54 protein-coding genes and 1 pseudogene (1 of these 55 cut by a window edge) are annotated in these 56,797 nt (G+C 71.7%); 36 read left to right on the forward strand and 19 right to left on the reverse strand.

Translation table 11 applies throughout. The features are described 5' to 3' along the window. The first annotated feature begins 103 nt into the window (after window positions 1-103). A complete protein-coding gene (locus tag FL583_RS42850) occupies window positions 104-1,117 on the forward strand; it encodes an ABC transporter permease (protein WP_420843122.1) in 1,014 nt (337 codons plus the stop codon). 43 nt (window positions 1,118-1,160) lie between these two features. Further along, window positions 1,161-2,180, forward strand: a complete 1,020-nt coding sequence (locus FL583_RS07785) for an ABC transporter substrate-binding protein (protein WP_142703800.1) — start codon at window positions 1,161-1,163, stop codon at window positions 2,178-2,180. Between the two features lie 286 nt (window positions 2,181-2,466). Here FL583_RS07785 and FL583_RS07790 read toward each other — a convergent pair whose 3' ends face one another. From FL583_RS07790 to FL583_RS07800, 3 genes are all read right to left on the reverse strand, one after another. Then, a complete protein-coding gene (locus tag FL583_RS07790) occupies window positions 2,467-5,313 on the reverse strand; it encodes an AfsR/SARP family transcriptional regulator (RefSeq protein WP_205751925.1) in 2,847 nt (948 codons plus the stop codon). A 164-nt stretch (window positions 5,314-5,477) separates the two neighbouring features. After that, window positions 5,478-6,332, reverse strand: a complete 855-nt coding sequence (locus FL583_RS07795; RefSeq protein WP_142703801.1) for a hypothetical protein — start codon at window positions 6,330-6,332, stop codon at window positions 5,478-5,480. Next, the gene (locus tag FL583_RS07800; protein WP_142703803.1) at window positions 6,329-7,162 is read right to left on the reverse strand and encodes a hypothetical protein; all 834 of its coding nucleotides are present in this window, start codon (window positions 7,160-7,162) and stop codon (window positions 6,329-6,331) included. The genes FL583_RS07795 and FL583_RS07800 overlap by 4 nt, the downstream gene beginning before the upstream one ends. A 143-nt stretch (window positions 7,163-7,305) precedes the next feature. On the opposite strand from FL583_RS07800, the gene FL583_RS07805 reads away from it, so the two are divergent. Then, a complete protein-coding gene (locus FL583_RS07805; protein ID WP_142703804.1) occupies window positions 7,306-8,232 on the forward strand; it encodes a hypothetical protein in 927 nt (308 codons plus the stop codon). Between the two features lie 149 nt (window positions 8,233-8,381). Here FL583_RS07805 and FL583_RS07810 read toward each other — a convergent pair whose 3' ends face one another. Both FL583_RS07810 and FL583_RS07815 read right to left on the reverse strand, forming a co-directional pair. Further along, window positions 8,382-9,146 carry an SAM-dependent methyltransferase gene (locus FL583_RS07810; RefSeq protein WP_142703806.1) on the reverse strand — a complete coding sequence of 255 codons (765 nt, stop codon included), beginning with the start codon at window positions 9,144-9,146 and terminating at the stop codon, window positions 8,382-8,384. Beyond that, window positions 9,139-9,612, reverse strand: a complete 474-nt coding sequence (locus tag FL583_RS07815; RefSeq protein WP_142703808.1) for an NUDIX hydrolase — start codon at window positions 9,610-9,612, stop codon at window positions 9,139-9,141. Before FL583_RS07815 ends, FL583_RS07810 begins: the two co-directional genes overlap by 8 nt. A gap of 77 nt (window positions 9,613-9,689) precedes the next feature. Here FL583_RS07815 and FL583_RS07820 point away from each other — a divergent pair, with 77 nt between their 5' ends. Both FL583_RS07820 and FL583_RS07825 read left to right on the forward strand, forming a co-directional pair. After that, the gene (locus FL583_RS07820; protein ID WP_142703810.1) at window positions 9,690-10,172 is read left to right on the forward strand and encodes a hypothetical protein; all 483 of its coding nucleotides are present in this window, start codon (window positions 9,690-9,692) and stop codon (window positions 10,170-10,172) included. Between the two features lie 40 nt (window positions 10,173-10,212). Further along, entirely contained in the window at window positions 10,213-10,881 is a 669-nt protein-coding gene (locus FL583_RS07825) for an NADPH-dependent F420 reductase (RefSeq protein WP_142703811.1), read from the forward strand. Here FL583_RS07825 and FL583_RS07830 read toward each other — a convergent pair. Next, on the reverse strand, window positions 10,878-11,348 hold the full coding sequence (locus FL583_RS07830) for a pyridoxamine 5'-phosphate oxidase family protein (RefSeq protein WP_142703813.1): 471 nt from the start codon (window positions 11,346-11,348) through the stop codon (window positions 10,878-10,880). The two genes, FL583_RS07825 and FL583_RS07830, sit on opposite strands and share 4 nt — an antisense overlap. A gap of 66 nt (window positions 11,349-11,414) precedes the next feature. Between FL583_RS07830 and FL583_RS07835 the strand changes: the two genes are divergently transcribed. Beyond that, window positions 11,415-12,269, forward strand: a complete 855-nt coding sequence (locus FL583_RS07835) for an SDR family oxidoreductase (protein WP_142703815.1) — start codon at window positions 11,415-11,417, stop codon at window positions 12,267-12,269. A 14-nt stretch (window positions 12,270-12,283) separates the two neighbouring features. Further along, window positions 12,284-13,492, forward strand: coding sequence for an acyl-CoA dehydrogenase family protein (locus tag FL583_RS07840; protein ID WP_142703816.1), 1,209 nt, complete (start codon window positions 12,284-12,286; stop codon window positions 13,490-13,492). 477 nt (window positions 13,493-13,969) lie between these two features. Here FL583_RS07840 and FL583_RS07845 read toward each other — a convergent pair whose 3' ends face one another. After that, a complete protein-coding gene (locus tag FL583_RS07845; protein WP_142703818.1) occupies window positions 13,970-14,542 on the reverse strand; it encodes a 1,2-dihydroxy-3-keto-5-methylthiopentene dioxygenase in 573 nt (190 codons plus the stop codon). Between the two features lie 88 nt (window positions 14,543-14,630). Here FL583_RS07845 and FL583_RS07850 point away from each other — a divergent pair, with 88 nt between their 5' ends. The 5 genes from FL583_RS07850 to FL583_RS07870 are packed head-to-tail and all read left to right on the forward strand — an operon-like array spanning window position 14,631 to window position 20,421. After that, window positions 14,631-15,749, forward strand: a complete 1,119-nt coding sequence (locus tag FL583_RS07850; RefSeq protein ID WP_205751926.1) for a substrate-binding domain-containing protein — start codon at window positions 14,631-14,633, stop codon at window positions 15,747-15,749. A gap of 11 nt (window positions 15,750-15,760) precedes the next feature. Further along, the gene (locus FL583_RS07855) at window positions 15,761-17,338 is read left to right on the forward strand and encodes a sugar ABC transporter ATP-binding protein (RefSeq protein ID WP_142703820.1); all 1,578 of its coding nucleotides are present in this window, start codon (window positions 15,761-15,763) and stop codon (window positions 17,336-17,338) included. Beyond that, window positions 17,339-18,382 (forward strand): ABC transporter permease, encoded by a 1,044-nt coding sequence (locus FL583_RS07860; protein ID WP_142703822.1) that lies wholly within the window; start codon window positions 17,339-17,341, stop codon window positions 18,380-18,382. Window positions 18,383-18,391: 9 nt separating this feature from the next. After that, a complete protein-coding gene (gene mtnK / locus FL583_RS07865; protein ID WP_142703824.1) occupies window positions 18,392-19,603 on the forward strand; it encodes an S-methyl-5-thioribose kinase in 1,212 nt (403 codons plus the stop codon). Between the two features lie 17 nt (window positions 19,604-19,620). After that, window positions 19,621-20,421 (forward strand): endo alpha-1,4 polygalactosaminidase, encoded by an 801-nt coding sequence (locus tag FL583_RS07870; RefSeq protein ID WP_142703825.1) that lies wholly within the window; start codon window positions 19,621-19,623, stop codon window positions 20,419-20,421. Here the strand turns inward: FL583_RS07870 and FL583_RS07875 are convergent. Continuing rightward, window positions 20,396-21,283 carry an SDR family oxidoreductase gene (locus FL583_RS07875; RefSeq protein ID WP_142703827.1) on the reverse strand — a complete coding sequence of 296 codons (888 nt, stop codon included), beginning with the start codon at window positions 21,281-21,283 and terminating at the stop codon, window positions 20,396-20,398. The two genes, FL583_RS07870 and FL583_RS07875, sit on opposite strands and share 26 nt — an antisense overlap. A 79-nt stretch (window positions 21,284-21,362) precedes the next feature. On the opposite strand from FL583_RS07875, the gene FL583_RS07880 reads away from it, so the two are divergent. Continuing rightward, window positions 21,363-21,929, forward strand: coding sequence for a TetR/AcrR family transcriptional regulator (locus FL583_RS07880; RefSeq protein WP_142703829.1), 567 nt, complete (start codon window positions 21,363-21,365; stop codon window positions 21,927-21,929). Here FL583_RS07880 and FL583_RS07885 read toward each other — a convergent pair. After that, window positions 21,916-22,638 carry an SDR family NAD(P)-dependent oxidoreductase gene (locus FL583_RS07885; protein WP_142703830.1) on the reverse strand — a complete coding sequence of 241 codons (723 nt, stop codon included), beginning with the start codon at window positions 22,636-22,638 and terminating at the stop codon, window positions 21,916-21,918. The two genes, FL583_RS07880 and FL583_RS07885, sit on opposite strands and share 14 nt — an antisense overlap. Before the next feature lie 101 nt (window positions 22,639-22,739). On the opposite strand from FL583_RS07885, the gene FL583_RS07890 reads away from it, so the two are divergent. After that, window positions 22,740-23,543 (forward strand): helix-turn-helix transcriptional regulator, encoded by an 804-nt coding sequence (locus tag FL583_RS07890; RefSeq protein WP_142703832.1) that lies wholly within the window; start codon window positions 22,740-22,742, stop codon window positions 23,541-23,543. Window positions 23,544-23,588: 45 nt separating this feature from the next. Here the strand turns inward: FL583_RS07890 and FL583_RS07895 are convergent, their stop codons facing one another. From FL583_RS07895 to FL583_RS07905, 3 genes are read right to left on the reverse strand one after another with little or no spacing between them, the layout of a single operon-like run. Beyond that, window positions 23,589-25,097 (reverse strand): precorrin-2 C(20)-methyltransferase, encoded by a 1,509-nt coding sequence (locus tag FL583_RS07895; protein ID WP_142703834.1) that lies wholly within the window; start codon window positions 25,095-25,097, stop codon window positions 23,589-23,591. Then, entirely contained in the window at window positions 25,097-25,726 is a 630-nt protein-coding gene (locus FL583_RS07900) for a precorrin-8X methylmutase (RefSeq protein WP_142703836.1), read from the reverse strand. Before FL583_RS07900 ends, FL583_RS07895 begins: the two co-directional genes overlap by 1 nt. Then, a complete protein-coding gene (locus tag FL583_RS07905; RefSeq protein ID WP_142703838.1) occupies window positions 25,723-26,892 on the reverse strand; it encodes a precorrin-3B synthase in 1,170 nt (389 codons plus the stop codon). Before FL583_RS07905 ends, FL583_RS07900 begins: the two co-directional genes overlap by 4 nt. Before the next feature lie 145 nt (window positions 26,893-27,037). On the opposite strand from FL583_RS07905, the gene cobN reads away from it, so the two are divergent. The 6 genes and pseudogenes from cobN (at window position 27,038) to mtnB (ending at window position 34,831) form a co-directional block, all read left to right on the forward strand. Further along, on the forward strand, window positions 27,038-30,661 hold the full coding sequence (gene cobN, locus FL583_RS07910; RefSeq protein ID WP_142703839.1) for a cobaltochelatase subunit CobN: 3,624 nt from the start codon (window positions 27,038-27,040) through the stop codon (window positions 30,659-30,661). A 44-nt stretch (window positions 30,662-30,705) separates the two neighbouring features. Then, the gene (locus FL583_RS07915) at window positions 30,706-31,083 is read left to right on the forward strand and encodes a hypothetical protein (RefSeq protein ID WP_142703841.1); all 378 of its coding nucleotides are present in this window, start codon (window positions 30,706-30,708) and stop codon (window positions 31,081-31,083) included. Between the two features lie 70 nt (window positions 31,084-31,153). Next, the gene (mtnK, locus tag FL583_RS07920; RefSeq protein ID WP_142703843.1) at window positions 31,154-32,332 is read left to right on the forward strand and encodes an S-methyl-5-thioribose kinase; all 1,179 of its coding nucleotides are present in this window, start codon (window positions 31,154-31,156) and stop codon (window positions 32,330-32,332) included. After that, window positions 32,329-33,363, forward strand: a complete 1,035-nt coding sequence (locus FL583_RS07925; protein ID WP_142703844.1) for a translation initiation factor eIF-2B alpha/beta/delta subunit family protein — start codon at window positions 32,329-32,331, stop codon at window positions 33,361-33,363. Before mtnK (FL583_RS07920) ends, FL583_RS07925 begins: the two co-directional genes overlap by 4 nt. Then, a pseudogene (mtnC, locus tag FL583_RS07930) lies at window positions 33,360-34,058 on the forward strand (acireductone synthase); the annotation flags it as partial. The gene FL583_RS07925 and the pseudogene mtnC, both read left to right, overlap by 4 nt. A gap of 134 nt (window positions 34,059-34,192) precedes the next feature. Next, the gene (gene mtnB, locus FL583_RS07935; RefSeq protein ID WP_205751927.1) at window positions 34,193-34,831 is read left to right on the forward strand and encodes a methylthioribulose 1-phosphate dehydratase; all 639 of its coding nucleotides are present in this window, start codon (window positions 34,193-34,195) and stop codon (window positions 34,829-34,831) included. 15 nt (window positions 34,832-34,846) lie between these two features. Here mtnB and FL583_RS07940 read toward each other — a convergent pair whose 3' ends face one another. From FL583_RS07940 to FL583_RS07950, 3 genes are all read right to left on the reverse strand, one after another. Then, window positions 34,847-35,467: a hypothetical protein gene (locus FL583_RS07940; RefSeq protein WP_142703847.1), complete on the reverse strand. Its 621-nt coding sequence runs from the start codon at window positions 35,465-35,467 to the stop codon at window positions 34,847-34,849. A 143-nt stretch (window positions 35,468-35,610) separates the two neighbouring features. After that, window positions 35,611-36,003 (reverse strand): hypothetical protein, encoded by a 393-nt coding sequence (locus tag FL583_RS07945; RefSeq protein WP_142703849.1) that lies wholly within the window; start codon window positions 36,001-36,003, stop codon window positions 35,611-35,613. Between the two features lie 536 nt (window positions 36,004-36,539). Beyond that, a complete protein-coding gene (locus FL583_RS07950) occupies window positions 36,540-36,968 on the reverse strand; it encodes a type II toxin-antitoxin system PemK/MazF family toxin (RefSeq protein ID WP_142704020.1) in 429 nt (142 codons plus the stop codon). A 100-nt stretch (window positions 36,969-37,068) separates the two neighbouring features. Between FL583_RS07950 and FL583_RS07955 the strand changes: the two genes are divergently transcribed. The 9 genes from FL583_RS07955 to FL583_RS07995 all read left to right on the forward strand — a co-directional run bounded on the left by FL583_RS07955 (window position 37,069) and on the right by FL583_RS07995 (window position 45,085). Then, entirely contained in the window at window positions 37,069-38,079 is a 1,011-nt protein-coding gene (locus FL583_RS07955) for a LacI family DNA-binding transcriptional regulator (RefSeq protein ID WP_142703850.1), read from the forward strand. A gap of 169 nt (window positions 38,080-38,248) precedes the next feature. Further along, entirely contained in the window at window positions 38,249-39,586 is a 1,338-nt protein-coding gene (locus FL583_RS07960) for an ABC transporter substrate-binding protein (protein ID WP_142703852.1), read from the forward strand. Next, complete coding sequence (locus FL583_RS07965; protein ID WP_142703854.1) at window positions 39,586-40,500, forward strand: carbohydrate ABC transporter permease; 915 nt, start codon at window positions 39,586-39,588, stop codon at window positions 40,498-40,500. Before FL583_RS07960 ends, FL583_RS07965 begins: the two co-directional genes overlap by 1 nt. Then, complete coding sequence (locus tag FL583_RS07970; RefSeq protein ID WP_205751928.1) at window positions 40,497-41,360, forward strand: carbohydrate ABC transporter permease; 864 nt, start codon at window positions 40,497-40,499, stop codon at window positions 41,358-41,360. Before FL583_RS07965 ends, FL583_RS07970 begins: the two co-directional genes overlap by 4 nt. Then, a complete protein-coding gene (locus FL583_RS07975) occupies window positions 41,357-42,871 on the forward strand; it encodes a glycoside hydrolase family 13 protein (RefSeq protein ID WP_142703855.1) in 1,515 nt (504 codons plus the stop codon). Before FL583_RS07970 ends, FL583_RS07975 begins: the two co-directional genes overlap by 4 nt. Before the next feature lie 7 nt (window positions 42,872-42,878). Then, entirely contained in the window at window positions 42,879-43,202 is a 324-nt protein-coding gene (locus tag FL583_RS07980; protein WP_142703857.1) for an ArsR/SmtB family transcription factor, read from the forward strand. 105 nt (window positions 43,203-43,307) lie between these two features. Further along, window positions 43,308-43,874 (forward strand): hypothetical protein, encoded by a 567-nt coding sequence (locus FL583_RS07985; protein WP_142703859.1) that lies wholly within the window; start codon window positions 43,308-43,310, stop codon window positions 43,872-43,874. Window positions 43,875-44,036: 162 nt separating this feature from the next. Beyond that, a complete protein-coding gene (locus FL583_RS07990) occupies window positions 44,037-44,762 on the forward strand; it encodes a YcnI family protein (RefSeq protein WP_142703860.1) in 726 nt (241 codons plus the stop codon). 2 nt (window positions 44,763-44,764) lie between these two features. Continuing rightward, window positions 44,765-45,085, forward strand: a complete 321-nt coding sequence (locus FL583_RS07995; protein WP_142703862.1) for a hypothetical protein — start codon at window positions 44,765-44,767, stop codon at window positions 45,083-45,085. Here the strand turns inward: FL583_RS07995 and FL583_RS08000 are convergent. The 3 genes from FL583_RS08000 to FL583_RS41540 all read right to left on the reverse strand — a co-directional run bounded on the left by FL583_RS08000 (window position 45,082) and on the right by FL583_RS41540 (window position 48,265). Further along, window positions 45,082-45,435: a hypothetical protein gene (locus tag FL583_RS08000; protein WP_142703863.1), complete on the reverse strand. Its 354-nt coding sequence runs from the start codon at window positions 45,433-45,435 to the stop codon at window positions 45,082-45,084. The genes FL583_RS07995 and FL583_RS08000 overlap by 4 nt on opposite strands. 77 nt (window positions 45,436-45,512) lie before the next feature. After that, window positions 45,513-45,932 (reverse strand): cupredoxin domain-containing protein, encoded by a 420-nt coding sequence (locus tag FL583_RS08005; protein WP_142703865.1) that lies wholly within the window; start codon window positions 45,930-45,932, stop codon window positions 45,513-45,515. After that, window positions 45,929-48,265, reverse strand: a complete 2,337-nt coding sequence (locus FL583_RS41540) for a Dyp-type peroxidase (protein WP_240746616.1) — start codon at window positions 48,263-48,265, stop codon at window positions 45,929-45,931. The genes FL583_RS08005 and FL583_RS41540 overlap by 4 nt, the downstream gene beginning before the upstream one ends. A 145-nt stretch (window positions 48,266-48,410) precedes the next feature. On the opposite strand from FL583_RS41540, the gene cbiE reads away from it, so the two are divergent. From cbiE to FL583_RS08035, 5 genes are all read left to right on the forward strand, one after another. After that, window positions 48,411-49,637 carry a precorrin-6y C5,15-methyltransferase (decarboxylating) subunit CbiE gene (cbiE, locus tag FL583_RS08015; RefSeq protein ID WP_240746617.1) on the forward strand — a complete coding sequence of 409 codons (1,227 nt, stop codon included), beginning with the start codon at window positions 48,411-48,413 and terminating at the stop codon, window positions 49,635-49,637. Then, window positions 49,634-50,380, forward strand: a complete 747-nt coding sequence (gene cobM / locus FL583_RS08020) for a precorrin-4 C(11)-methyltransferase (protein ID WP_142703868.1) — start codon at window positions 49,634-49,636, stop codon at window positions 50,378-50,380. Before cbiE ends, cobM begins: the two co-directional genes overlap by 4 nt. Continuing rightward, entirely contained in the window at window positions 50,365-51,123 is a 759-nt protein-coding gene (locus FL583_RS08025; protein WP_142703870.1) for a cobalt-precorrin-6A reductase, read from the forward strand. Before cobM ends, FL583_RS08025 begins: the two co-directional genes overlap by 16 nt. A 46-nt stretch (window positions 51,124-51,169) precedes the next feature. After that, entirely contained in the window at window positions 51,170-51,745 is a 576-nt protein-coding gene (locus tag FL583_RS08030) for a TetR/AcrR family transcriptional regulator (protein WP_142703871.1), read from the forward strand. 188 nt (window positions 51,746-51,933) lie between these two features. Beyond that, a complete protein-coding gene (locus FL583_RS08035; RefSeq protein WP_142703873.1) occupies window positions 51,934-54,255 on the forward strand; it encodes a putative bifunctional diguanylate cyclase/phosphodiesterase in 2,322 nt (773 codons plus the stop codon). Between the two features lie 6 nt (window positions 54,256-54,261). Here FL583_RS08035 and FL583_RS08040 read toward each other — a convergent pair whose 3' ends face one another. Next, window positions 54,262-55,515, reverse strand: coding sequence for an APC family permease (locus tag FL583_RS08040; protein WP_142703875.1), 1,254 nt, complete (start codon window positions 55,513-55,515; stop codon window positions 54,262-54,264). A 71-nt stretch (window positions 55,516-55,586) separates the two neighbouring features. On the opposite strand from FL583_RS08040, the gene FL583_RS08045 reads away from it, so the two are divergent. Continuing rightward, a complete protein-coding gene (locus FL583_RS08045) occupies window positions 55,587-56,591 on the forward strand; it encodes a helix-turn-helix domain-containing protein (protein WP_142703877.1) in 1,005 nt (334 codons plus the stop codon). A 4-nt stretch (window positions 56,592-56,595) separates the two neighbouring features. Continuing rightward, window positions 56,596-56,797: the 5' portion of a class I SAM-dependent methyltransferase gene (locus FL583_RS40795; RefSeq protein ID WP_205751929.1), read on the forward strand. Its footprint extends 812 nt past the window's final position; 202 of the gene's 1,014 nt are visible here — the first part of the coding sequence; it begins with the start codon at window positions 56,596-56,598; its stop codon lies off the right edge, out of view.

The following is a 56,797-nucleotide window of genomic DNA, read 5'->3' on the forward strand; positions in this document are numbered from 1 at the left end:
CGGGGCCGCAGCCACCAACCCAACTGCCTCCGCAGGCGGAGCGGGGCGGCTCGGGGAGGGCGGGAACGGGGGGTCGGACGACTGGGACGAACAGGAGCAGTCGTTGCTCCGGCGGCTGGGGCAGACCCAATCGGTCTGGATTCTCGGCGTCCTCGTCGTCATCGTGCTGTTCTTCTCGATCGTCGCCGGCGACCGCTTCCTCTCCGCCAACAACTTCTCGCTCATCTCGCAGAACATCGCCGTCTGGGCGGTGATCGCGGTCGGCATGACGTTCGTGATCGTCACGTCGGGCATCGACCTCTCGGTCGGGTCCGTGCTCGTCTTCTCGTCGGTGATCGCCGCCAAAACGATGGACGCCGCCGGCGGCGAGGGCTACGGCGTCGCCGCTCTCGGGCTGCTCGCGGCCCTCGTTTCCGGCCTGGCCTGGGGCGTCGTCAACGGTTTCCTGGTCGCGAAGGCCAAGGTGCCGCCGCTGATCGTCACGCTCGGGTCGTTGTCGGTGGCGCTGGGCCTGGCCCAGGTGATCACCGACGGGATCGACATCCGCTCGGTACCGGAGGTGATGACCGACTACAACACGTACATCAAGATCGCCGGCATCCCGGCCCTGCCGTTCACCGCGTTCATCGTCGTCGTGATCGGAGGCGTCGTCCTGCACCGGACGAAGTTCGGCCGGTACACCTACGCGGTCGGCTCGAACGAGCTGGCCGCCCGGCGGGTCGGCGTTCGCGTGGACCGGCACCTGATCTCGGTGTACGGGCTGGCCGGACTGCTGTCGGGGTTCGCCGCCGTCCTCGCGCTCTCGCAGTACGGCACGACGACGATCGCCGGGCAGTCGCTGACCAACCTCAACGTGATCGCGGCCGTCGTCATCGGTGGCACCTCGATCTTCGGCGGCGAGGGGTCGATCTTCGGCACCGTCGTCGGACTGTTCATCCCGGCCGTGTTGCAGGCCGGGTTCGTGATCATCGGCGTCGAGCCCTTCTGGCAGGGTGTCGCCGTCGGAACCGTCCTGGTCGCGGCCGTCTACTTCGATCAGAGTCGCCGTCGTGCCGCCACCCGCGGCGCCGGCGCCAAGCGCTCCTCCCTGCGGTCAGTGTTGCTCCGCTCCCGATAGGTCCGTCTCTTCGCCCCCACAATCGGAATCAAGGACGCTTCCTATGAAAAAAGCCCCCTTCGCCGTAGTCTGCGTCGCTGCCCTCGCCCTGGCGGCCTGCTCCTCGTCGAAGCCCGACGAGGACAAGAGCGCGGCCTCCGACAACGCTTCGGCGGCGTCGTCCCAGGCCGCGGTGGACAAGGCCAGCAAGAACTACGACCTCCAGTTCGTCCAGGGCGTCCAAGGCGACGAGTTCTACATCACGATGCAGTGCGGCATCGAGGAGGAGGCGCGCAAGCTCGGCGTCACCGTGCACACCCAGGGACCGACGAAGTTCGACCCGACGCTGCAGAAGCCGATCGTCGACTCGGTCGTGTCGGCGAAGCCGGACGCGCTGCTGGTCGCCCCGACCGACGTGAAAGCGATGCAGGGGCCGTTGAACCAGGCCAAGGCGGCCGGGGTCAAGGTCGTGCTCGTGGATACGACCGTCGACGACCCGTCGGTCGCGGTGTCCGCGATCGCGTCGGACAACCTCGGCGGCGGCAAAGCCGCCTTCGAGGCGATCCAGAAACTGGCTCCGCAGGGTGGCAAGGTGCTGGCCATGGGCGTCACGCCCGGTATTTCGACGACCGACCTGCGGGCCAAGGGGTTCGAGGACGCGGTCAAGGCCGATTCGAAGTTCAAGTACGTCGGCATCCAGTACTCGAACAACGACCCGGCGACGGCGTCGCAGCTGATCAGCGCCGCGCTGCAGAAGGACCCGGACATCGTCGGGGTGTTCGCGCTGAACCTGTTCTCGGCCGAGGGTACGGCGACCGGGATCAAGCAGTCGGGTAAGTCGGGCAAGATCCAGGTCGTCGGGTTCGACGCCGGGCCGAACCAGGTCGCGGCGCTGCGCGCCGGCACCGTGCAGGCGTTGATCGCCCAGCAGCCGGCCGAGATCGGCAAGTTCGGCGTCGACGCGGCGGTCGCTTCGCTGGATGGTGGCCAGGTGACGGCGAAGGTGCAGACCGGGTTCACGATCCTGACGAAGGACAACATCGACGGGGACGGCGCGAAGGCGATCTACAAGTCCAAGTGCTGAGCTAGCGCGTTTCCTCTCCACGCGACGGGCCCCGCCGCTCCCTGGCGGGCTCGTTTCGCGTGCGCCGCACGCCGGCGGTCAGCCCGCTCCGGCGCGACCGGGGCGGACGCCGGCCGGCGCACGCGCACCCCCGTGCCCGGGTGGCCGAATTACCGCCGCCCCAGGCCGGCACCTCCGCCGCCGCCCAGCCCCCGCCGCTCCGCGGCCCAGCCACCGCCGCACGGCGGCCGCCACGGCTGAGGACCGGCGGCCACCGCCAAAACCCCCGCGGCCACCACGTCCCAGCTCACCTGGCCGAAAAGGACTCCAGTTCCTTGCGGACCGTCTCGGCCTCCGCCGACCCCAGCTCCACGTACAAAGCCAAAGCCTCCCGCAACCGCCCCCGGGCAGACTCCGGCTCCGCACGCGCCAGCCCCACGCACGCCCGAGCCTGCTCCGCCCGCTCCCCGATCGTCGTCGCCAGCGCCAGCGCCTCGGTGAACATCACCGCGCCCGTGCTGGCGCACCCTCGGCCCACTTCCGCCTCCCCCAACCCGTTGAGCGCGCACGTCTGGCCGTACCGCTCGCCGATCGTGGCGAACAGCCTGACCGCCTCGCGGAGGTACTCCGCGGCCTCGGCCGGCCGATCCAGGCTCAGGTGAACCTCGCCCAGGTTCGTCAGCGCGGTCGCCTCACCGCCTTGGTGACCCAGCTCGCGGAAGCGCTCCAGCGCCTCCCGGAGCATGCCGATCGCCTGCTCGTTCCGGCCCACCCGCATGAGGATGTCGCCGAGGTTGGTCTGCGTGTTGGCCTCCCCGACCCGATCGCCGAGCTCGCCGAACAGCGCCAGCGCGGCTCGGTGGTAACGCTCGGCGTCGTCGTAGCGGCCGATCTGCTGGCTGATCACGCCGAGGTTCCCCACGGCCCTCGCCTCCCCGGTGCGGTCCCCCAGCTCCCGGAAGACCGCGAGCGCCCGGGTCAGGTGCTCCATCCCCTCCGGATACCTCCCGATCTGCCAGTACACGACCCCGAGGTGGGAGAGCGCGGCCGCGACCCCGGCCCGGTCTCCGGTCCGCTCCGCGGCCGTCAACGCGAGCGTGTGGACGGTCAGCGCGTCCGCCGAGTGCCCCCCGTTGTCCAGGTACACGTAGAGCGTCGACGCCAATGCCGACGCCACTGAGCCCGGCCCGCGCGACGCCGTGTACTCGCACACCGCGAGAAAGGCCGGACGGTGCCGGTCGAGCCAGGCCCGCGCGTCCTCCGGGGTGGGGAACGTCGGCAGCGGGGAGCTGATCGGCTCCACCGGGGGGCGCCGGTGTCGCTCGGCCGGGTACAGGACGTCCATCGCGGCGCCGGCCGCGGCCAGGTAGTACGCGAAGAGCCGGGCCCGGGCGGCGTCGCGGGCGGCCGGCGGGTCCTCGGCGTCCGACTGGGCCAGCGCGTAGGCCCGCAGCAGGTCGTGCAGGCTCGCGGCCCCGCGGATCAGGTGCGCCCGGCTCAGGACGGTCAGCGCCTGCCGGGCGTCGGCCAGGCTCTCGGACGCGAGCGCGGCGGCCGCGTGGGCGTCGAACTCCGGACCGGGGTGCAGTCCCAGGCGCCGGAACATCCGCGCGGCCGGCCCCGGCAGGCGCTGGTAGGACCAGCTGAACACCGCGCGGACGTCGGCCCGCGGGTCACCGCCCGCGTCGAGCAGGTCCAGGCGGGCCCGGTGGTCCTCCAGTTCCGCGACCAGGTCGGCGAGCGTGCTGTCCGGACGTCCACCGGCGAGTTCGGCGGCGACGCGCAGCGCGAGCGGGAGGCGTCCGCACTGTTCGGCCAGGGCACGCGCGGCCTCCGGTTCGGCGTCGACCCGCGGGCCGATCAGCGAGCGCAGCAGCGAGACGGCCTCGGCCGGATCCAGCAGGTCGAGGATCAGCCGGTGCGCGCCGTGCACGGCGACCAGCCCGGCCAGCGTGTCCCGGCTGGTGACGAGCGTGGCGCAGGTCGGCGAGCCCGGTAACAGCGGCCGGACCTGCTCCACCGACGACGCATTGTCGAGCACCACGAGCAGCCGCCGCCCGGACAGTTCGGTGCGGTAGCGGGCGGCGCGCTCGTCGACGTCCAGAGGAAGGTCTCGGGCGGAGACGCCGAGCGCGGTGAGGAAGCCCGCGAGGGCGGCCGACGGGGTCACCGGAGGCTCGGTGCCGTAGCCACGGAGGTCGAGGTAGAGCTGACCGTCGGGGAAGCGGTCGCGGACCTCGTGCGCCCAGCGGATCGCGAGCGCGGTCTTCCCGACGCCCGCGGTGCCCGACACCGCGGACACCACGACGGCGCCCGAGCCGTCGACGAGGCTCGCGGAGAGTTCGGCGAGCGCGGAGGCGCGGCCGGTGAAGGCCGGAACGTCGGCCGGCAGCTGAGCGGGCACGGGTCTCCGGAGGGGTTCCGGCTCCGGGACGCCCCGGAGCACGGCCTCGTGCGCCGCCCGCAGCTCCGGGCCCGGGTCGACCCCCAGCTCCTCGATCAGCCGGGCCCGCGCCCGCGCGTACGTGTCGAGCGCCTCGGCCGTGCGGCCGGCCAGGTGCAACGCCCGGACGAGCTCGACCAACAGCGGCTCGGCCAGCGGCTCGGCCGCCACGAGCTCCTGGAGCCGGTCGACGACCGCGCTCGCGTGCCCGAGCGCGCTCTCGGTGCGGGCCCAGAGCGCGACCGCACTGCGCCGCTGCTGCTCGAGCCCCTCGCGGACGGCCGTGGCCCAGATCCCGGGGACGTCGGCCAGCGGCGTCGACTGCCAGAGATCGAGCGCCTCGCCGAGCAGGGCCGCCCGGCGGGCGTCCGGGCAGTCGTCGGACCGGGCGTCGGCCACCAGGGACCGGAACCGGTGCAGGTCGATCACGTCGCGGTCGACCAGCAACGCGTAGCCGCCGGAACGGCGCTCGACCACCGCGGAGTCGGCCAGCAGCCGTCGGATCCGGGCGATGTGGGCGTAGAGGACCTCGCGGGCCTTGGCCGGCGGGTCGTCACCCCAGACCCGGTCGATCAGCGCCTCCACCGGCACCGGTCGACCGACGTCGACCAGCAGCGCGGCGAGCACCGTCCGACGCTTCACCGGCCCGAGGTCCATCGGACGACCGTCGACGGTCATCTCCAACGGGCCGAGCAGCCGGAACTGCGGCATCTATCTCCTCCTGCGCCGTCTTGCACCGAACCCTGCCCATACATCACACAAGATTTGCGCAAGATTTCCGCTGGATCGGTCAGAGAAGGTGGAGAAAGCCCGGGGTTCCGCGCCGGCACGGGGCAGCGCGGGATCGACGGACCAGCTGGCGGCGTCCTGCTCCACTACCCCTCCGGAGCAGGGCGCCCCTGGCTAGACAGATCGTCCACCAGCGACACCACGCTCTCGTCGAGCGCCGCTCGGCGGCGGTTGACGGCCGTGCGCAGGTACCGCAGCTCGGTCGCCGCCTCGACCGGACGGCCCGCGGCCAGCAGCGCCTGCACGTGCAGCACCTGCGCGCGCACGGCCGGCGCCGAGAACCGCCCGTACCGGGCCCGGCGCACCCGGACCAACCCCTCGGCCAGCTCCACCGCCGCCGCCTCGCCGGCCCGGATCAGCGCCACCGCCAACAGCCCCCGGGCGTTCCAGGTGAACGGGGCGTTCTCGCCGTAGTGACGCGCGCGGTGCGCGACCTCCTCGTCGAGAAGCTGCCGAGCGTCCGCCAGATCCGTCCCTTGCCGACGTTCGAGCAGCGCGAACGCGTAGTTGGCCCGGGCGATGCGGGTGCGGTAGTCGTCGCCGCCGAGCGCACGCCGCCGCTGGTTCCACTCGGCTTCGTACCGGCCCAGATCGGCGGCATCCCCGCCCCGCCGCTCGTACTGCGCGGCAAAGGCCCGGACGCTCATCAGCGTCGTGTCGTCCCAGGACAGCGCCCGCTCGGCCCGCCGGAGCAGCCCGCGCCAGGCGACTCGGGACTCCTCCGGCGGTCGGTGCCGGGACAGCGCCTCCTCCAGCGCGCACTCGACGAACAGCGAGACCTCGTGCTCGGGCCCGAGCAGCGCGACCGACTCCTGGTGCAGCGTCCGGACCGGGGCCGCGTCGCCCACCTCGTCGGTGTGGTGCAGGACGACCTGCAGGCGGGCTCGTAGAACGGCGACCACATCGCCCTCCGGGGACTCGTCGGCGGCCGCGGCCGTCATTTCTCGCCCCGCAGCAGCAGGAGGACGTCCCGCAGCTGTGGGACCAGGTGGTCGGCCAGGTTCTCGCGGTCCGCGGTGGAGAGCTGCGGCACCAGGTACTCGACCGCGGCCAGCCCCTCGGACACCTCGGTGAGCAGCGTCTCCAGCGGCTCGCCGCGGACGAAGCCGAGCGTCATCAGCTCGTCGTGGACCGCGTCGAGCGTCCCCAGCGGGGACAGCCCGCGCGGGCTGTGGGCCAGCTCGACCACCCGGGTGAGCAGCGCGACGACCGCCCCGACCGGCGGGTCGCCCGGGCTGACCAGCCGCAGGTCCTCCACCGCGCAGACCGGTGGGGCCGAGCGTCGCACGGCGGCCAGCGGGCGGTTGGCCGACGCCCATTCGGCGAGCACCCGGACCAGCGTCTCGGCCGCGAACTGCCGATCGTCCCGGCTCAGCGCCCCGAGCGTGGACGCCCAGGCCTCCCGGCACGGCCAGAAGCTCACGGCCTTGGCTTCGAAGATCAGGGCGTCGACCGGGCCGGGGTGCCTGCGGGCGACGTACGGGCTGCCGGCGTAGTGCGCGGCCAGGGAGCGGGCCCGCTGGCCGAACAGAGAGTAGAGCGTCGAGGTGGCCTTGGCGCCGGCCAGCGTGGCCAGGTCGGCCCGGTCGATTCGCGCCTCGCTCCACTGCGCGGTGGAGTCGTCAAAAGGTTCGAGGTGATCGAGATGGGTCGACAACGCCCGGTAGTACCGCGTCCTGGTCTGGCCGGTGACGCTCTGCCGTTCGGAGAGCACCGACGAGTACCACCGCGCGCTGATCGTGCGACGAAGTTCCTCGGAAAGGTGCGCCATCCCCCACCCCGACGACGAGCCCGTGATTTAGGCGATCATCTTAGGCGGTGATTGGGAGGATTCGCGCTCTGCTGCAGGTCGGCGGTTACCGTTGTCGCGATCAGACCGTCCCGTCTAGACAGTGGCGAGCGGCAGGAGGTGCCGTGGACGAGCGGGAAGAGCTGCGCCAGGAGCTGCGCCGGCTCTGCCGTGGCCGCGGCGTCCTGGCCCCTGACCTCGCCCAGCGCGTCGGCCCCCGGGTGGCGGCGCTGGTCAGCGACGCCGGCGATCGCTCCGCGATCGTCGACTGGCTGCGCGATCACGTCCGGCGGCTCCCCGGCGACCTGCGGCTGGCCGCCGCCGTCGGGCTGGGGCTGCATCCCCCGGCCGACGCCCGCTTCCTGGGCGAGCGCCTCGACTGGCTGGCGACCGATCTCGGACGCGAGCAACGCACGGTCCGGCGTCGGCTGGACGAGGCCCTGGCCCTGCTCGCGGAGGCGGTGACCGGCTCGGCGACCCCGCCGGCCGAGACCGCCGACCCCAGCGGCACCGGCTGGTACAACCACTCGGTCCGCTCGCTGGTGATGCTCGACCGGGACGACCCCGAGGTGTTCGAGGAGCGGACGATCGCCGCCACCGGCGCCCCGATCGACGTCATCCGGGTGGCGATCAGCGTTCCCCGGCAGCCCGACGGGGAGCCGCCCGACCTGTTCGTCGACGTCCTCTACGGCGGGTTGCTGCTGAGCAGCGAGCGGCCGAGCACCAGCCACTTCCGGTCCGAGATCGCGTTACCGCGCACGGTCGGGCCGGACGACGCCCACCGGGTGGGGTTCCGGTACCGGCTCGCGCCCGGCCAGCGGATGGCGCCGCACTACGCGCTGACGCCGCTGAGCCGCTGCGACCGGTTCGCGCTGCGCGTCCGCTTCCCGATTCCGACGCCGACGACGTACCTGCTGCGGGGCGTGCCTCCGCGGAGCCTGGACGATCCGCCGGGCGCGCTGACGCGGGTCGAGCCCGACCGGGCCGGCGAGGCCACCGCCCGCTTCGAGGCGCTGACGCCCGGCCTCGGCTACGGCCTGCGCTGGGTTTGACCGGTAATTGTCCGGCCCATCGCTGACTGACCCACATCTGGAATAGAGGTCGGGAGCGGCGGATCGCAGGCTCGGGAGCGTCCACTTCGTACGCTTACCGAGGAGCCCGCGATGGGAGACGGTCCGCCGGACGGCGAGGGCGAAGGCCCTTAGGAAACAGGTATCAAAGTCAGGTAGGCCATGTTGAGGATGCCCCGGTAGCCGCGCAGCCAGCTCGCCCGGTGGCTGTCGGCGTTGTGCCGGAGTTCCGCCGCCCGCGGGTGCTGGGGATTCGCGGCCAACCACTCCTCGACGTCGGCCTGGAAGCCGGACTCGAACTGCTCCCACTCGTCCGGCCCGGCGGTCTCGACCCAGAGCGGACGGAATCCGGCCTCCACCGCGAGATCGGTCAGCCGCGCGAGGTCGCAGTGGTCGTGGGCGGCGGCGTCGGGCCACATCCGGGAGAGTTCGAGGACGGTCGGCGGGCGCTCCCAGAAGCCCTCGGCGTACAGCACGCGGCCGCCCGGGTTGACCAGCCGGCGCAGCTCGCGGAGCGCGCCGATCAGGTGGTCGGGCGGGGCCGCGTCGGTCAGCGCGTGCCCCGACCCGACGCACAGGACGACGTCGGCCGGCCCGCGCCGGGTGCCGATGCCCGACTCCTCGACGAACTGCACCCGGTCGGCCAGCCCGCGCCAGGCCGCGGTGCTCCGCCCCCGGGCCAGGTCTTCCCGGTTCAGATCGACGCCGACGCCGTGCGCGCCCGGGACGGCGTCCACGAGCCGGAGCAGCAGCTCACCCCAGCCGCAGCCGATGTCGAGGACGGTCGCGGGCTTGGCCGCGGCGAGCCGTACCACCAGACGGTTGGCACGAGCGGCCGACAGCGGGCCGTGGAACTCCAGGCTGTGCAACCTGGTCGGTGACGATGCGTCAGGCACGCCTCACCGTACTGAATCCGAACGTCGTGACGGCCGGAATATCGCCGTCCCGCCAGTTCTCCAGCACCCACCGCTCGTGGGGCACGACCGGCGTCGGCAGTTCGTCGGGCGAGACCCAGCGCAGCTCGGCCGCGCGGTCGGGTTCGCGCCGCTCGGGCTCGCCGGTCCAGCGGCGGCACTCGAAGAAGAAGTCGACGCGCTGGTCGATGCGGGCGGTGCCCACGGTCCGGTGCATGACCGTGATCGGGCGCAGGTCGTCGACCGCGATGCCGAGCTCCTCCTGGGCCTCGCGACGGGCCGCGTCCAGGACCGACTCACCAGCTTCGACGTGTCCGGCCGCGCCGACGGCCCAGTGCCCGTCGAGATAGCCGGTGTTCTGCCGGCGCTGCAGCAGGATCCGCCCGTCGTCCCGGCGCAGCACCACGTAGGCCGCCGGAACGACCGCGAACCGCCGGAACGCCCTCACGGGCCTCACCCTAGGCGCTCGGCGGGACCCGGCGCGTCCGAGATGAATTGCTACCTATCACCCTAATAATGCGGTTTATGGCGTCCACCAGACTCGCAGCGCTCATCGTCGGGACGGCCGTGATGCTGGCCGGGTGCGAATCCACGCCCGAGGCGGCCGGAGCACCCGACGCGCCCGAGGCGGGCCTCGCCGCCGAGGCCATCGCGCCTGATCAGGGCGGCCCCGAGCCCGCGTTGACCGGCAACACCTGGCAGCCCGTCGACTTCACCGGCTGTCAGGTCCCGTGGGGCCTCGCGGTGATGGTCGAGGACACCGGGATCACCCAGCGCGAGTTCACCTTCAATTCCGGCGGGTCGATCGCGGTCCGCCAGGTGCAGTCGCCCCGCAACCCGAACAACGTGAGCACGTACTCGCTGGCCTACCACCGCCGCGGCCCGAAGCTCGACATCCGCGCCGGCCTCGGCACCGACACCTGGACGATCAAGGAGCTCACGACCGCCCGGCTCCTGCTCGAGGACGACAGCAGCGGCTCCCAGTGCTGGCTCCGCCGAGTCGGTTGAGCCGGGAATGTCTACCGCACCTACCGAGTTGCCGCCGTACATGACGACTGTGGGATTCATCGGCAGCGGACACATCGGCGGCACCGTCGCCCGGCTCGCGGTAGCGGCCGGCTACGACGTGGTGCTCAGCAACTCGCGCGGGCCGGAAACACTGAAAGACCTGGTCGACGAAATCGGCCCGAAGGCGCGCGCGGCGACCGCGGCCGAGGCGGCCGAGGCCGGCGACCTCGTCGTCGTCTCGGTGCCGCTCAAGGCCTACCAGGCCGCGCCGGTCGAGCCGCTGGCCGGCAAGACCGTCATCGACACGAACAACTACTACCCGCAGCGCGACGGCCAGGTCGCCGCGCTCGACGACGGCTCCACGACGAGCAGCGAGTTGCTCCAGCAGCACCTGCCGACGTCGCACGTCGTGAAGCTGTTCAACAACATCTTCTGGGGCGCGCTCCGCGACCTCCCGCGGCCGTCCGGCGCGCCGGACCGCTCCGCTCTGGCGATCGCCGGCGACGACGCCGACGCGAAGGCGCAGGTCACCGCATTCCTGGACGCGATCGGCTACGACACCGTGGACGCCGGGCCGCTGGCCGAGGGGTGGCGCTACCAGCCCGACACGCCCGCGTACGGCGCGGCCTACGCGAACGGCTCGCTGGACAACCCCGTCCCGGGCGACGCCGAGACCGTGCGCAAGCTGCTGGCCGAGGCGACCCGCTAAGAGCGCTGGGCGGGCACGGGCTGGCGCGGCTGATCCGGGTAGTACTGCTCGTCGAAGAGCACCCAGCGCGAGACCGTGATCTCGTACAGGTGGTGGCCGTCGGGGTCGGCGGCCATCGCCACCGGGTCGATCGCGTCCGGCCAGCGGCTCGTGTAGCCCGCGATCTGCTCGTCGATGCCGGTGGTCGGCAGCTCGCGCGCCTGCCCGCTGAACGTCACCCCGCGGACGTCCTGCTCGATGCCTTCGAGCTCGATCGCGAGGATCGCGCCGGCCACTCGAGGGTCTGACCGGAGGTTCACGCAGTGCTCGCGGTTGGGCCGGGACATGAACCAGATCCGGTCCGGCCCGAACTCGCTCGCGAACCAGAGGTTGCACACCACCGGCGCCCCGGTCGCGTCCAGCGTCGCCAACTGGATCACCTTGCCGGACCGGACGTAGTCCTCCAGTAGGGTGCGCGCGTCCTCCACCGTGACTCCTCAGGGTCGTGGGCGAGCTACTCATTGTGGTGTATTGATCGATCTAGGGTGGTCCGAATGAGTGATCTGATCGGCATTACTGGCGTTTCCGGACAGGTCGGCGGTCGGGTGGCCGCCCGTCTCTCCGCGGCCGGTGCGCCGGTCCGGCTGCTCGCCCGCGCCGGGTCGCGGGTCCCGGACTTCACCTCGCTCGGCGCCGGCTACGCCGACTCCGCCGCCGTGCGGAACGCTCTCGACGGCGTCTCCTCGCTCTTCCTCGTCAGCGGACGTGAGTCGGCGGACCGTCTCGACGAACACCGGAGCGTGGTGGACGCCGCAGCCGAAGCCGGCGTGCAGCGGATCGTCTACCTCTCGTTCCTGGGTGCGGCCCCGGAGTGCACGTTCACGTTCGGCCGCGACCATTGGCACACGGAGCAGCACATCCAGGGCACCGGGCTCGCGTTCACGTTCCTGCGCGACTCGTTCTACGCGTCGATGCTGCCCGCGCTGGTCGGGCCGGACGGGGTGCTGCGCGGCCCCGGCGGCGACGGCCGGGTGAGCGCGGTCGACCCCGACGACGTGGCCGAGGTCGCCGCCACCGTGCTGCTCGACCCGTCAGCCCACGACGGGCAGTCCTACGGGCTCACCGGACCTTCGGCGATCTCGCTGGCCGAGGCGGCCGCCGAGCTCGATCGGCGGGTGGAACGGCCGGTCGTCTACCAGCCGGAGACGCTCGAGGAGGCTTACGCCTCGCGGGCGGTGTACGACGCGCCGGAGTTCGAGGTGGCCGGGTGGGTCACCTCGTACCAGGCCATCGCCGAGGGCGAGTTGAGCGCGGTCACCGACGCTGTGCCGCAGATCACCGGGCACCCGGCCCGCACGTTCGCGCAGTTCCTGGACGCGAACCCGGAAAGCTACGCCCACCTGCGCTGAGTGATACTTCGGCCATGCGCGATACCTCGACCGACGCCCCCCACTCCGCTGCCCACGACCGCTGGGTGGCGGTCGCCGAGGACGTCGCCACCCAGCTCGCGACCGACGTGGTCGCCCGGGACCGGGCCGGGGCGGCGCCGCACAAGGAGGTCGAGCTCATCCGGAGCTCGGGGCTGCTGCCGCTGCTGGTCCCGTCCGCTGTCGGCGGGCCCGGCGGGAGCTGGCTGACCGCGTTCGAGGTCGTCGCCCGGGTCGCCCGGATCGACACGTCGATCGGCCACGTGCTCGGGTACCACTACCTGCACAGCTGGCGGACGAACCTGGGCCGGCGCACCGAGGTGATCGAGCGGCTCGCGGCCGGCACCGCGGCGAACAACTGGCTCTGGGGTGGCGCGGGCAACCCGCGGGACGCCGGCCTCGAGCTGACCCGCACCGACGGCGGTTACCTGGTCCGCGGCAAGAAGTTCTTCGCGACCGGCGCCGAGGTGTCGGACCGGGTGATCGCGTCCGGCACCGACGTCGAGACCGGGCAGAAGTACGGGTTCGCGCTGCCGACCCGCACCGACGGCGTCGTGCACGGCGAGGACTGGGACTCGCTCGGCCAGCGGGCGTCGGCGTCCGGGTCGATCGCGTTCGAGGACGCGTTCCTGTCCGAGGACGACATCCTCGGGCCGGGCGAGCAGACCGACCCGGACGCTCCGGCCTACCCGAGCCTCTCGGCCCTCGGGTTCCAGGTGCTGCTGGGGTTGCTGGCGGTGGCGACCGCCGAGGGCGCGCTGCGGTTCGGCGCCGAGTACACCCGGACGAAGTCGCGGGCCTGGGCGACATCAGGGGTCTCCGAGGCGGCCGACGACCCGCTGGTGCGAGTTCGCTACGGGGAGCTGGAGTCGCAGGTGCGCGCCGCTCGGGCGCTCACCGACCGCGCGGCGGCGGCCTGGGTGGCGGCGGCTTCCCGTGGGTGGGAGCTCACCCATGCCGAGCGGGGAGAGGTATCGGTCGAGCTGTCGGCGGTGAAGGTCGTCACCACGCAGGCCGCGCTGGCTGCGACGAACGGGGTCTTCGAGCTGACCGGCGCCCGGGCGACCAAGACCGGCACCGGCCTCGACCGCTTCTGGCGAGACGTCCGCACGCTCACCCTCCACGACCCGGTGTCCCACAAGGCAATCGAGGTAGGCGACCACCTGCTCCGCGGATCGTTCCCCACCCCAAGCGGCTACAGCTAGCCCGACCGCCGGCGTTCACCGACGCCGAGCTGCTGACCGCCGCGACGGCCCAGGCTTTTGCTGCAGGTCAGCTCCGAACGCCGCTGGCTGCGCCTGATCAACGGCCGCCTGCCCGGCACGTTCGCCTCCCTGCCCCGCCAGCCCGGCGACACCACGTTCTGGCACGACGACGTGTGGCTGGCCGACCCCACCCCGGTCGGGGGTGGTGCCTCCCGCGAAACCGTTCGCTCCTGCGCGTTGGCCGAATACGCCCAGTACGGCTCCTGCGCATCGCATCCCCGCTGGTTCTGGTTCCCGCGTCTGCACCTGGTCGCCACCCCCGCCGGACTGCCGATCACGGGGGTTCTGACCGCCGCGAGATCCGACGAACGTGATGTCCTGCTCAACCTGACAAACACCGAACCCGGATTGGCGCCTTTCCGGGGTTCTGAGCGGCTCGGTAACCCCGGAAAGGCGTCAATTCGCGTCGCAGGGAGCTCAGCGGGTGGCGGCGAGTTCGTCGTACGTCGGGAAGTTCTGCGAGATCGTCGAGCCGGTGAAGTTGCCTACCCAGCCGTCGTCGTCGTGGAAGAAGCGCACGGACTTGTACTGCGGGTTCGTCCCCATGTCGAACCAGTGCGTCGTGCCGCCCGGCACGGACAGCAAATCGCCGTCCTCGCAGAACACCGCGTGCACCTTGCCGCCGACGTGCAGGTAGAACACGCCCGAGCCGGACGCGAAGAAGCGGTCCTCGTCGTCGTCGTGGGTGTGCTCGTTGAGGAACTTCGCCCGGGCCGCCTGCACCTGCGACGGCCACGAGGGGTCGTCGCTGGGCCGCATCTGGACCACGTCGACCATCACGTAGCCCTCCTGCTTCGAGACGGCATCGATCCGGTCCTGATATGCGGCCAGGATCTCCTCGTTGGTCGAATCATCCGGAAGATCCCGGAGCGGCCACTGCTCGTACCGGACGCCGTGTTCCTTCAGCACGGCCGCGATCTCGGCCGGCTCCTCGGTCCGCAGCGTCGGCTCGCCCGGGGCATCGTCGACCCAAACAGTCAGTAATGTCATGACAACCTCCGGGTTGCTGAGTACCGCATGCTGAGATTCCTATCTCAGCGGTAGGAGTAATTCCTAGTTGACGTTCATACTCGTCAGCGTGCCAATCACGAACCACATCCGACGCTCCCGTCGGACCATGCTGTTCGCGACCAGCGCTGTTGCTGCGCTGCTCGCCGTCGCTTCCTGCTCGCAGAGCGACTCGACGGAGAGTGACGCATCGTCCTCGCCGTCCACCGGGCCGACCGCCAGTGCGCCCCGCCCGAAGCCGTTCGACGCTTCCCCTGTCACGGTAGCTCTCGTTCGGCAGAGCGGGGCCGGGGACTACTTCGAGGCCTGGGGTCAAGGCGCGCAGAAGCAGGCGACCGCGGCGAACATCAAGCTGACGATCACCGACGCGCGGAACGACAACGCCAAGCAGGCCTCCGACCTGCAGCAGGCGATCGACGCCAAGCCCGCGGCGATCATCGTCGACCACGGTCAGACCGACACGATCGCCCCGCTGGTGAAGAAGGCCGTCGCGGCCGGCATCCCGACGATCGTGTACGACGTCGCGCTGCCCGCCGACGTCACCGGGTACATCGCCACCAGCCAGTCCGACGAGAGCCTGGCCGAGCAGGTCCTCGGCCAGATGATCAAGGACATCGGCCAGGGTCAGAAGGTCGGCCTGGTCTCGGCCACCGGCTTCGCCCCGCTCGACCGGCGCGGCGCGGTCTGGAAGAAAGTCGTCGCCGACAACAAACTCCAGCAGGTGTTCTTCACCGGCAAGGTCACCGAGTCGACCGCGACCGACAACATCCCGCTGGTGGACGCGGCGCTCAAGCAGCACCCGGACGTCAAGGCGATCTTCGCGCCGTACGACGAGATCACCAAGGGCGTCGTCCAGGCCGTCAAGCAGAACAACCTGCAAGACAAGGTCAAGGTCTACGGCATCGACATCTCGAACGCCGACCTCCAGGTCATGACCGAGAGCGGCAGCCCGTGGGTCGCCACCGCGGCCACCGACCCGGGTCAGATCGGCGCGGCGGTCGTCCGCACGATCGCGCTGAAGCTGGCCGGTCAGTTCAACGAGGCCTCGGTGCAGTTCCCCGGCGTGCTGATCACGCAGAAGGTGCTCCAGGACCAGAAGATCACGACCGTCGGTGACGTGGTCAAGGCCGAGCCCAAGCTGAAGCTCGACACGACCTCGGTGGCAGACTGGCTCCCGAACGCCGCCTAACCTGGAAAAACATGACTCCGCCGTTAACTGCCGAACCGCGTACCGAGGCTGTCGTCTCGGTGCGCGGCGTCGGTAAATCCTTCGGGCCGAACGTCGTCCTCAAGGGCGTCGACCTGGAGATCTCGAGCGGCGAGGTCGTCGCTCTGCTCGGCGCCAACGGCGCCGGGAAGTCGACGCTGATCAAGATCCTGGCCGGCGCGCACCCCGATCACACCGGCGAGGTGCTGATCGGGGGCGAGCCGGCCCGGCTCTCCTCCCCCACCGCGGCCCGCGCGCTCGGGATCGCCACCGTTCACCAGCGCGTCCGCGAAGGAATCGTCCCCGGCCTCACGGTCGCCGAGAACCTCGCCTTCGACGAGCTCGCCGGGGGCGGAGCCTCCTGGCTCCTCCGTCGGCGGGAGGTCATGTCCGTCGCCCGGCGCGCGGTCGAGGTCCTCGACCTCGGTTGGTCGGACGCCGTCCTGCGCCGGGACGTCGCCACGCTGGGTATTTCCGACGCTCAGCTGCTGGTCGTCGCCCGCACGCTGCTGCAGCGGCCGCGGCTGCTGATCCTCGACGAGCCGACGTCGGCGCTGTCGTCGGCGGAGGCCGATCGGCTGTTCGGGGTCGTCCGGCAGTTGCGCGCCGACGGGTTGGCCGTCGTGCTGGTGAGCCACCGGCTGGGTGAGGTCGACGCGATCGCCGACCGGGCCGTGGTGCTCCGCGACGGGCGGGTCACGGCCGACGTCGCCAAGCCGCTGAGCTGGCCGGTGATTCTGCCCGCGATGCTCGGGGCCAGCGCCGAGGGCCTCAAGGCCACCGTGCTCGAGCACGACACCCCCGAGACGCCGGCCCCGGAGCGGAAGGCCCCGGACGGCGACCGTCCGGCGGTGGTTCGCTTGCGTCGCGTAAAACTTCTCGACGAGTCACCACCGCTGGACCTGCAGATCTACAACGGCGAGGTCACCGGCATCGTCGGTTTGATCGGGGCCGGGAAGTCTGAGCTGGCGCACGGCCTGTTCGGGTCGGCCGGCTGGACGGCCGGGACGGCCGAGTTCGACGGGCTGGCCCGGCCGCCGCGGACGCCGGGCGAGGCGATCCGGAACGGGATCTACCTCGTGCCGGAGGACCGCGCGGACCAGGCGCTGCTGCCCGGGTGGTCGATCCAGCGGACGCTGAGCCTGCCGTTCATCACCAAGGTCTCCAGCCGGGTGGGCGTGCTCAACGGCGGGAGCGAGCGGGACCGCGCGTCGACCGTCATCGAGAAGCTCGGCATCGTCGCCCGCGGACCGCGGACCGAGCTCAACGAGCTCTCCGGCGGCAACCAGCAGAAGGTCGTGGTCGGGCGCTGGCTGGTCGAGCAGGCCCGGCTGCTGCTGCTGGACGAGCCGTTCCGCGGGGTGGACCTCGGGGCGCGCCGGGACATCGGCGACCAGGTCCGCGCGGTGGCCGGCGCCGGCGGGGCGGTCGTGGTGCTGTCGGCCGACGTGGACGAGGTCTTCGAGATCGCCGACCGGATTCTTGTTCTCGTCGAGGGCGCGCTGACCCTCGACTCCCCTATCACCGAGGTGAGCCGCGACGACGTCGTGCGCGCCTTTTCCGGAGCATAGATGGCCACCGAATCACTGCCTGCCACCTCGTTCGCGGCCCGGGCCCTGCCGGTCCGGGAGGCGATCGTCCGCTACGGGTTCGTCGCGGTCACCGTGATCCTCATCGGCTACTTCCTGATCAGCCAGCCGAACTTCCGGACGTCGTCCAACCTGTGGGGGCTGCTGGTCTACGCGGCCCCGGTCGGCATCGCCGGGCTCGGCGTGACGATCGCGATGACGGTCGGCGGGCTGGACCTGTCGGTGGGCAGCGTGGCCGGGTTCGCGGTGTCGCTGTCGGCCTGGACGATGGTGATCGGCAACCAGGTCGGCGGGGTCGCGATCGGGGTCGCGCTGGTCGCCGGGGCGTTGGTCGGCCTGATCAACGCGGCGCTGATCGTCTGGGCCCGCATACCCGACCTGCTGGCCACGCTGACCACGATGTTCGCGATCCAGGGCCTGAAGCTGGTGCTGGTCGACGGAAAGTCGATCTCCTCGCGGATGACGCTCGACGACGGCTCGACCGCGCCGGGCAAGTTCACCGACGGGTTCCTCTACCTGGCCCAGGGGAAGATCGGGCCGGTGCCGTTCCCGGCGATCCTGCTGATCGTGATCTCGGTGCTGGTCTGGTTCCTGCTGGAGAAGACGCGCTGGGGCCGGCTGCTGTACGCGGTCGGCGCGAACCCCGAGGCCTCGCGGCTGGCCGGGGTGCGGGTGGGGCTCTACCGGAGTGCGGCCTACGTGGCCGCGGGCGTGCTGGCCTCGGTGGCCGGTCTGCTGCTGGCCGCCCGGATCGGCCAGGGCGACGTGTCGGCGGGCAACTCGCTGCTGCTCGACGCCGTGGCCGTGGCGCTGGTAGGCACCTCGGTGCTGGGGCGGAACGTGCCGAACGCCTGGGGAACCGTGCTGGGCGCGATCCTGATCACCACGATGGTTGTCGGATTCAGCATGATGGGCCTGCCGTATTACGTGCAGGATGTCGCGAAGGGCGCGGTGCTGCTCGTCGCGCTGCTGTTCAGCTACACGCTGTCCACCCGCCGGGCCACGCTGCCCGGCCAGCCGACGTAGGGGTGCTTGATGAGTGACCTGCTGGACGTCTCGTCGGTACCGGCGTACGTGGCCTCCGTCGGGGACCTGGCCGCTCGGGTCGGGGACGTGACCGACGTCCGGGAGGTCGGGGACGGGAACCTCAACCTGGTGTTCATCGTGCGGGGCTCGGCGGGCTCGCTGGTGCTGAAGCAGTCGCTGCCGTACGTGCGGACCGACCCGAACTGGCCGATGACCAGGGAGCGGTCGTCGCGGGAGGCGTACGTACTGGCGTCGCACCAGGCTCTTTCTCCGGCGCACGTGCCTTCACTGCTTCATTACGACGAGACGCAGTACGTGCTGGCGTTGGAGGACCTGTCCGATCACCGGGTCTGGCGGACGGTGCTGAACACCCGGGGCTCCTCCCCGTCGGAGGACGACGCGGTGGCCGCGGCCGCTCTCGGGGAGTACATCGGGGCGGTGGGGTTCGGAACCTCGGTGCTCGGCGTGGGGTCGGCGGCGCACAAGCAGGCGGTGGCGCGGGCGATCAACCCGGAGCTGTGCGAGATCACCGAGGATCTGGTGCTGACCGAGCCGTTCGTGTCGCACGACCACAACGTGGTGCACGACTTGAACGTGCCCGACGTCGAGGCGCTGGCCTCCGACGAGGACGTGCTGCACGCGGCCGGGCTGGCCAAGCTGGCGTTCATGACCCGGGCCGAGTCGTTGCTGCACGGGGACCTGCACACCGGGTCGGTGTTCGTGCGCTTCGGTTCCGCGCCGTCGGTGCGGGTGTTCGACTCGGAGTTCGGGTTCTACGGGCCGCTCGGGTTCGACCTGGGGATGCTCTGGGGGAACTACGTGCTGGCGGCCGCGCGGGCGGTGGCGATGGGTCAGTCGCCCCGGGCGATGCAGTTGCTCGGACTCGGGCGGATCACCTGGAACGCGTTCGAGGCGGCGTACCGGGAGCGGTGGGGGTCGCGGTTCGATCCGCGGGTGTTCGGGGACGCGTTCCTGTCGTCGTATCTGACGCAGGTCTGGGAGGACGCGGTGACGTACGCGGGGGCCGAGGTGGCTCGCCGGGTGATCGGGTTCGCGAAGGTCGCGGACATCGAGTCGCTGCCCGAGTCGCAGCGGGTGGTGGCGGCGCGGGTGGCGCTTCGCGCCTCCCGTTCGCTGATCACGCACACGCTGCACGGAGGCACCGGACCGCATCCGACCGCGCTGACCGACATCGCCGCCGCGCCGCTGGGGCTGTCGTAGGCCGGTGGTGGGCGACCGTGCTGGTCGCCCTGCTGGTCGTGGCCGGCTGCTCGGAGCCGGAACCGTCTGCTCCGCCCTCGCCGGTCTCGTCGGTCTCGCCGGTCTCCTCGGGGAAGTACTGGACGCCTGCGCCCGGGACCACCTGGCAGTGGCAGCTGTCCGGGACCGTCGACCGGTCGGTCGACGTCGCGGTCTACGACATCGACGGGTTCACGAACGGCGCCGACGTCGTGGCGTCGCTGCACGCGGCCGGCCGGAAGGTCATCTGCTACGTCAACGTCGGCGCGGCCGAGGACTTCCGGTCGGACTACCGGAAGTTCCCGGCCGCGGTGCTCGGAAAGGGCCTGGACGGCTGGCCGGGCGAGCGCTGGCTCGACGTCCGGCGCTGGGAGTCCTTGGAACCGATCATGTCGGCGCGGTTCGACATGTGCCGGACCAAGGGCTTCGACGCGATCGAGCCCGACAACGTCGACGGGTTCGCGAACGACAGCGGTTTTCCGCTGACTTCGGCCGACCAGTTGACCTACAACCGCCGGATCGCCGCGCTCGCCCACTCGCGTGGGCTCTCGATCGGGCTCAAGAACGACCTGGAGCAGGTGCCCGACCTGGTGAACGACTTCCAGTTCGCGGTCAACGAGGAGTGCCTCGCCTATGACGAGTGTTCCGAGCTGAAGCCTTTCGTCGACGCCGGCAAGGCGGTGTTCCACGTCGAGTACTCCGACGAACCCTGCCGGAAGACGACCCCGCCCGGCTTCAGCTCACTGCGCAAGAACCTCGAGCTCGACGCGTTCGTCAGGCCGTGTACGCCCCGGCGTTGAGGTCCTCCAGCAGCGTGGCGTGCGTGGGCTCCCAGCCGAGCCGCTCCCGGGTGAGCGTGTTCGAGGCGAGGATGTCGCCGCTGTAGACCATGCCGATGAACCCGAGCCGGGTCTGGGCCTCCTCGGCGGTGATCGACTCGGTCGGCACGCCCAGCTGGCGGCCGATCGCCTCGGCGATCTCCCGGGTGGGGACGCCTTCCTCGGCGATCGCGTGGACGATGCTGCCGGGCGCCGACTTCTCCAGCGCCAGCGCGACGGCCGTGGCCGCGTCGTCGCGGTGCACCGCGGCCCAGTGGTTGGCGCCGTCGCCGACGTATCCCGCCGCGCCCTGCTGCCGGGCCGCCTGGACGAGGTAGGCGATGAAGCCGTGGTCGCCGACGCCGTGCACGGTGGGCGCGAACCGTAGCGACACCGAACGGATGCCCCGGTCGGCGTAGCTCAGCGCGAGCTGCTCGCCGCCTCCGCGCGGCGCCTGGGGGCCGGAGAACGGGGTCGCGTCCTCCTCGGTGAGCACCTGGCCGGGCTTGATGAACGCCACCCCGGAGGCGAACAGGAACGGCTTGTCGGTGCCCGCGAGCACGTCGCCGAACATCTCGACCGCGGCCCGCTCGGTCGATCCGGCGGCGGCGAAGTCGTCGTGGTTGAAGGCCAGGTGGACGACGCCGTCGGCGGTCTCGGCGACCTTCCGCAGGCTGTCGAGGTCGTCGAGGTTGCCGCGGACGGCCTCCGCGCCCATCGCTTCGACCTTGGCGGCCCCCTCGTCCGTCCGGGCCAGGCCGACGACCTGGTGGCCGGCCTTGATCAGCTCGGGGACGACGCCGGAGGCGATCCAGCCGGACGCACCGGTGACAAAAACGCGCATGACTCTCTCCTAGCGATGTCAGTGGCTGACATCGACGCTACACCCTGATGTCAGGGACTGCCATCACTAGAATGGGTCCGTGGCGCGATGGGAACCCGGGGTCCGGGAACGGCTGTTGATGGCGGCACTCGACGCCTTCACCGAAGAGGGCTTCGAGCAGACGACGGTGGCCGGCCTGGCCGAGCGGGCCGGCGTCACCGAGCGGACGTTCTTCCGGCATTTCGCCGACAAGCGCGAGGTGCTGTTCCAGGGGTCGTCGGCGCTGCAGGACGGCGTGACCCAGGCCATCGCGGCGGCGCCGGACGGGCTCGACCTGATCGAGGTCGTCACCAGGGCGTTCGAGTCGGTCGGCCCGTTCTTCGCCGAGCGTCACGAGTTCGCCCGCCGCCGCGCCGCCGCGATCGCGTCCAACACCAGCCTGTTGGAGCGCGAGCTGCTCAAGCTGTCCGCGCTCAAGGCGGCCAACGCCGACGCCCTCCGCGCCCGGGGCGTCCCGGATGCCGACGCGGTGCTGGCCGCGGAGTTCGGCGCGGCGATCTTCCACGTCGGCTTTCAGCGCTGGGTAGACGATTCGACCGGCGTCGGCCTGGACCGGCACGTCCGGCAGGTGGCAGACGATTTGAAGGCGCTGATCACCAGGGGATGATCCCGTCGGCGTCCCCGCCCAGGAGCGATCGGTCACCCCAGACCCGGCCGGTCTCGGCGTCGGTCTCGCCCGTGGCCAGCGCCACCACGACCGACGCGCCCTGCTCGGCGGTCCGGTAGCCGGCGTGACCGTTGAGGTCGGTCGCGCAGTAGCCCGGGTTGGCGGCCAGCACCGGGAACGGCAGTTCCTTGGCGTACATCGCGGTCACCATGTTCAACGCGGTCTTCGACGCCGGGTACGGGATTCCGACCAGCGCGGCCAGCGGGCTCGCCGGGTCGGTCACCGCGGTGATCGACCCGACCTCGCTGGAGACGTTCACGATCCGGGCGCCGTCCGACGCGCGCAGCAGCGGCAGGAACGCGTTGGTCACGGCGACGACGCCGAAGACGTTCGTCTCGAACACCTGCCGGAGCGCGGCCCGGGGCGTCGTGCTCGGGCTTCCGTGGTGGTCCCCGATCAGCCCCGCGTTGTTGACGAGCAGGTCGAGGTGCGCGTGCTCGGCGGCCACTCGGGCGGCGGCCTTCTCGATCGAGGCATCGTCGGTCACGTCCAGCGGCACGAACGTCGCTCCGAGCGCGTCCGCCGCCGCGCGGCCCCGGCCCTCGTCCCGCGCGGCCACGAGGACGGTGAAGCCGCGGGCGACGAGCAGGCGAGCGGTCTCGTAGCCGATGCCCTTGTTGGCTCCGGTGATGAGTGCGATCTGTGTCATGCGCTCAGTTTTTGGGGGCGGGGAGCGCGGGACCAGAGACGGGAAGAGCCTGGTATCCGCGGTACCACCCGCGGCTGTTCACTCTGCGGGACCCTGGTGACATGAACCCGCGCGAGGAGACCGCCGCGTTCCTGCGCGCCCGGCGGGCCCGGTTGCGGCCCTCCGACGTCGGGCTCCCGGACGGCGTCCGCCGCCGGACGCCGGGGCTGCGGCGCCAGGAGGTCGCGCAGCTCGCCGGGATGTCGATCGACTACTACATCCGGCTCGAACAGGGGCGCGGCCCGAGCCCGTCGAAACAGGTGCTCACCGCGCTGGCCCGAGCCCTGATGCTGACGCGCGACGAGCGCGACTACCTGTTCCGGATCGCGGGTCAGCACCCGCCGGCCGCGCCCGCGCCGTCGCGCGAACTGACGCCGGCGATCCGCGTCCTGCTCGCCTCGCTGAAGGACGTCCCGGCTTACGTCGTCGACGCGGCCTACACGGTGCTGGCCTGGAACGACCTGGCGGTCCACTTCCTCAGCGATCTCTCGCTGGTCCCCGAGGCCGACCGCAACATGATCCGCTGGATGTTCCGCCACCCCCACGGCGACGACTCGTTCACCCGCTCGACGGTCGCCGACCTGCGGGCCGCCTACGCCCGCTACCCCGGCGACCCGGGCATCGAGTCGCTGGTCACCGAGCTGCTCGGTACGTCGCCGCGGTTCGCCGAGTTCTGGTCGGCCCACGACGTCGAGGAGCGTCGCCGGATCGTGAAGAGCGTGGTGTCGCCGCGGCTCGGTCCGCTCGAGTTCGAGTGCCAGGTGCTGCAGATTCCGGAGACCGGCCAGCGGATCATCGTGTACTGCGCCGAGCCCGGCTCCCCCACCGCCGAGGTCTTCCGCAGTCTGTCCGCCGTCGGCCCGTGAGCGCGGCCGTCCCAGAACCCACCGACCAGACCCTGACTCAGGGCACTAGTAGCGGCGTGGGGTGTAGACGCCGTGTCGGGTGGTTCGGGTTCTGGACGAGCCCACGATCAGCAGGGTTCGCATGTCTACAGTGGACACGTCCAGGGCCGCCAAGCCCACCACCTCGACGTGTTCGGTCGGGCCACCGACGTCTCGCCCCACCACCACCGGGGTCTCCGGCGCCCGGTGCCGCAGGAGCAGTTGGTGCGCGGCCTCGATCTGGTGCCTCCGGAACTTCGACGCCGGGTTGTAGATCGCTATCACGAAATCGGCGCTCGCGGCGGCGGACAGGCGCGCTTCGATGACGTCCCACGGCTTGAGGCGATCCGACAGCGAGATGATGCAGAAGTCGTGCCCCAGCGGCGCCCCGACCCGGGACGCCACCGCCTGGGCCGCGGTCAGCCCCGGCACCACGCGCACCGGAACGTCGGCCCAGCGCGGATCGTCCGCCACCTCGAGCACCGCCGCCGCCATCGCGAACACGCCCGGATCGCCGGACGACACGACCGCGACCCTCGAGCCCTTCAGCGCCAGATCCAGCGCGAACGCGGCCCGCTCGGCCTCGACGCGGTTGTCCGACGCGTGTCGTCGCTGGCGCGGGTTGGCCGGCACCCGGTCGAGGTACGGCCCGTACCCGACCAGGTCGTCGGCCGCCGCCAGCGCCTCCCGGGCCTCCGGCGTCTGCCATTCCCGTCCAGCCGGCCCGAGCCCGACGACCACCACCTCCCCCGCCCCGCCCTCCGCCGCTTCCGCGGCGGCCGCGCCCCCGGCGACCGCGCCCGGACCCCCCAACCCCGGAGACAACCGACTCGGCAACACCGCCATCGAGAAGTACGGCACCGACCCCGGATCCACCGACCCCAACGCCGCCACCCGCTCCGACCCCGTCGAAGCCCGCTCCACGTACCACGCCTCGTCCAGCCGCCCAGCCGCCTCCAACGCCGACCGCACCGACCCGAACGTCCGCCCCAGCTTCATCACGACCGCCGGGTCCTCCCCGGCCAGCCGCGCGGCCAACTCCGGCGACGGCAGCGTCCCCGGCAATACGGTCAGCACCTCGTCCCGCTCCACCAGCGGCCGCCCCAGCGCCGCCGACGCCCCGCTCACCGACGTCACCCCCGGCACCACGAGAGCCTCGTAACGCCCGGCCAGCCGCTTGTGCAGGTGCATGTACGACCCGTAGAAGAACGGATCCCCCTCGGCGAGCACCACCACGTCCCGCCCGGCGTCCAGATGCACGGACAGCCGGGCCGCGCACGACTCGTAGAACTCGTCGATCGCGCCCTGGTACCCGCCCGGGTGCGAGGTCGTCTCGGTCGTGACCGGGTAGACCAGCTGCTCCTCGATCTGACCCTCGCGCAGGTAGGGCTCGGCCACCGACCGGGCGACGCTCCGCCCGTGCCGCGCCGAGTGGTACGCGATCACCGGCGCCGACGAGATCAGCCGCGCGGCCTTCACGGTCACCAGCTCCGGGTCGCCCGGCCCGACCCCGACCCCGTACAACCGCCCGCTCATCACTCGTCCTCGCTGGCCAGCGCGTTGAGCGCACCGGCCGTCATCGCGCTGCCGCCCCGGCGTCCGCGCACGATCAGGTACTCCAGCCCGAGGTCGTTCGCGGCCAGCGCGTCCTTGGACTCGGCCGCGCCGATGAAGCCCACCGGGATCCCCAGCACGGCGGCCGGTCGCCCGGCTCCGGCCGCGACCATGTCCAGCAGGTGGAACAGCGCCGTCGGCGCGTTCCCGATCGCGACGACCGAGCCTTCCAGCCGGTCGCGCCAGAGTTCCACCGCGGCCGCGCTGCGAGTCGTCCCGAGCGACGAAGCCAGCCCGGGCACCGAGGCGTCGGACAGCGTGCAGATCACGTCGTTCGACGCGGGCAGCCGCCGCCGGGTCACGCCGGCCGCCACCATCTGCGCGTCGCAGAAGATCGGCGCCCCGGCCCGCAGCGCGGCCACCGCGGCCGGTACCGCGCCGGCCGAGAACGCCAGGTCGTCGACCAGGTCGACCATCCCGCACGAGTGGATCATCCGCACCGCGACCCGGGCCACGTCGTCCGGGAGCCCGCCCAGGTCGGCCTCGGCCCGGATCGTCGCGAACGACCGACGGTAGATCTCCGCCCCGTCGCGGATGTACTGCCCACTCACTCGCTGCCCCTTCGTGCCGCCGCGACGGTCGCGGCCAGCTCCTCCACCCGCACGTCCCCGCCGTCGACCCGGTACCCGTCGTCGGTGGCCAGCACGTCCACGTGCGCGCCGGCCGGCCGCCCGCACCGCCGTTCACACCCGGCGAAGTGCACGGCCGACCCGCCGTCGGCCAGCAACGACAACGCTCTGGACGCGTCGCCGCGGACGTCCGCGCGTGACTTCGCGCAGCCGGGGAGCCCCGTACAGGCGGTGGCGGTCGCCCACGCGGACGTCGGGTCGGTGACCAGCCCGGCCGCGTCCAGCGTCGTCACGATCGCAGGCGCGTCCGCGGCCGGAATCCCGGGGAGCACCACCCCTCGCCACGGAGTGACGATGATCTCGTCCCGGGCCACCCGCCCGATCACCTGCATCTGGGCGACGGTCAGCCGCCCGAGCGGAGCGCCCACCCCGATCGCCGAGCCGAGGACGCCCAGGAGCACCGGCGGGCCCACCGAATCGCCGGCTCCCCGGACGTCCGCCTGGTGGGGGAGGCCGAGAACGTCGGAGAGCCGCCGCGCGACGCGGGCCGACCCGTCGTCCAGATCGGAGAGACGCCAGGCCGCGGAGGCCTGAGCCTCGCGCTCGGCGAGGAAGCACCGGGCGGCGGCGATCGAGGCAGCGACGGCCTGGTCGGCAGCGACCCGCAGCCCGGAATCGACGCCGGCCAGCAACAGACGGTCGGCGCCGAGCAGCACGGTCACGTCCGCACCCAGCCCGGCCACGTCCCGGTCGACGTCGACCGCGAACAGGAACCGGCCGGACAGCGCGGCCAGGTCCGGCGCGGCGCACAACGCCTGGTCCAGCGCGGTCACCACCGCCTGCGCCCCACCCAGCGGCGACGCGACGATGTTCCGGACCCGTTCGTGCGTCTCCGACGGCAACAACCCGACCGAGGCCAGCCGCTCCGCGAGCGGCCCGGTGTCCGACACGCCACGAATTTGGACGTTCGCCCGAGAAGTCAACTCGATCGGACCGAACGCCCGGAGAGCGTCCCATTGCGTGAGGCTCAGCACACCGCCCGGGACGCGGACCCGGGCCAGACCGCCGTCCGCGGCCGGGTGGACCTGCAACGCGCCAGGGCAGCGGTCGGCAGCCGCGCGACGAGGAGCGGACGGAGCAGTGGGCACACGCCGGATGCTACGTGCCGCCCGGCAAGCCGCAATTGGGCCCACTTGACGGAAGCGTCACTGATCCGCAGTGTTGAGAGGCCATGAGCGGTGCGCCGTCGCCGAACCACGACCCGGGGCGCGGACCCCGAGTGAGGACGCCCGCGTGATTCTGCTGCTGTCGACTTCCGACACCGACCTGCTCTCGGCGCGGGCGAGCGGCGCGCCCTACCGGCTCGCGAACCCGGCCCGCACGTCCGTCGACGACCTGCCCGGCCTGCTCGACGGCGTCGACCTCGTCGTCGTCCGTATCCTCGGCGGACGCCGGGCCTGGGAAGAGGGCCTCGACGCGCTGCTGACCGGCCCGCGGCCGGTCGTCGTGCTCGGCGGGGAGGTCGCGCCGGACGCGGACCTGATGCAGCTCTCGACCGTGCCGGCCGGCGTCGCGGCGGAGGCGCACGCGTACCTCGCGCAGGGCGGGGCGCCCAACCTGGAGCAGCTGCACCACTTCCTCAGCGACACGATCCTGCTGACCGGCCTGGGCTTCGCCCCACCGGTCGACACCCCGACCTGGGGCGTGCTCTCCCGCGAGGCCGGACGCACCGAGCGCACCGGGGGCCCGACGATCGCGGTGCTGTACTACCGGGCCCATCACGTGGCCGGGAACACCGGGTTCGTCCATGCGCTGTGCGACGCGATCGAGGACGCGGGCGGGCAGGCGCTGCCGGTGTTCTGCGCCTCGCTGCGTACCGCGCCGGCCGAGCTGCTCGAGGTCCTGCGACGCGCGGACGCGCTGGTCGTGACCGTGCTCGCGGCCGGCGGCACCAAGCCGGCCACGGCGAGCGCCGGTGGCGACGACGACGCCTGGGACGTCGGTGCGCTGGCCGCGCTCGACGTCCCGATCCTGCAGGGCCTCTGCCTGACCAGCAGCCGCTCGACCTGGGACGCCAGCGACGACGGGCTTTCGCCCCTGGACAACGCGACCCAGGTCGCGATCCCGGAGTTCGACGGCCGGATCATCACGGTCCCGTTCTCGTTCAAGGAGATCGACGACGACGGGCTGACCGTCTACGTCGCCGACCCCGAGCGGGCCGCCCGGGTGGCCGGCATCGCGGTGAAGCACGGGGTTCTCCGGCACATCCCGGCGGGTGCGAAAAGGGTGGCGCTCATGCTCAGCGCCTACCCCACGAAGCACGCCCGGGTGGGCAACGCGGTGGGCCTCGACACCCCGGCCTCGGCGGTGAAGCTCCTGGCCGCGCTGCGGGAGGCCGGGTACGACATCGGCGAACTCCCGGGCGTCGAGAACCAGGACGGCGACGCGCTGATCCACGCGCTGATCGCGGCCGGTGGGCACGACACGGCCTGGCTCACCGAGGAGCAGCTGGCCGCGAACCCGGTGCGGATTTCGAAGGCGGCCTACCAGGCATATTTCGAAACCCTGGACGCCGACCTGCGCGACGCGATGGAGCGCCACTGGGGGCCGCCCCCTGGCGAGCTGTACGTCCACGACGGCGACATCGTGCTGGCCGCGCTGCGGGCCGGGAACGTCGTCGTGATGATCCAGCCGCCGCGCGGGTTCGGCGAGAACCCGGTCGCGATCTACCACGACCCCGACCTGCCGCCGAGCCACCACTACCTGGCCGCGTACCACTGGCTGGCCGCCGACTTCGGCGCCGACGCGGTCGTCCACCTGGGCAAACACGGCAACCTGGAGTGGCTGCCGGGGAAGACCGTCGGGATGTCGGCCGCCGACGGGTCCGACGCGGCCCTCGGGAACCTGCCGCTGATCTACCCGTTCCTGGTCAACGACCCGGGCGAGGGGACGCAGGCCAAGCGACGCACGCACGCCACGCTGGTGGATCACCTGGTGCCGCCGATGGCCCGCGCGGACTCCTACGGCGACATCGCCCGGCTCGAGCAGCTGCTCGACGAGCACGCGAACATCGCGGCGCTCGACCCGGCGAAGCTCCCGGCGATCCGGGCCCAGATCTGGACGCTGATCCAGGCCGCGCGCCTCGACCACGACCTGGGGCTGGACGACCGCCCGCACGACGCCGAGTTCGACGACTTCATCCTGCACGTGGACGGGTGGCTCTGCGAGGTGAAGGACGTCCAGATCCGGGACGGCCTGCACGTGCTGGGGTCGGCGCCGGTCGGCGAGGCCCGGGTCAACCTGGTACTCGCGATGCTGCGGGCCCGGCAGATGTGGGCCGGCCAGGTCGCCGCGCTGCCCGGTCTGCGCGAGGCGCTCGGCCTGGTCGAGAACGACTCCGCGCGGTCGAACGTGGACGAGGTCGAGGCCCTGGCCCGTTCGCTGGTCGCGGAGATGGAAGCCCGCGACTGGGACCCGGCGGCCGCGGCCGACGTCACCGCCTCCGTCCTGGATCCACGACTTTCCGGGGTTGTGAGGGGCTCGGAGACCCCGGAAAGTCGTCAATCCGTCGACCGCTCGCTCGTGGCGCGGGTGCTCACGTTCGCGGCCACCGAGGTCGTTCCGCGGCTGGCGAAGACCACCGACGAGATGACGCACGTCCTGCACGCGCTGAACGGGGGATACGTCCCGGCCGGGCCGAGTGGCTCGCCGCTGCGCGGGCTGATCAACACGCTGCCGACCGGGCGGAACTTCTACTCGGTCGACCCCAAGGCGGTGCCGAGCCGGCTGGCCTGGGAGACCGGCTCGGCGATGGCCGACTCCCTGCTGGCGAGGTACCGCGAGGACACCGGCGACTGGCCGCGCTCGGTCGGTCTCTCGATCTGGGGCACCTCGGCGATGCGCACGGCCGGTGACGACATCGCCGAGGTCCTCGCGCTGCTCGGCGTCCGCCCGCTCTGGGACGAGGCCTCCCGTCGGGTCACCGGCCTCGAGCTCATCCCGCGCCACGAACTCGACCGCCCCCGCATCGACGTCACGATCCGGATCTCGGGCTTCTTCCGGGACGCGTTCCCGCACGTCGTGGCCCTGCTCGACGACGCCGTGCAGCTGGTCGCCAAGCTCGACGAACCCGACAACTACGTGCGCGACCACGTGCTGGCCGACGTCGAAGAACATCACGACGAACGCCGGGCCACGCTGCGGCTGTTCGGCTCCAAGCCCGGCGCCTACGGGGCGGGCATCCTCCAGGCCATCGACTCGCGCACCTGGCGCGACGACAAAGACCTGGCCGAGGTCTACGCGGTCTGGGGCGGCTTCGCCTACGGCCGCGACGTCGACGGGATCCCGGCCCGCCCGGACATGGAGAACGCCTACCGGCGGATCAACGTCGCCGCGAAGAACGTCGACACGACCGAGCACGACATCGCCGACTCCGACGACTACTTCCAGTACCACGGCGGCATGATCGCGACGGTCCGCGCGCTGACCGGCGCCGCACCCAAGGCCTACATCGGCGACAGCACCCGCCCGGACGCCGTCCGCACCCGGTCGCTGCACGAGGAGACGGCCCGGGTGTTCCGGGCCCGGGTCGTCAACCCGCGCTGGATCGAGGCCATGCGCAGGCACGGTTACAAGGGCGCGTTCGAGCTGGCCGCGACCGTCGACTACCTGTTCGGCTACGACGCCACCGCGGGCGTCGTCGCCGACTGGATGTACGAGAACCTGGCGCAGACCTACGCGCTCGACGAGGAGAACCAGAAGTTCTTCACCGAGTCCAACCCGTGGGCGCTGCACGCGATCACCGAGCGGCTGATCGAAGCCGCGAACCGGGGCCTGTGGGAGCACCCCTCGCCGGCCACGCTGGACGCGTTGCAGGAGCTCTACCTGGCCACCGAGGGCGACCTCGAGGACGAGTAGTTCAGCTCGGTCCCGGGCTCGGCGCGACCCCTACCCTCGCCGGTATGCGGCGCACCGAGCCCGGCCTCCTGGCCACCCTGTTGCTGATCGCGGCGTTCCTCGGCGTCTGCGCCGTCCCGGTCCTGGTGTACCAGGGCTTCTGGGCGGGATTCCTGGTCGGCGACGACGCTCAGGCCCAGGCCCGCTCCGACCACCTCATGCTCGCCGCCCTGATCGTGGCCCTGGTGGCGTCGTCGGTCGGGATCGCCGTGGGCTGGTGGGTGCGGTTGACCGCGACGATCGTCGTGATGACGGTCGTGCTGGCCGTTGCCGGCTCGATCGCCCTGCTCGCGGCGGCGAAGTACGACCCGCCGACGCCGCAGCCGGGACCGATTCATTGCCAGGAGCACAGTGGCGGTGACAACGAGTGCCCGGGTGACTGACCCCGCTCCCGGGGAACGAATCGTCGCTAGTCAAGATTGAAAGGAAGGCGGCGACGACGGAGGAAGCTCGATGACGGTGGTGCTCGAACCGGACGACGTCTGGGCCTACCTGGTCGAGCGCAACCTCGCCGCAGGCACCGGCACCGTGCGCGAAGTCGGCGACGGCAACATGAACCGGGTCTTCCTCGCAATTCCCGACGATCCCGCCGTGCCGAGCGTCGCGGTCAAGCAGGCACCGCCCTGGATCCAGAAGCTCGGCCCCTCGTCCCCGATGAGCCCCGAGCGGGCGCTGATCGAGGCCCGTGCCCTCCGCACGTTCGCCGAGTACGCGCCCAAGCAGACCCCGGACGTCCTCGACGTCGACGAGGAGCGCTTCGCGTTCACGATGGAGGACCTGTCCGACCTCACGGTGCTGCGCACCGCGCTGAACCGGGGCGCGGCCATCGGCACCACGTCGGCCGAGGTCGGCGAGCTGGTCGGACGGGTGACGTTCGCGACGAGCGTGGCCGGCGCCGAACCGCGGGAGCGGGCCGATCTGCTGGCCCGGTCGGTGAACCCGCTGCTGGCCGAGGTGACGTTGCAGTACCTGCTCGGCGACCCGTTCGTCGAGGCCGAGCACAACTCGAACCATCCCTCGCTCGACGGGGCCGTCCGGAACCTGCGCGAGGACCCGGCCGTCCGGACCGAGCTCGCCACGCTGCGGGCCGCGTTCGGTTCCAGCGCCCAGGCGCTCGTCCACGGCGACCTGCACAGCGGCAGCGTCATGGTCGGCGTCCGGAACGGCGAGCCGGTCGTCCGGGTCATCGACCCCGAGTTCGCGATGGTCGGCCCGATCGGCCTCGACCTGGGTCTCTACCTGGCCAATGTGGTCATCGCCGCGGTGCGGTCGCGGAACACCGACCACCTGGCCTCGATCGAGGGCCTCTGGGACGCGTTCTGCGCGGCCTGGCGCGACGGCTGGCCGGACCGCGTCGACCCGCTCCTCGACGACGGCTGGCTGCTGCGTCACCTCCGGAACGTCTGGCACGACTCGCTGGGGTTCGCCGCCGTCGAGATGGTTCGCCGGGTGGCCGGCTACTCGCACGCGTCCGACTTGGAGACGTTGCCCGACCCCGGACCGGCCTCCGCCGTCGTTCTCGGCCTCGGCCACCGGCTGCTGGTCGACCGGGGCGTCTGCGGCGGCGAGGGTGGACGTCCGGATCCGCGTGCGTTGGCGCACCTGGTCAGCACCATGTGGGAGCGTTCGTGAACAGGCCGGTACTCGACGACAGCGTCCGACTGACCGACGAGGGTGTCCTCATCCTCGACCGTCGCGTTTTCCCCGCGCGTCAGGAATGGGTCCTGGCCCGCTCCGCGGGCGAGGTCGCGGTCGCGATCCGCGAGATGGTCACGCAGAGCTCCGGTCCGTTCTACGCCGGACTGGCGGGCCTCCGCCTGAGCGCTCGCCTCCATCGTGGTGACGGCGTCGAGACTGCTCTCAAAGCTTTGGTGGACGACGGTGAGCTGCTCACCGCGGCCCGGCCGACGAACAACCACGTGCGGGACGCGGTGCGCGAGGTCCTGGCCGCGGTCTCTCTCGCGGCTCCGGACTCGGCCGAGGAGCTGGCCGAGATCGTCGAGGCGGAGACGGGCCGGCTGGAGTCGGCCTACCGCGGAGGCAGCGCCGAGCTCGGCCGGCTGACCGCGGCCCTGATCCCGGACGGCGCCCGGGTGATGACCCACTGCTGGATGGACGCGTACCTGATCGGCGTGGTCCAGGAGGCTGCTTCGGCCGGCCGCAGCTACGAGTGGGTGGTCACCGAGACCCGCCCGTACCTGCAGGGCGCCCGGCTGACCGCGCACACGCTGGCCGAGATGGGGCAGAAACTGACCCTCATCACCGACGGCACCGCGGCCGCCGCGATGTCGCCGCAGTCGACGCTCGGCCCGATCGACGCGCTGGTCACCGCGGCCGACCGGGTGACGATGGACGGGCACGTGATCAACAAGGTCGGGACGCTCGGCCACGCGATCGCGGCCTCGGCGTTCGATATCCCGTTCTATGCGCTGGTGCTGGCCCCGGATCGCACCGCGGCAACCGCGTCCGACGTGGTGATCGAGGAGCGGGACGGCGCCGAGGTGCTGTCGACGCTCGGCTCGCGGACGGCGTCGTCGCTGGTCGAGCGGGGCTACTACCCGGCGTTCGACGTCACGCCGCCACGGTTCGTCCGGCGCATCGTCACCGACCGAGGTGTTTTCGAGCCGGCGCGGGTCGGCGAGTACCACAGGGAGATCTCATGACCCACACCGCACGCGTGGTCGTCCTCGACATCGAGGGCACGACCAGCGCGGCCGGTTTCGTCCAGGGCGATCTGTACGACTACGCGCGGCCGCGGCTGCGGCCGTGGATCGAGGCGCACGCCGACGATCCGGCGATCGCGGCGGCCGTCTCCCAGACGCGGGCCGACGGTGGGTTGTCGCCCGACGCCGATGTGGACGCGGTCGTCGCGGTCCTGCACGGCTGGATGGACGCCGACGTGAAGGCGACGCCGCTGAAGACGATCCAGGGCCAGCTCTGGGCGGCCGGGTTCGCGGCCGGCGAGCTGCAGTCGCACTTCTTCGCCGACGTGGTGCCGCAGCTGCGGGCCTGGCACGAGCGCGGGGTGCGGCTGGCGGTGTTCTCGTCCGGGTCGGTGGCCAGCCAGGTGCCGTGGTTCCGGCACGCCGACGCCGGTGATCTGACGCCGATGATCGAGGACTACTTCGACACGGTCAGCGCCGGGAGCAAGCGCGAAGCGTCGTCGTACGAGAAGATCGCCTCCGCGCTCGGGGTGGCCGGGAACGAGGCGCTGTTCCTCACCGACCTGCCCGCCGAGCTGGACGCGGCGACCGCGGCGGGGTGGCAGGTGGTCGGCGTCCGCCGGGAGGGCGAACCGAACTACGGCGGGGATTTCGGCCGCCACCCGGTCGTGGCGACGTTCGACGAGGTGGACGTGGTCGCCCCGGGCGGGTTCGCCGCGGGAGCCGGCCGCGCGGCCGGCGGGTTTGCGGCGGGAGCCGGGCCCGCGGCGGATGGGGGCGCGGGCGGGTTCGCGGCGGGGGCCGCCGGCGAGGCGGACGGGGAGCAGTCGTGAGTGCACCGGACTTCCGGACGGACTTCCGCGGGGCGCTGGAAGGCGCCGGCCGCGCGCTGGCCGCCGAAGCGGCGCGGTTCGCCGGCATCGGCTGGATGCGGGGCACCTCGGGGAACCTCTCGATCGTGCTCAACCGCGACCCGCTGCGCCTGGCGGTGACGGTCAGCGGCCTCGACAAGGGCGAGCTGACCAGCAGCGACGTCGTCGTCGTGGACGAGTTCGGAGCCGCCGTGCCCGAGCAGCCAAGGCCCGACCTGATCCCGTCGGCCGAGGCCGAACTGCACGCCCGGGTAGCCGCGCTCTCCGGCGCGGGCGCGGTGGTGCACGTGCACGCGCTGCAGGCCGTCCTGGCCGGACACTGGTGGCCGGAGGGCATCGAGCTGCGCGACCTCGAGATGCTCAAGGGCATCGGCCGGCTGGCGCACGACGAGACCGTCACGATCCCGGTAGTGCCGAACTCCCAGGACATGAAGGTGCTCGGCGACGACGTGGCCAAGGTCTTCGACCCGGGCGTCCCCGCGGTCGTCGTCGCGAGGCACGGCATGTACGCCTGGGGCCGCGACCTGCTGCAGGCCCGTCACCACACCGAGATCGTCGAGTTCCTGCTCCAGTTCAAGGTCGAGACGCGCGGCTGAGCCGACCGAACCGGCTCAGGGCACGTTCCAGGGTGTCAGTGAGACGGTCAACGTGTCGTTGTCGCGAGCGATCGAGTCGACGTGAAAGCGCACGATCTTCTGCGTGATGCCCTCGCTCGACGCGTTCGCTCGGGAGGTCAGGACGCAGACCGTCAGGTTCGCGGCCGAGGCCATGCTGCTGACGCTCGCCGAGGACCGGATGGCTTCGACGCAGTCGCCGGCCGAGGACTGGGCCGATTGGACGGGTGCGACCCGATCGGCGTCCTGGAAGTTGAGCGTGCCGTTTCCGCCACCGGCCACGTAGGTGACGTCGCCGCCGTTCTCCGGTCGGACGCGGGGCTCGTCGACGTCGATGTGGACGAAGTCGCCACCGGACTGGACGGTCAGCGTCTGGTTCTCGTACGCGGACTGGTAGGTCGACGAGGGATCGAGCTGGCCGGGGTCGAGCGGGGAATTCTCCCCCGACGGGACCGGGGCGACGGAGACGGCCGAACTGGGTTCGGCCGGCGCCGGAGCCGAGGACGGCAGTGGCTGCGCCACGACGTCGCTGTCTCCGTTGCCTCCGGACCGGGCCAACGCGAGCCCGGCGACGATCAGCGACAACACGGCGACCCCGAGGGCGATAGCGGCAATCACAACGCCCGGCGCGCCTCCGGTTCTCCTTTTCGGCCCACCGCTCGGCTGCATGATCTTCCCCCCGTACCAGATGTGCATCGGATTCAGGGCGGCACGTTATTGGTTCGCTCCCGCCCGGGCCAGTGGTCATTGCAGCCAATTACTCAACTCGATTCGGTCTCCGCCGAGTCGGCTGTTCGGCTGATCAGGTCGGTCGGTGTTCCGGCTCCACCCGGCGCGTGCATAATCCGCCTGGTGACCATGGATTCGAAGCGGCCTCCGGCTTCGGGAGGCGAGGTGCGGAGCAATTCCGGTAGACGGCGTACGACGACACGGCGGCTGACGCTGGTCGCCGAGTTGGCGACCGTTCTGAGCTTGCTGGTGGGGCTCGTTGCGTGGCTGTTTCCGCGCTCCGACCAGCCGGGCTCGGGTCCTCCCGCGGCAACCGGATCCGCATCGGCGAGCAATTCGGCGCCGATTTCAGCGACACCGGAATCGGTGCCTTCCGGTTCGCCGACGACGGGTCCGAATTCAACGGCGAAATCCCTCGTCGGCATCACTCCGGACCGCGGCGCAGCCAATGTTGATCCCGACGGATCGGCATTACAGATCGCGTGCGGATCGGGGAGTAGTGGCGATCGGGATCGGGAGGTCTCGTACCCGCTCTACCGTTCGTACTCCGAGTTCGCGACCGAGTTGATCGCGACCGGTTCCGCTCCCCGGGAGACCCGAATCCAACTCGAGGTGTTCGCCGATCAAAGCCGGGTGGGCAACACGATCGTTCGAATGGGATCGCGTTCGCAGGTTCGAGCGCCGATCCTCGGGGCCGAGGTCTTGACGCTGAGGGTCACCTGCGAGTCTTCCGCGGGGCGAGCGCGCCTGGATGATCCGGTACTCCGAGCCGCCAAGCCCTAGATGAGTTGATTCCGAAGTCGTCAGTGGTCGTGGGCGGTCTGAACCAGCGGGACTGCGATGCGCAGTAGCCGTGCTGGGCGTACCCGGCCAACGCGTCGTCGCGGCGGTCAGCAGTTCGGCGTCGGCGAGCGCCGGCGGGTTCCGGCCGGCCGATGCGGCGAAACGGGCTCGGCCGGGGCTACTCCCAGCCGTATTCGGCCCGCAGCTCCCGAGCAACCGAATCGAAGCGGTCCCGGGGCAGGATCGCGCCCTCTCGGCGGATGCCATCCTGGTCGACCTCGATCACCCGGTCGAGCCGGATCCAGCTCGGCCGGTTCTCGCGGTCCCACGGACCCGCGCCCAGCGCGTACCAGTTCCGCTGCCCGTCGCGCTCGCTGTTCGACGACAGCATCAACCCGAGCAGCGTCGACCCGCGCCGGCCGACCACCAGCACCGGCCGGTCCTTGCCCTGACTCGGGTCGTCCTCGTACTGGACCCAGGTCCAGACGATCTCCCCCGGATCGGCGTCGCCGTCGAGGTTCGGCGCGTAGACGAGGTGCCGCCCGCTCGGCGCGGGCACCCCGCCGTTCAGCCGAGCCTTCTTGTCCGGCGCCGACGAAGAACGCATTCGACGGACGGCCGACCGCGCGATGTCCTTGATGCTTCGAGCCACCCGCGAACCTTAGCGAACCCCGAACACTGTCCAGAATTTGCGCTAGCTTGCACCCGTGACCAAGCGGCTTGCGGAGGTGGCGCAAAAAGTCGGCGTCAGCGAAGCCACGGTCAGCCGAGTCCTCAACGGACGCCCGGGAGTCTCCGACGCCACCCGCGAAGCCGTCCTCACCGCGCTCGACGTCCTCGGCTACGAGCGGCCCACCCAGCTGCGCGGCGACCGCGGGCGCCTCGTCGGGCTGGTGCTGCCGGAGCTGCAGAACCCGATCTTCCCCGCGTTCGCCGAGGTCGTCGGCGACGCGCTGGCCCAGAAGGGCTTCACGCCGGTGCTCTGCACCCGCACGGCCGGCGGCGTCACCGAGCAGGAGTACGTCGACCTGCTGCTCGAGCAGCACGTCTCCGGCGTGATGTTCGCCAGCGGGCTGTTCTCCCAGGCCGACGCCGAGCACTCGCACTACGAGCGGCTCGCGGCCCGGCGGCTCCCGGTCGTCCTCGTGAACGCGGGCATCGAACGCCTGCGGTTCCCCCGGGTCTCCTGCGACGACGGGGTGGCCGTCGCGCAGGCGCTCGGCCACCTGCGGTCGCTCGGGCACGAGCGCATCGGGCTGCTGCTCGGGTCGGCCGACCACATACCGTCCCAGCGCAAGCTTGCGGAATTCCGGCAGCGGGCCACCGAGATCGAACTGAAACATCCGCCCGAATTCATCCAGAACGCGATGTTCTCGGTCGAGGGCGGGCAGGCCGCCGCGAACAAGCTCATCGACCGCGGGGTCACCGGAATCATCTGCGCCAGCGACGTCCTGGCCCTGGGCGCGGTGCGGGCCGCGCGCCGGCGTCGCCTCCGCGTCCCCGAGGACCTCTCGGTGGTCGGCTACGACGACTCGGCGTTCATGACCTGCACCGACCCACCACTCACGACGGTCCGGCAGCCGATCGAGGCGATGGGCCGGGCCGCGGTCGAGCTGCTGGCGAACCAGATCAGGGGCATCTCGGTCGCGCCCGACGAGCTGCTCTTCGAACCCGAGCTCGTCGTCCGCGCAAGCACCGCAAGGCCGTCGCAAGCCTGACGTAAGCCCTGGTCAGCACCTCAGTCAGAGATTTTCGTGTTTCGATCCAGATATTGCAGCGCCAACGAATGCCGCCCTATGGTCTGCGGCACGCGCTCTCCGTAACCACCCCGCGACGGCGGGCGCTGTGGGGTGTCAGCCGCATGCCACTACGGAGGGCAACTCAACGATGAGAAAACTGCGTGCCGCAGGCGCACTCGCCGCTGCCGGCTTACTGCTGGCCGCGACCGCGTGCTCCAGCGCCGACGACGACTCGAGCGCAGGCGGAAAGACCCGCATCACGGTCAACTGCGAACCCCCGAAGTCCGCCGCGATCGACCGCGCGAGCTTCGAAGAGGACATCGCGCTGTTCGAGAAGCAGAACCCCGACATCGACATCGTCGCCCATGACGCGTTCCCGTGCATGGACCCGAAGACGTTCGACGCCAAGTTGGCCGGCGGCCAGATGGAGACCGTCTTCTACGTCTACTTCACCGACGTCGCGAACGTCGTCAAGCGCAAGCAGGCCGCCGACATTTCGGACTACACCAGCAAAGTCCAGGGCTACGGAGACATCCAGCCGTCGGTCACCGACATCTTCAAAAAGGACGGCAAGACCTACGGCCTGCCCCGCACCAACTACTCGATGGGCCTGATCTACAACCGGGCCCTCTTCACCAAGGCCGGCCTCGACCCCAACACCCCGCCCGCCACCTGGGACGACGTCCGGGCCGCGGCCAAGAAGATCGCCGCGCTGGGCAACGGGACGGTCGGGTACGCCGACTACAGCGCGAGCAACCAGGGCGGCTGGCACTTCACCGCCGAGATGTACTCGCAGGGCGGCACGATGGTCTCCGACGACGGCAAGAAGGCCACCGTCGACTCGCCCGAGGGCAAGGCCGTGCTCCAGACGCTGAAGGACATGCGCTGGACCGACAACAGCATGGGCACCAAGCAGCTGCTCCAGATCACCGACGTCCAGCAGATGATGGGCGCGGGCAAGCTCGGCATGTACCTCTCGGCGCCCGACAACATCCCCGAGGTCGTCAAGAAGTACAAGGGCTCGTACACCGATCTGGCGATCGCCCCGATGCCCGGCAGCAAGGGGACGCTGCTCGGCGGTGACGGCTACATGTTCAACAAGAAGGCGACGCCGAAGCAGATCGAGGCCGGCGTCAAGTGGGTCGAGTTCCAGAACCTGACGCCGGGCAGCGGCGCGAACAACTGGCAGCGCGCGGCCACCAACAAGGCCCCGGTCGGGCTCCCCCAGCCCAACCTGTGGTCCGGCGCCACCGCGGAGAAGGACAACAAGCTCAAGGCCCAGTACGCGAACGTCCCGGTGGACAACTACGCGAAGTTCCAGGACACCGTCGTACCCGGCAAGCTCGAGCCGCCCCAGGCCCAGCAGATCTACTCGGTTCTGGACGGCGTCATGTCCGCGGTGCTCACGAATCGCAACGCCAACATCGACGGCCTCCTGAGCGACGCGTCCACGAAGATCGACCGCCTGCTGGCGAACCAGCGCTGATGGCGGTACTCACCCTCGGCGTCCCGCGGCTCGTGAAGACGAGCCGCGGGACGCGGAAGCTGACCGACAACCTCACCGCGTACGCGTTCCTGGCCGGCGGCCTGATCTGCTTCGCACTGTTCTCTTGGTATCCGGCGATCCGCGCGCTGATCCTGGCGTTCCAGCAGTCGAACTCGGTGGACGAGACGACCTGGGTCGGCCTGGAGAACTTCCGGCTGCTGTTCAGCGACCCCGAGTTCGGTGCGGCCTGGCGCAACACGTTCGCGTTCACCGGGATCGCGCTGGTCATCGGCTTCGCGGTCCCGTTCGCGCTCGCCGTGCTGCTCAACGAACTGCGTCACGCGAAGGCGTTCTTCCGGCTCGCGGTGTACCTGCCGGTGATGATCCCGCCGGTCGTCACCGCGCTCCTGTGGAAGTGGTTCTACGACCCCGGCCCCGGCCTGTTCAACGAGGTGCTCCGCTTCCTGCACCTGCCGACGTCGGACTGGACGAACTCCACGAACACCGCGCTGGTGTCGCTGGTGCTGGTCGCGACCTGGGCCAACATGGGCGGCACGGTGCTGATCTACCTGGCCGCGCTGCAGGGCATCCCGGGCGAGCTCTACGAGGCCGCCGAACTCGACGGGGCGAGCATCTGGCAGCGCATCCGGCACGTCACGATCCCGCAGACGCGCTTCGTCATGCTGATGCTGCTCCTGCTGCAGATCGTCGCCACGATGCAGGTCTTCACCGAGCCGTACATCATGACCGGCGGCGGACCCGAGGACGCGACGATCACCGTCCTCTACCTGATCTACAAGTACGCGTTCGTCTACCTCGACTACGGAAGCGCGTGCGCGCTGAGCGCGATGCTCCTGGTCTTCCTGGGCGCGTTCTCCGCGCTCTACCTGCGTCTGACGAGGGAGGCCCCGTGAGAACGCTGGTCTCCGAATCGGTCCTCCACCGCCGAAAACTCTTCTATTGGACGATATTCAGCGCGACGATCGCGGCCTTCGTCCTCGCATTCCTCTTCCCCGTGTACTGGATGGTCACCGGTGCCCTGAAGTCGTCCGACGAACTCGTCCGCACCCCGCCCACGCTGGTCCCGGAGCACTTCCACCCGGAGAACTACCGGGACGCCTGGGGCACGCTCAGCCTCACCACCCACCTCGCGAACACCGCGATCCAGGCCGTCGGCGCCTGGGTGCTGCAGATCGTCTTCTGCACGCTGGCCGCCTACGCGCTGTCGCGCTTACGGCCCGCGTTCGGGAAGGTGATCCTCGGCGGCATCCTGGCGACGCTGATGGTGCCGGCGTCCGCGCTGCTCGTGCCGAAGTACCTGACGGTCGTCGACGTACCGCTCGTGCACGTCAACCTGCTCAACAGCCCGCTGGCCATCTGGTTGCCCGCGGTCGCCAACGCGTTCAACCTCTACCTGCTGAAACGCTTCTTCGACCAGATCCCGACCGAGCTGCTCGAGTCGGCCGAGATCGACGGCGCCGGCCCGGTGCGTCGCCTCTGGCACGTCGTGCTGCCGATGTCCCGGCCGGTCCTGGGCGTGGTCTCGATCTTCGCCGTGGTCGCGGTGTGGCAGGACTTCCTCTGGCCGCTGCTCGTCTTCTCCGACACGAACAAGTCGCCGATCAGCGTCGCGCTGGTGCAGCTCTCCAGCGACGCTCCGGTCAGCCAGCTGATCGCGGCGATGGTGATCGCCAGCGTGCCGATGATCGCGCTGTTCCTGGTTTTCCAACGACACATCATTGCCGGGATCGGCGCAGGGAGCCTCAAGGGATGAGCTGGTACGAGAACGCGGCGATCTACCAGATCTACCCGCGCAGCTTCGCCGACGGCAACGGGGACGGTATCGGTGACCTGGCCGGCGTCCGCGCGCACCTGAAGTACCTCGCCGACCTGGGCGTCGACGCGCTGTGGTTCAACCCCTGGTACCCGTCGTCGGGCGCGGACGGCGGGTACGACGTCATCGACTACCGGGACATCGACCCGGAGTACGGGACCCTGGCCGAGGCCGAGAAGCTGATCGCCGAGGCGGCCGAGCTCGGCCTGCGGACGATCGTCGACATCGTCCCGAACCACGTCTCGCACCTGCACCCGTGGTTCGTCGACGACCGGCGCGAGCTGTTCTGGTTCCGCGACCGCCCGAACAACTGGGTGTCGGAGTTCGGCGGCTCGCCGTGGACCCAGGTCGAGGACGGCTCCTGGTACCTCCACCTGTTCACCGCCGAGCAGCCCGATCTGAACTGGACGCATCCGGCCGTCCGCCAGGAGCACGAGGACGTCCTGCGGTTCTGGTTCGACCGCGGCGCGGCCGGCGTCCGGATCGACTCGGCGGTGCTGCCGGTGAAGGATCCGGCGCTGCCGGACCTTCTCGACGGCGAGCCGCACCCGTTCGTGGACCGGGACGAGCTGCACGACATCTACCGGTCCTGGCGGCAGGTGGCGGACTCGTACGACGAGCCGCGGATCCTGGTCGGCGAGCTCTGGCTCCCGGATGCCGCGCGCTTCGCGCGCTACCTGCGCCCGGACGAGCTGCACACCGCGTTCAACCTCGACTTCCTCGCCTGCCCGTGGGACGCGACGCGGCTGCGCGAGTCGATCGACCGCACGCTGGCCGCCCACGCGCCGGTCGACGCCCCGGCGACCTGGGTGCTGTCCAATCACGACGTCACCCGGGTCGTCACGCGGTACGGGCGGAAGGACACGTCGTTCTCGTTCGAAGCCAAGAAGGTGGGACTCGCCACCGACCTGGAGCTGGGCACCCGCCGGGCCCGCGCGGCCGCGCTGCTGGCCTGTGCGCTGCCCGGGGCCGTCTACGTCTACCAGGGCGAGGAGCTCGGGCTCCCGGAGTACGAGGTCCCGGCCGACGCGATCCGCGACCCGATGCACGTCCGGTCCGGCGGGGTCGACCCCGGCCGGGACGGCTGCCGGATCCCGCTTCCGTGGTCCGGTGGCGGGCCGCCGTACGGTTTCGGAGCGACGCCGACGTGGTTGCCGCAGCCGGCCGGGTGGGAGAACCTGACCGTCGAGGCGCAGGACGGCACGCCCGGCTCCATGCTGACGCTCTACCGCGAGGTGTTGCGGGCCCGGCGCGAGTTCCGGGGTGGGCTGCGCTGGCTCGACGCCGACGGCGGGGTGCTGGCGTTCACCCGGGACTCCGGGCCGGGCTGCGTGGTGAACCTGTCCGACGCCCCGGTGGCCTTCGACGGCGAGGTCGTGCTGGCCAGCGGACCGTTGGAAGACGGGTTGCTGCCGGTCGACACCGCCGCCTATATAAGGAATGACTTATAATCAGCCGGTGCACGCGTTCGATGTCCTGGGCGATCCGGTCCGCCGCCGGATCCTCGAACTGCTGGCCGACGGCGAGCTCAGCGCCGGCGAGGTGACCACCGCGGTGCGGGCCGAGTTCGGGCTCTCCCAGCCGGGCGTGTCCCAGCACCTGCGCGTACTGCGCGAGAACGGTTTCACGACCGTCCGGCCGGAGGGGGCCCGCCGCCTGTACGCGGTCGCCCCGGCACCGCTGCGGGAGATCGACGAGTGGCTCGACCGGTATCGCCGGTTCTGGAATCAGGGCCTGGACGCGCTGGAGACCGAGCCACCCCGAGGCCGGCGCCGCTCCTGACCCACCCGGGAGCGATCCCGGGCGCGCCGGCCGGTCGGATCATCGTGGATCAGTTGAACCACAGTGGCGGTCGTCTCGTTGGGCTGGTGTGGGACGATCACGGCCATGACCGGCCAAGGCTTCGCGCGGGAAGCGCGCGCCGGGGTTTTCACCCTGGTGTGCCTCGGCCTGTCGATCGCGCTGCACTCGTGGGTCTCCCGCGACCTGCCGTCGACGACCGCGATCTTCGCCGGCGCGGGCCTCGTCCTCGTGGTGGCGTTCGGGCTCGCCGGGCGTGAGCGGCGCTATCCGTTCATCCTGACGACGATGCTGACCGCCCAGGCGGCACTGCACGTCCTGTTCGAGGTCCTGCCGCACGCCGGTCACCACGGCGAGGTGCCGGTGACCCTCGGCGGTCTGCCGAGCGTCACGATGGTGCTGGCGCACCTCGCCGCCGGCCTGTCGGCCGCCGCCTGGTTGCGGGGCGGCGAGACCGCCGTGTGGCGGATCGGCCGCCGGCTCGCCCGTGGCGCCGGCCCACTGCGCCTGCTCTGGACGCTCGTCCGCGCGCTCGTTCTGCCGACGCGCCCGTCCGCCCTGGTCGACGGGGCCGAGCAGCCGGTCGTCCGGCCGATACCGGGCTGGCAGCTCAGCGTCATCCGGCGGGGCCCGCCGGCGCTCCCCGCGGCCTGATCCGCCACCGGCGCCCAGGCGCACCACGCCTCACCCGGCGCCCCGACGCGCAGACGCCTCCACCGGCGCGCGGACGCGCCGTGTCCCTTCATGTCTGAAACATCCCTTCCTGGGTGGCCGGCTTCGCCGCTGCCCTCTCTTCGCTGTGAAAGGAACCCCACAATGACGGCACAACGGCTCCTGGCCCGTACCGCTGCGGTGGTGGCCGCCGCCGGATTCGCCGTGCTGGGCCTCGCGGGCCCGGCGTTCGCGCACGTGACGGTCAACCCGTCCGAGGCGACGCAGGGCGGCTACGCCGCATTGACCTTCCGCGTCCCCAACGAGGAAGCCGCCGCCAGCACCACGAAGCTCGAGGTCGCGCTCCCGACCGACAACCCGATCGCGTCGGTGTCGGTGAAGCCGGTCCCGGGCTGGAAGATCGAGACCACGACGTCGAAGCTGGCCAAGCCGGTCACCACCGACGACGGGCAGCTGACCGAGGCGGTCAGCCGGATCGTCTGGACCGCCACCAGCAAGGACAGCCAGATCGCCCCGGGTCAGTTCCAAGAGTTCTCGATCTCGGTCGGGCCGCTGCCGGAGACCGACAAGGTCGTGTTCAAGGCGCTGCAGACGTACTCCAACGGTGAGGTCGTCCGCTGGATCGAGGAGCAGACCGGCAGCGACGAGCCGAAGAACCCGGCGCCGACGCTGAAGCTGGTCAAGGGAACCGGCGACGACGACCACCACGCGACGTCCACCGACACCAGCGAGGCCGCGTCGGCGTCGAGCACGTCGGACGACGACAGCGGCAACGGGGTCGCGATCGGGCTGGGCGTCGCCGGTCTGGTCGCCGGGGTGGCCGGCCTGATCGCGGGCCTGCTCGCGCTGCGTCGCTCGACCGCCTCCTGACCGTGTTCCCACCCGACCTCGCCGGGTACCGCCCGCACCGCACGATCGAGGACATCGATCTGTGCGGGGACGGGCGGGCGGTGCCCGGTCTCGTCGCCCGGTTCTACCGGCGTCACTCCGGTGACCGGGTGGCGTCGGTGGGTCACTACACGTACGACGGCCGCGATGCCCTGCTGGCCTGGGGATACGTCGGAGAGCCGGACTGCGCGTTCCACGCCGTCGGGCTCCCCGACCGGGGCTGGGACGCACCGCGACCCGGCTGCCCGCGGGCCGAGCTGGTGCTCGCCGCGGACGGCCGGGTCGTCGGGATGTTCCTGCGCTAAGCGGGCTGCTCGACGCGCGCCGACCGGCGCACGACGAGTACCGAGAGCACGGTCAGCGCGAGCCCGCTGGTCAGCGCGACCGCGTGCAGCACGGGGTTGGCGATCGGGACGAACGCGATCACCGCGACCGGCAACTGCAGGCCGATCACCAGCGCGAGCAGCGCCCGACGGCGGGCACCGCCCCAGAAGTAGGCCGTCCACAGCGGAGCCGTGACCACGGCTAGCGTCAGGACGTCCAACAGAGAATGCAGGTACGGGTTCTGGACCCGGTCGTGAGCGAACGCGGACGCGGGCGACGCCACGGCCAGGATGGTTAAGGCTCCGGCGAGCACAACGAGCGGTCGACGCATGGCGCCTCCTCGGGCTTGGCTGGTGGGCCCTTCACCGTTCGAGGTTAGGCGACGACGGTCGGTAAATGAAGGCTGTCCTAAGGATTGACCTCGAGGACTCCGCGCATGCCGCTCTCGGCGTGGTACAGGCAGGGAAACGGGTACCGGCCGGGTTTGGTGATCGTCAGGGTGAACGTGACGGTCTCGCCGCCGTTCACGTTCCCCGCCGTCCGATCGTCGAGCGTCATGTCGTGCGGTGTCACGCCGACGTTCTGTAGGCGGAACTCGATCACGCCCGGTCGGGCTTCCACGTGGTCGGGCACGAACTTCAGGTCGTCGGTCATGCTGACCGAGATTCGTTGGACGCCGTCCGGGCCGGCGGTGGCGGCCACGGCCGGCGCTTCGGACGTCGAGGTGGTGACCGGGGCGTCCGACCGGCCGATGCCACCCGGGCCGCCCTCGGGCCCCCAGGAGCATCCGGCGACGAGCAGCACCAGAGCGATCGCGGCGCGCTTCATCGGCCGATCTCCTCGAACAGGGCCTGACCGAGGTAGCCACCGCTGCTGACGCCCCCCGGCATCGCGAACAGCGCGCTGGTCTCGTGCCGGGTGAACGTGCTGAGCCGGTCGTGGCCGCGGACGAGGTTCTGCTGGATCGGGATGAAGCCGGTACGCGGGTCGGACTGCCAGGCCAGGAAGATCAGCCCGGCCTCGACGCCGCCACCCGGCTGCGGGTCGGCGAACGAGTAGCCCCGCCGGAGTATCGCCGCCCCGCGGTTGAACGCCGAGGTGGCCAGGCGGATGTGGGAGTTCTCGGCGATCATCGGTCGCCCGTCGGCGCCGAGGCGGCCGAAGTTCGCCGGGGTCGTCTCGACGCCGCCGGACAGCGGGGCGCCGCTGTCCTTCTTCCGGCCGAGGGTCTTCTCCTGCTCGGCGACGTCGAGCTTCTCCCAGTCGTCGAGGAGCATCCGGATCCGGCGGACGACCAGGTAGGAGCCGTCCTGCATCCAGCCGTCGCCGGTGACGAACACGGTCCTGGTGAACGTCGCGTCGGTGGGTTTCGGGTTCCGGGTGCCGTCGAGCTGGCCCATGAGGTTGCGGACGGTCGCGCCTTCGTTCGTCGTGACGCCCCGGCCGCGGGTGAAGCCCGCGAACTGCCAGCGCGGTCGCGCCGTCCCGGCGGCGAGCTGTTCGAGCCGGCGGATCGCCGAGTACACGACGACCGCGTCGTCGGCCGCGACGAGCACGCCGAGGTCACCGTCGCTGCGCCCGGGGTCGAGCGTCTCGCCCGCGAAGGCCGGGAGCGGGGCGAGGGCTTCCGGCCGGGCGCCGGCCGGGATTCCGGCCTGGCCGAACAGGCTCGGCCCGAAGCCGACCGTGATCGTGAGGCTGGCCGGGCCGCTGTCGGCGGTCATGTCGTCGCCGCCGTCCCCGGCGGTGAGCTCGGCGGCGGCGGTGGTCCACCGCTGCAGGAGCGCCTTGAGTTCGGTCGAGTCGACGCCCGGGAGCAGGTCGAAGGCGGCGATCCGGGCGTGGGACTGGCGCTGGGTGGGGGTGGCGATTCCGGCTTGTCGGGCGCCCCGGAACGGCACGATCCTGCTGCCCACCGAGCCGAGCGGGACGGTCGTCGGAGGTGGGGCCGCTGTGGGTGTCTCGTCGCCGGCGGCCAGTTGCAGACCGGCCCCGGCGATCCCGCCGACGCCCAGCGCCCCGGCCAGCCCGACGGCCTCCCGCCGGCTGATCCCCCGCCGAGCCCCGGCGCCCCCGAGCACCGGCGTGGCTGCCGCCCCGACGGGCTCGGTGTCGAGCTCAGGCTCCGGGGCGTCGTCGGTCGGAGGCACGATTTGGCGCTGCGGGGAGCGTCCGCGAAGGAGGTGTAGGGCCAGGGCGCCCAGGAGGCCGAGGCCGGCACCGAGGGCGACCACGACGGTGAGGCGGTCGAGGGTGAGCGGCAGGACCGTCGGGGCCGACGAGCGCCAGAAGACCGGCAGGTCGGGAACGCCGGACGCGACCGCGACGCACACCCCGACGATCGCCGCCGCCCACACCCCACCTTCCCGGCGGCGAACCAGCAACCACACCGCGAACCCGCCGATCGCCCACACCGCCACCTGCGGCAACAGCGGAACGACGAACGCGCCGAACCCCCGCTCCCCCAGCAGCGCGACCCCGATGCTGTGCGCCGCATCCGCCACCACGACCAGCGCCGCCACCCCGGCGAGCACGCGGAGGCGCAACACCAGCACCGCCGAAGCGACCAGCAGCACCGCGACGGCGGCGAACCATCCCCACGGCGACGGGCCCGGCACCCAGGCCAGCGTTCCGGTGCCGGTCAGCGTGCGGCCGCCGTAGTCGAGCGTGACCGTCCAGCGGCTGAGCTGGTGATACGAGTCCGGGTCGGCGCTCACGACCGGCGGGAGCGTGGTCTGCATCCAGTGGGTCCGGTGATCGTGCCAGCGGAAGAACGCATCACCGGAGACCTTGCGCCAGGACGGCGCCTTCTTCGGGTCCGCGGTCGCCGGGACGCTGGTCACCCCGTACCGGTCGGCGTTCAGGTAGTACGCGGGCGAGTTCTCGTTGACGTACACGCCGTCCCGGCCGACCTTCGCGTACGGCTCGCTCTGGTAGCCCCGGACGATCACCGGGATCGCGGTGGAGTTCCGGACCTCGAGCTTGCTGCCGTTCTCCACGACCGAGAGCGCGACCCCGGGAGCCCCGGTGAACCGCGTCAGCTCGGTCCGGAAGTCGGTCGCGCCGACCCCGCCGACGGTGTGCGCCGACGCCGGCCCGGCCGCGAGCCCGAGCAGCCCGGTGACCAGAGCGACGAGCACGGCGGCCCGGCGAACCCACATGCGCAAACCTGCATTTCGTCGGAGGGACCGTCCTGGGGTTGGTCGCTCGGGAGGAGCCGGAAGTTCCGGAAAAAGGGAGACAGTCGTCACTCCGCCCAGCCGCCGATGCGGCCACCGCACTTTTGAACGGCTACCGTCTGCTGCCGTGACCTCCGTGTTTCCCCTCGAAGTCGTAACGGTCGTCGGGATCGGTGCCGACGGCTGGACCGGGCTCGGGGATCCCGCACGGTCCGCGCTGCGCGAGGCCGACGTCGTGTTCGGGAGCCGCCGCCAGCTCGGCCTGCTCCCGGCCGACCTCAACGCCGAGCGGGTGAGCTGGCCCCGGCCGATGCTCCCCGCAATCCCGTCGCTGCTCGGCGCCCATGCCGACCGCCGGATCGCGGTGCTGGCCAGCGGCGACCCGATGTTCTTCGGCGTCGGATCGACGCTCGTCCGGCAGCTCGGCCCCGACCGCGTGCGGGTGATCACGCACCCCTCGTCGATCTCGCTGGCCTGCGCCCGGCTGGGCTGGCCGGAGGAGAAGATCGAGATCGTCAGCCTGGTCGGGCGTCCGGTCGAGCGGTTGCACACGGCGATCCACCCCGGGCGCCGGGTGCTCGCGCTCAGCGCCGACGGCACGACGCCGGCCCAGGTCGCGTCGCTGCTCGTCGCCCGAGGCTACGGGGACAGCCAGATCACGGTGCTGGAGCACCTGGGTTCGGAGGCGGAGTCCCGGCGCACGGCGCGCGCGTCCGAGTGGGCCGGCGAGGTCACCGGGGCGCTGAACGTGATTGCGGTCGACTGCGTCGCGGCGCCCGACGCCCGGCTGCTCCCGCTGGTCCCCGGGCTGCCCGACGACGCGTTCGATCACGACGGCCAGATCACGAAACGCGAGGTCAGGGCCATCACGCTGGCCCGCCTGACCCCGATACCGGGCCAACTGCTGTGGGACGTCGGCGCGGGCGCGGGAAGCATCGCGATCGAGTGGCTGCGGACGCACCGGTCGTGCCGGGCGGTCGCGGTCGAGCACCGTCCGGACCGGGCCGCCCGGCTGGCCGGGAACGCGGCCGCGCTCGGGGTGCCGGGGCTGACCGTCGAGGTCGGGTCGGTGCCGGAGGCACTGACCGCGCTGGAGACGCCGGACGCGGTGTTCATCGGCGGCGCGGTGACCGCGCCCGGGGTCGTCGAGGCCTGCTGGGACGCGCTGAAGCCGGGCGGGCGCCTGGTGGCGAACGCGGTGACGATCGAGTCGGAGGCCGTGCTGGGGCGGTGGCAGGCCGAGCTCGGCGGCGACCTGACCCGGATCGAGATCAGCCGGGCGGCGCCGGTCGGCGGCTTCCTCGGGTGGAAGCCGATGATGCCGGTGACGCAGTGGGTGGTGATCAAGCGATGACCGTGCACTTCATCGGGGCCGGGCCGGGGGCGGCGGACCTGATGACGCTGCGCGGGCGGGCGTTGATCGAAGCGTCGCCGGTGTGTCTGTACGCCGGGTCGTTAGTGCCGGTCGAACTGCTGTCGTGGTGCCCGGCCGGGGCGCGGCTGGTCGATACGGCCGGCCTGAACCTGGACCAGATCCTGGCCTCGATCGTCGACGCTCACGAGGCCGGCCTCGACGTGGCTCGGCTGCACTCGGGCGACCCGTCGGTGTTCAGCGCGATGGCCGAGCAGATGCGTCGGCTGGACGCGCTGGGGATTCCGTACGACGTGACGCCGGGCGTGCCGGCGTTCGCGGCCGCCGCGGCCGCGCTGAAGCACGAGCTGACCGTGCCCGGGGTCGGGCAGACCGTGATCCTGACCCGGACGTCGGCCCGGGCGACGCCGATGCCGCCCGGCGAGGACCTGGCGACGCTGGGCGCGAGCCGGTCGACGCTGGTGCTGCACCTGGCCGTGCAGCGGATCACCGCGGTGGTGTCCGAGCTGATCCCGTCGTACGGCGAGGACTGCCCGGTCGCGGTCGTGGCCCGGGCCAGCCGGGAGGACGAGCTGGTGCTGCGGGGGACGCTCGGGGACATCGCCGCGGCCGTGGCCGAGGCCGGGATCGTCCGGACCGCGGTGATCATCGTCGGGGCGGTGCTGACCGCGTCCGAGTTCTCCGATTCGCACCTGTACTCGTCGGCCCGGTGCCGAGAGTCCTGATCCTCGGCGGGACCGGGGACGCGCGGGAGCTGGCCGGCTTGCTGGTCGGCCGGTACTCGGTGGTCAGCTCGCTGGCCGGACGGGTGCGGGAACCGTCGCGGCCGGCCGGGGAGGTGCGGGTCGGGGGGTTCGGCGGGGTTCCCGGGCTGGTCTCGTATCTGCGTTCGGCCGGGATCGACGCGGTGGTGGACGCGACCCACCCGTTCGCGGCCGAGATGACGTCCCACGCGGTGACGGCCTGCGCGGCCGCCGGGGTGCCGCTGGTGGTGCTGCGGCGTCCGGGGTGGGTCGAGGGTCCCGGTGACCGTTGGCTGCGGGTTCCGTCCTATGCGGACGCGGCCGCCGCATTGCCGTCGCTGGGGACGAGAGTGCTGCTGACCATCGGTCGCCAGGAGCTGGCGCCGTTCGCGGGGTGTGCCGGGTGGTTCCTGGTCCGCAGCGTCGATCCGCCGTCGGTGCCGCTGCCTGCGCACTCGGAGGTGCTGCTGTCACGCGGGCCGTTCACCCGGGAGGGCGAGCTGGCGCTGCTGCGGGAGCACCGCATCGAGGTCGTCGTGACGAAGGACAGCGGCGGGTCGGCGACGTACCCGAAACTGGCCGCGGCCAGGGAGCTGGGGTTGCCGGTGGTGATGATCGACCGGCCGGCGCCGCCCCCCGACGTGACGACCGTACTGACGCCGACCGACGCCGCTCAGTGGCTCGCGTCGCTGCGCTGGGGCTTGCCGCGGTGGTCGCGGCCTTGACGGGGTCAAGCTAGCCATCTTAGCCTGAAGGCTATGGAGACTAGGTATGCCTAGGGCGGGGCTCACGCCGGCGATCGTCGTCGGGGAGGCGGCCCGGCTGGCCGACGAAGTGGGGCTCGACAAGCTGACGCTCGCGCTCGTCGCCCAGCGGCTCGGCGTCGCCCTGCCCAGCCTCTACAAACACGTCAAGGGCCTGGACGACCTGCGCAGGCAACTCGCGGCCCTGGCCGCCCAGGAACTCGCCGAAGCCATGGCCACCGCCGCCATCGGCCGCTCGGGCCTGGACGCGGTGATCGCGGTCGCCGACGCGTACCGCGCCTACGCCCACGCCCACCCCGGCCGCTACCTGACCACCCAGCGCGTCCCCGACCCGAACGACCCGGTCCACGTGAAAGCCGGTGAGCGAGCCGTCGAAACGATCTACGCCACGCTGCACGGCTACGGTCTCACCGGCGACGACGCGATCGACGCCACCCGCGCCCTGCGCAGTGCGATGCACGGTTTCGTGTCACTGGAGGCGGCCGGCGGTTTCGGCCTCCCCCAGGACGTCGACCGCTCGTTCGTCCAGCTCGTCCGCGCCCTCGACACCGCGTTCCGCGCCTGGCCCCGCCCGCCCGGCTGACCCGACCCGACCCGGACGGCGGAGCAGATCGACCCGTCTGTCCATATCGGTCGAAAGTTTGCGACACGTGCTCGGGTTTGGCACGCGGACCGACCTCAGTGGTGCAAAGGTTGGCATCGGTTGGGGCGACCGGGACCCGCGATGCCGGGGGTGTGAGTGGTTTGACGGCACTCGTCAACAGACGCTCGATGCTGCGCGAGACCATTCTGCGCGACAACCCGCAACACTGGTGGCGCTGGTTCCTGCTCGGCGGCCTGAGCGCCATCGCCGTCGTCAACCTCGCCCCGCCGGACGCGCGCCCGCTGCTCTGCAGCCTGGCCGAACTGGCCACGATCGCCGGGCTGGCCGCCGGCATCCGGATCAACCGGCCCCCACAGCGGCTGAGCTGGCTGATCGTCCTGATCGCGGTCACGCTGCTGACCGGCACGAAGCTGCTCCAGCGCGTCGACGTCCTGTTCGGCCTGCCCGTGCCCCTCCCCCCGGCCGCGGTCGACTGGCTCTTCCTCGCCGTCTACCTGCTGCTGGCCGCGGCCCTCGGCGTCCTCCCGCTGCACGGACGGCACCGCACCAAGCTCACGAACGCGACCGAGGTCGGCATCCTCGCCTGCACCGTCGTCGTCCTCGCCTGGTCCGGGGTCATCGACCCGGTGTTGGACGCGTTCGCCGACGACGGCGTCGTCGCGGTCACCGCTTCCCTGCTACCGATGCTCGGCCTGCTCATGGTGACGACGACGGCCCGCCGCGTGCTGACCGCCGGAATGCGGACGCCGTCCGGCGTGCTGACCGTGCTGGCGCTGATCTCGCTGCTGGCCGGCGACACGATCGGGATGGCCACCCGCCTGGACAACGGCGCGACGTTCGGGGCGTCGCCCTCGATGCTCGGCTGGCTGATCGGCACGCTGCTGCTGGCGACCGCGGCCCTCCACCCGTCGGCCGCCGTCGACCCGGCGCCGACCGAGAGCCCGAGCCGCGGGGTGGTGGCCCACGGATACGTGCTGCTCATCCTGGTCGGGCCGATCGCCACCGCGATCTCGCTGCTCCGCGAGTTACACCAGCCGGCCCGCCTGATGGCGCTGGACGTCGTGGTGCCGCTCGCCGCGACGACGGTCACCGCCGTCCTCCTGGTGTTCCGGCTGACCGCGGTCGCCCGGGTCGCCGAGCAGCGCGCGACGACGCTCGACGCCCGCACCGCGGCGCTCGAGATCGCGCTCGGCGAACAGATGACGCTCCGCCGCGAGCTGAGCCACCAGGCCACCCACGACCCGCTCACCGGCCTGCCCAACCGGGCCCTGTTCGGCGACTCGGTCGAGTCCGCGCTCGGCGCCGGGCAGCCGGCGACCCTGCTGCTGTTCGACCTGGACGGCTTCAAGGACGTCAACGACCGGTACGGTCACGAGGTCGGCGACGAACTGCTGGTCGCGCTCAGCGAGCGGGTCCAGGGGGTGGTCGCGCCGCCGCACCTGCTGGCCCGGCTCGGTGGCGACGAGTTCGCGGTGCTGCTCCGCGACACCGACCACGAGACCAGCGTCCGGTACGCCGAGGCGATTCTCGCGGCGGTGCGCCGTCCGTTCCGGGTCTGCCCGTACCAGCTCTATACGGCGGCCAGCCTGGGCCTGCGTCCGCTGGAGGACGAGGTCGGTACCGCCCGCCTGCTCGGTGACGCCGACCTGGCGCTGTACGCGGCCAAGGAGGCCGGGCGCGACCAGTTCGTCTGCTACGACCCGCAGCTCCGGACCAGACATCTGGCTCAGGCGAGGATGGTCGACCGGCTCCGCGAGGCGCTCGACGAGGACCAGTTCTCGGTGTTCTACCAGCCGGTCGTCGATCTGCAGACCGGCCGCTGGGTCGGGGTCGAGGCGCTGGCCCGCTGGGAGTCGTTCAGCCCCGACCAGTTCATCCCGGCCGCCGAAGACAGCGGGCTGATCGTCGCGCTCGGTACCTGGGTGCTGCGCCAGGCCTGCCGGGACGCGGCGGCCTGGCACCGCGACCACGGCACCCGGGTCGCGGTGAACGTGTCGGTGCACCAGCTCCGCGAGGCGAACTTCACGGTGGTCGTCGAGAGCGCGCTGGCCGACAGCGGCCTGCCGCCGTCCGCGCTCACGCTCGAGATCACCGAGAGCGTGCTGCTCGGCACCGGCATGCCCCGGGCGATCACGCACCTGGCCGAGCTCCGCCGGGCCGGCGTCCGGGTCGCCATCGACGACTTCGGGACGGGGTTCTCGTCGCTGGCCTACCTGCAGGAACTGCCGATCGACACGATCAAGATCGACCGCGCGTTCGTCCCCTGCGCCCAGCCCGGCGACGCCCGCCAGTTCGCGCTGGTGCGCACGATCGTGCAGCTGGCCCGCGGATTCCGGCTCGGCACGGTGGTGGAGGGGATCGAGACGTCCTGGCAGTCGCGGGTGCTGCGGTTGCTGGGGTGCCAGCTCGGCCAGGGCTACTACTACAGCAAGCCGATCCCAGCCGCCGCCATGACCGCCGAGCTGGCCCCCCAGAGCGCCCCCGCCTGACCGGATTCAGCCCGGCACGACGGACCTCCGCCGCGCGGAGACCCGCACGTAGAGCAGGGCGCCGGCGGTCACGAGCACCGCCCACAGCAGGTACCGGCCGGTCAGGGCGGCCAGTGCCAGCACGATCACCATCGCCGCCACCGCCGTGTACCAGGACGCACTCCGCGACGGCAGCAGCTTCACCGCCGCCGCCACCCCGACGACGTACACGGTGACGAACAACCCAGTAGTGACCAGCACCAACGCCCGCGCCGACACACCCGTCACGAGCACGCCGCCGAGCGCCAGGAACACGCCGGTCAGCAGCACGCCGAGGCTGCGCCGAGGGACCTCACCGGCACTGCTCCCCAGCCCCAGCCAGGCCGGCAGCGCAGCGTCCCGGCCGAGCGCGGAGCCGAGCTTCGCGCCCCCGGCGACGTACGCGTTGATCGCGCCGAACGTCAGCAGGATCGCCGCGCCGGCGGCGAGCCACCGGGCGTCCCCGCCGACCGCGACGGCCAGCACCTCGCCGAGCGGCGCGGCCGACGCACCGGCCGCCGGCCCGAGCACCGCGATCACCGCGAACGCGACCGCCACGTACATCACGCCGACGAGGACGACGGCCGCCGCGGTGGCCCGGGGCACGTCGCGGGCCGGGTGGCGGAACTCGGCGGTGAGGTGCGTGATCGCCTCCCAGCCGACGAAACTCCAGACCAGCAGCGCCGCGGTCGGCCCGATCGCCAGCCAGCCGTGCGGCGCGAACGGCCGCAGGTTGTCGAGGCTCCCGTGCGGCACCGCCAGCACGACCGCGGCCAGCAGGAACGTCACCAGCAGAAACGCGAGTCCGAACTGGACCCGGCCGGACAGCCGCACGCCGAACGCGTTGGTCGCCCCGACCACCGCGACCATCGCCACCGCGGCCACCCCGACCGTGACCCGTCCGCCGCCGACCGCCGACTCCACATAGGCCCCGACGAACAGCGCCGCCGCCGACGCTCCCGGCGGGATCGCGCAGAAGAAACACCAGCCCACGATCGTCGCCGCCCGGGGCCCGAACGCCAGCCGGGCATACGTCGAGACTCCCCCGGCGTCCGGATAGCGGGAGCCGAGCGCGGCGAACGCGAACGCGAGCGGAGCGGACGCGACGACCAGCAGCAACCAGGCCAACAGCGACGCCGGACCGGAGACCTCGGCGGCCAGAGCAGGCAACGCGATGACGCCGGTACCCAGCACGGCACCGACGTACAACGCGGTGCCGTGCGCGAGGGAGAGTCGTTTCATACCGGCAACCTTCGGCGCCGGCCAAACCGGCGAACAGCCCGATAACCACCGCGCTGCGCTAAATTCCTGCCATGAGTCGGCACGTGGTGGCGGTCGCCGTCGCCGACAACCTCCCGGTGTTCGAGCTGGCCGTGGCCTGCGAGGTCTTCGGGCTCGACCGCAGCGACATCGTCGACCCCTGGTACGACCTGCGGCTGTGTGCGGCCGAACCCGGGCCGCTGCGCACCGCGGCCGGCCTGACCGTCGAGACCCGGTACGACCTCGACGACTTCGAGAAGGCCGACACGCTGCTGGTGCCGGGCATCCACCGCGACACCCAGATCGATCCGCCCGAGAGGCTCCTCCGCGCGCTGGAGAACGCCCACCAGGCCGGAAAACGCATCGTCAGCTTCTGCGGCGGCGCCTACGTGCTGGCCGCGGCCGGGCTCCTCGACGGCCGGCGGGCCACGCTGCACTGGATGAACGCGCTCGACTTCGCCCACCGCTACCCGCGCGTCACCGTCGACCCGACCGTCCTCTTCATCGACGACGGTGGGGTCCTGACCAGCGCCGGGACCGCGGCCGCGATCGACCTGGCGCTCCACATCGTCCGGCTGGACCACGGCGCGGCCGTGGCCGCGGAGGTCGCGCGCCGGATGGTCGTGCCGCCGCCCCGGCAGGGCAGCCAGGCCCAGCATCCGTCCCCGATCCCGGCGCGGAAGACCGACGACCTCAGCGACGTGCTGGCCTGGGCACAGGAGCGCCTCGACCGGCCGCTCACCGTCGCCGACCTCGCGAAACAGGCCCACCTGAGCCCGACGACGTTCGCCCGCCGGTTCCGGACCACGCTCGGCGCGACGCCGCTGCAGTGGCTGCTGGAGCAGCGGGTCCGCCGGGCGCAGGAACTGCTGGAGAGCACCGACGAGCCGGTCGAGCGGATTGCCCGACTGGCCGGCTTCGGCACCCCGGCCAACTTTCGGCACCACTTCCAGCGCCTGGTCGAGGTCTCGCCGCAGACGTACCGGCACGTCTTCCGCCACCGCAGGTACGGAACTGATCGGCTCATTCCGCCGCAACTGCGTTGCGCGGCAGAATGAGTGCATGATCGCGCTTCCGGCCTGGTCGTCGCTGACGACGACGCAGACCCTCCGGTGGAACGCCGTGCTGGTCTGCCTGGCCGAGCTCGTTCCGGCCGGCGCCACCGTCGTGGTCGACGGTGTTCATGCCGACGTCGTGGCCGACCGGCTGGCCGAAGCGCTGCGGGCCGCCGGGCATCCGTGCGAGCGGCTGGCCGGTCTCGACG

It is taken from the genome of Cryptosporangium phraense (genome assembly GCF_006912135.1).
In the GTDB taxonomy this organism is placed as follows: Bacteria; Actinomycetota; Actinomycetes; order Mycobacteriales; family Cryptosporangiaceae; genus Cryptosporangium; species Cryptosporangium phraense.

Bases quoted from the DNA above. Each gene is read 5' to 3' on its own strand.
- FL583_RS07785 (WP_142703800.1), top strand. From the start codon at position 1,161: ATGAAAAAAGCCCCCTTCGCCGTAGTCTGCGTCGCTGCCCTCGCCCTG.
- FL583_RS07790 (WP_205751925.1), bottom strand. From the start codon at position 5,313: ATGCCGCAGTTCCGGCTGCTCGGCCCGTTGGAGATGACCGTCGACGGT.
- FL583_RS07795 (WP_142703801.1), bottom strand. From the start codon at position 6,332: ATGACGGCCGCGGCCGCCGACGAGTCCCCGGAGGGCGATGTGGTCGCC.
- FL583_RS07800 (WP_142703803.1), bottom strand. From the start codon at position 7,162: ATGGCGCACCTTTCCGAGGAACTTCGTCGCACGATCAGCGCGCGGTGG.
- FL583_RS07820 (WP_142703810.1), top strand. From the start codon at position 9,690: ATGGCGTCCACCAGACTCGCAGCGCTCATCGTCGGGACGGCCGTGATG.
- FL583_RS07825 (WP_142703811.1), top strand. From the start codon at position 10,213: ATGACGACTGTGGGATTCATCGGCAGCGGACACATCGGCGGCACCGTC.
- FL583_RS07835 (WP_142703815.1), top strand. From the start codon at position 11,415: ATGAGTGATCTGATCGGCATTACTGGCGTTTCCGGACAGGTCGGCGGT.
- FL583_RS07840 (WP_142703816.1), top strand. From the start codon at position 12,284: ATGCGCGATACCTCGACCGACGCCCCCCACTCCGCTGCCCACGACCGC.
- FL583_RS07845 (WP_142703818.1), bottom strand. From the start codon at position 14,542: ATGACATTACTGACTGTTTGGGTCGACGATGCCCCGGGCGAGCCGACG.
- FL583_RS07855 (WP_142703820.1), top strand. From the start codon at position 15,761: ATGACTCCGCCGTTAACTGCCGAACCGCGTACCGAGGCTGTCGTCTCG.
- FL583_RS07860 (WP_142703822.1), top strand. From the start codon at position 17,339: ATGGCCACCGAATCACTGCCTGCCACCTCGTTCGCGGCCCGGGCCCTG.
- mtnK (WP_142703824.1), top strand. From the start codon at position 18,392: ATGAGTGACCTGCTGGACGTCTCGTCGGTACCGGCGTACGTGGCCTCC.
- FL583_RS07875 (WP_142703827.1), bottom strand. From the start codon at position 21,283: ATGCGCGTTTTTGTCACCGGTGCGTCCGGCTGGATCGCCTCCGGCGTC.
- FL583_RS07885 (WP_142703830.1), bottom strand. From the start codon at position 22,638: ATGACACAGATCGCACTCATCACCGGAGCCAACAAGGGCATCGGCTAC.
- FL583_RS07890 (WP_142703832.1), top strand. From the start codon at position 22,740: ATGAACCCGCGCGAGGAGACCGCCGCGTTCCTGCGCGCCCGGCGGGCC.
- FL583_RS07895 (WP_142703834.1), bottom strand. From the start codon at position 25,097: ATGAGCGGGCGGTTGTACGGGGTCGGGGTCGGGCCGGGCGACCCGGAG.
- FL583_RS07915 (WP_142703841.1), top strand. From the start codon at position 30,706: ATGCGGCGCACCGAGCCCGGCCTCCTGGCCACCCTGTTGCTGATCGCG.
- mtnK (WP_142703843.1), top strand. From the start codon at position 31,154: ATGACGGTGGTGCTCGAACCGGACGACGTCTGGGCCTACCTGGTCGAG.
- FL583_RS07945 (WP_142703849.1), bottom strand. From the start codon at position 36,003: ATGCCGACGAGGGATTTCGCCGTTGAATTCGGACCCGTCGTCGGCGAA.
- FL583_RS07950 (WP_142704020.1), bottom strand. From the start codon at position 36,968: ATGCGTTCTTCGTCGGCGCCGGACAAGAAGGCTCGGCTGAACGGCGGG.
- FL583_RS07960 (WP_142703852.1), top strand. From the start codon at position 38,249: ATGAGAAAACTGCGTGCCGCAGGCGCACTCGCCGCTGCCGGCTTACTG.
- FL583_RS07965 (WP_142703854.1), top strand. From the start codon at position 39,586: ATGGCGGTACTCACCCTCGGCGTCCCGCGGCTCGTGAAGACGAGCCGC.
- FL583_RS07975 (WP_142703855.1), top strand. From the start codon at position 41,357: ATGAGCTGGTACGAGAACGCGGCGATCTACCAGATCTACCCGCGCAGC.
- FL583_RS07985 (WP_142703859.1), top strand. From the start codon at position 43,308: ATGACCGGCCAAGGCTTCGCGCGGGAAGCGCGCGCCGGGGTTTTCACC.
- FL583_RS07990 (WP_142703860.1), top strand. From the start codon at position 44,037: ATGACGGCACAACGGCTCCTGGCCCGTACCGCTGCGGTGGTGGCCGCC.
- FL583_RS08000 (WP_142703863.1), bottom strand. From the start codon at position 45,435: ATGCGTCGACCGCTCGTTGTGCTCGCCGGAGCCTTAACCATCCTGGCC.
- FL583_RS08005 (WP_142703865.1), bottom strand. From the start codon at position 45,932: ATGAAGCGCGCCGCGATCGCTCTGGTGCTGCTCGTCGCCGGATGCTCC.
- FL583_RS41540 (WP_240746616.1), bottom strand. From the start codon at position 48,265: ATGTGGGTTCGCCGGGCCGCCGTGCTCGTCGCTCTGGTCACCGGGCTG.
- cobM (WP_142703868.1), top strand. From the start codon at position 49,634: ATGACCGTGCACTTCATCGGGGCCGGGCCGGGGGCGGCGGACCTGATG.
- FL583_RS08030 (WP_142703871.1), top strand. From the start codon at position 51,170: ATGCCTAGGGCGGGGCTCACGCCGGCGATCGTCGTCGGGGAGGCGGCC.
- FL583_RS08035 (WP_142703873.1), top strand. From the start codon at position 51,934: ATGCTGCGCGAGACCATTCTGCGCGACAACCCGCAACACTGGTGGCGC.
- FL583_RS08040 (WP_142703875.1), bottom strand. From the start codon at position 55,515: ATGAAACGACTCTCCCTCGCGCACGGCACCGCGTTGTACGTCGGTGCC.
- FL583_RS08045 (WP_142703877.1), top strand. From the start codon at position 55,587: ATGAGTCGGCACGTGGTGGCGGTCGCCGTCGCCGACAACCTCCCGGTG.